This window comes from Paraburkholderia sp. BR10923, from assembly GCF_040948765.1.
Taxonomy (GTDB): Bacteria; Pseudomonadota; Gammaproteobacteria; order Burkholderiales; family Burkholderiaceae; genus Paraburkholderia; species Paraburkholderia youngii.
Genome location: NZ_JBFPKO010000009.1, coordinates 113,420 through 169,906, shown reverse-complemented (window position 1 = coordinate 169,906; position 56,487 = coordinate 113,420). Strand labels below are relative to the sequence as shown.

Annotated in this window: 51 protein-coding genes and 2 pseudogenes (1 of these 53 running past the window's edge); 34 read left to right on the top strand and 19 right to left on the bottom strand. The window is 61.8% G+C overall.

Translation table 11 applies throughout. The features are described from left to right. A protein-coding gene (locus AB3X94_RS19050) for a DUF2778 domain-containing protein (RefSeq protein WP_368612355.1) crosses the window boundary here: on the bottom strand, positions 1 to 345 show its 5' portion. 129 nt of this gene lie to the left of the window's left edge; 345 of the gene's 474 nt are visible here — the first part of the coding sequence; the start codon lies at positions 343 to 345; its stop codon lies beyond the left edge, outside the window. 256 nt (positions 346 to 601) lie between these two features. Here AB3X94_RS19050 and coxB point away from each other — a divergent pair, with 256 nt between their 5' ends. From coxB to AB3X94_RS19025, 5 genes are read left to right on the top strand one after another with little or no spacing between them, the layout of a single operon-like run. Further along, positions 602 to 1,624: a cytochrome c oxidase subunit II gene (coxB, locus tag AB3X94_RS19045; RefSeq protein WP_368612474.1), complete on the top strand. Its 1,023-nt coding sequence runs from the start codon at positions 602 to 604 to the stop codon at positions 1,622 to 1,624. 28 nt (positions 1,625 to 1,652) lie between these two features. Continuing rightward, on the top strand, positions 1,653 to 3,650 hold the full coding sequence (gene ctaD, locus AB3X94_RS19040; protein ID WP_368612354.1) for a cytochrome c oxidase subunit I: 1,998 nt from the start codon (positions 1,653 to 1,655) through the stop codon (positions 3,648 to 3,650). A gap of 1 nt (position 3,651) precedes the next feature. Next, the gene (locus AB3X94_RS19035) at positions 3,652 to 4,293 is read left to right on the top strand and encodes a heme-copper oxidase subunit III (RefSeq protein ID WP_368612353.1); all 642 of its coding nucleotides are present in this window, start codon (positions 3,652 to 3,654) and stop codon (positions 4,291 to 4,293) included. Then, positions 4,290 to 4,706: a hypothetical protein gene (locus AB3X94_RS19030; protein ID WP_368612352.1), complete on the top strand. Its 417-nt coding sequence runs from the start codon at positions 4,290 to 4,292 to the stop codon at positions 4,704 to 4,706. Before AB3X94_RS19035 ends, AB3X94_RS19030 begins: the two co-directional genes overlap by 4 nt. Beyond that, positions 4,706 to 6,064: a cytochrome c gene (locus tag AB3X94_RS19025; protein ID WP_368612351.1), complete on the top strand. Its 1,359-nt coding sequence runs from the start codon at positions 4,706 to 4,708 to the stop codon at positions 6,062 to 6,064. The genes AB3X94_RS19030 and AB3X94_RS19025 overlap by 1 nt, the downstream gene beginning before the upstream one ends. A gap of 16 nt (positions 6,065 to 6,080) precedes the next feature. Here AB3X94_RS19025 and AB3X94_RS19020 read toward each other — a convergent pair whose 3' ends face one another. Continuing rightward, the gene (locus AB3X94_RS19020) at positions 6,081 to 6,554 is read right to left on the bottom strand and encodes a Fis family transcriptional regulator (RefSeq protein ID WP_368612350.1); all 474 of its coding nucleotides are present in this window, start codon (positions 6,552 to 6,554) and stop codon (positions 6,081 to 6,083) included. Positions 6,555 to 6,662: 108 nt separating this feature from the next. Beyond that, on the bottom strand, positions 6,663 to 7,403 hold the full coding sequence (locus AB3X94_RS19015) for a 3-ketoacyl-ACP reductase (protein WP_176107575.1): 741 nt from the start codon (positions 7,401 to 7,403) through the stop codon (positions 6,663 to 6,665). Between the two features lie 378 nt (positions 7,404 to 7,781). On the opposite strand from AB3X94_RS19015, the gene AB3X94_RS19010 reads away from it, so the two are divergent. Both AB3X94_RS19010 and AB3X94_RS19005 read left to right on the top strand, forming a co-directional pair. Continuing rightward, on the top strand, positions 7,782 to 9,473 hold the full coding sequence (locus tag AB3X94_RS19010; RefSeq protein WP_368612349.1) for a Na/Pi cotransporter family protein: 1,692 nt from the start codon (positions 7,782 to 7,784) through the stop codon (positions 9,471 to 9,473). 273 nt (positions 9,474 to 9,746) lie between these two features. After that, complete coding sequence (locus AB3X94_RS19005; protein ID WP_013091148.1) at positions 9,747 to 10,019, top strand: hypothetical protein; 273 nt, start codon at positions 9,747 to 9,749, stop codon at positions 10,017 to 10,019. Positions 10,020 to 10,246: 227 nt separating this feature from the next. Here the strand turns inward: AB3X94_RS19005 and AB3X94_RS19000 are convergent, their stop codons facing one another. From AB3X94_RS19000 to AB3X94_RS18990, 3 genes are all read right to left on the bottom strand, one after another. After that, a complete protein-coding gene (locus AB3X94_RS19000; RefSeq protein ID WP_176379642.1) occupies positions 10,247 to 10,648 on the bottom strand; it encodes a DUF3597 domain-containing protein in 402 nt (133 codons plus the stop codon). A gap of 114 nt (positions 10,649 to 10,762) precedes the next feature. Beyond that, complete coding sequence (locus AB3X94_RS18995; protein WP_368612348.1) at positions 10,763 to 11,053, bottom strand: hypothetical protein; 291 nt, start codon at positions 11,051 to 11,053, stop codon at positions 10,763 to 10,765. A 91-nt stretch (positions 11,054 to 11,144) separates the two neighbouring features. Further along, positions 11,145 to 11,393 carry a porin gene (locus AB3X94_RS18990; protein WP_368612347.1) on the bottom strand — a complete coding sequence of 83 codons (249 nt, stop codon included), beginning with the start codon at positions 11,391 to 11,393 and terminating at the stop codon, positions 11,145 to 11,147. 845 nt (positions 11,394 to 12,238) lie between these two features. On the opposite strand from AB3X94_RS18990, the gene AB3X94_RS18985 reads away from it, so the two are divergent. The 5 genes from AB3X94_RS18985 to AB3X94_RS18965 all read left to right on the top strand — a co-directional run bounded on the left by AB3X94_RS18985 (position 12,239) and on the right by AB3X94_RS18965 (position 18,402). After that, positions 12,239 to 14,005: a tannase/feruloyl esterase family alpha/beta hydrolase gene (locus tag AB3X94_RS18985; RefSeq protein WP_176107578.1), complete on the top strand. Its 1,767-nt coding sequence runs from the start codon at positions 12,239 to 12,241 to the stop codon at positions 14,003 to 14,005. Between the two features lie 536 nt (positions 14,006 to 14,541). Further along, on the top strand, positions 14,542 to 15,897 hold the full coding sequence (locus AB3X94_RS18980) for an MFS transporter (RefSeq protein WP_368612346.1): 1,356 nt from the start codon (positions 14,542 to 14,544) through the stop codon (positions 15,895 to 15,897). Between the two features lie 71 nt (positions 15,898 to 15,968). Next, on the top strand, positions 15,969 to 16,994 hold the full coding sequence (locus AB3X94_RS18975; RefSeq protein WP_368612345.1) for an amidohydrolase family protein: 1,026 nt from the start codon (positions 15,969 to 15,971) through the stop codon (positions 16,992 to 16,994). Between the two features lie 2 nt (positions 16,995 to 16,996). Further along, positions 16,997 to 17,680 (top strand): 4-carboxy-4-hydroxy-2-oxoadipate aldolase/oxaloacetate decarboxylase, encoded by a 684-nt coding sequence (gene ligK, locus AB3X94_RS18970; RefSeq protein WP_176107581.1) that lies wholly within the window; start codon positions 16,997 to 16,999, stop codon positions 17,678 to 17,680. A gap of 5 nt (positions 17,681 to 17,685) precedes the next feature. Then, entirely contained in the window at positions 17,686 to 18,402 is a 717-nt protein-coding gene (locus AB3X94_RS18965; protein WP_368612344.1) for a substrate-binding domain-containing protein, read from the top strand. Positions 18,403 to 18,466: 64 nt separating this feature from the next. Here AB3X94_RS18965 and AB3X94_RS18960 read toward each other — a convergent pair whose 3' ends face one another. Beyond that, positions 18,467 to 19,483 carry an ATP-grasp fold amidoligase family protein gene (locus AB3X94_RS18960; RefSeq protein WP_176107583.1) on the bottom strand — a complete coding sequence of 339 codons (1,017 nt, stop codon included), beginning with the start codon at positions 19,481 to 19,483 and terminating at the stop codon, positions 18,467 to 18,469. A gap of 60 nt (positions 19,484 to 19,543) precedes the next feature. Further along, positions 19,544 to 20,476, bottom strand: a complete 933-nt coding sequence (locus AB3X94_RS18955) for a helix-turn-helix domain-containing protein (RefSeq protein ID WP_176107584.1) — start codon at positions 20,474 to 20,476, stop codon at positions 19,544 to 19,546. Between the two features lie 881 nt (positions 20,477 to 21,357). Here AB3X94_RS18955 and AB3X94_RS18950 point away from each other — a divergent pair. The 6 genes from AB3X94_RS18950 to AB3X94_RS18925 all read left to right on the top strand — a co-directional run bounded on the left by AB3X94_RS18950 (position 21,358) and on the right by AB3X94_RS18925 (position 29,896). Further along, positions 21,358 to 23,607 carry a polysaccharide biosynthesis tyrosine autokinase gene (locus AB3X94_RS18950; RefSeq protein ID WP_368589485.1) on the top strand — a complete coding sequence of 750 codons (2,250 nt, stop codon included), beginning with the start codon at positions 21,358 to 21,360 and terminating at the stop codon, positions 23,605 to 23,607. Positions 23,608 to 23,666: 59 nt separating this feature from the next. After that, positions 23,667 to 24,782, top strand: a complete 1,116-nt coding sequence (locus tag AB3X94_RS18945; protein WP_176107586.1) for a glycosyltransferase family 1 protein — start codon at positions 23,667 to 23,669, stop codon at positions 24,780 to 24,782. Positions 24,783 to 24,784: 2 nt separating this feature from the next. Then, positions 24,785 to 26,242 carry a hypothetical protein gene (locus AB3X94_RS18940; RefSeq protein ID WP_176107587.1) on the top strand — a complete coding sequence of 486 codons (1,458 nt, stop codon included), beginning with the start codon at positions 24,785 to 24,787 and terminating at the stop codon, positions 26,240 to 26,242. Positions 26,243 to 26,311: 69 nt separating this feature from the next. Continuing rightward, the gene (locus AB3X94_RS18935) at positions 26,312 to 27,322 is read left to right on the top strand and encodes a glycosyltransferase family A protein (protein ID WP_176107588.1); all 1,011 of its coding nucleotides are present in this window, start codon (positions 26,312 to 26,314) and stop codon (positions 27,320 to 27,322) included. Positions 27,323 to 27,337: 15 nt separating this feature from the next. Then, positions 27,338 to 28,654 carry a lipopolysaccharide biosynthesis protein gene (locus AB3X94_RS18930; RefSeq protein ID WP_176107589.1) on the top strand — a complete coding sequence of 439 codons (1,317 nt, stop codon included), beginning with the start codon at positions 27,338 to 27,340 and terminating at the stop codon, positions 28,652 to 28,654. 51 nt (positions 28,655 to 28,705) lie between these two features. After that, positions 28,706 to 29,896 (top strand): glycosyltransferase family 4 protein, encoded by a 1,191-nt coding sequence (locus AB3X94_RS18925; protein ID WP_176107590.1) that lies wholly within the window; start codon positions 28,706 to 28,708, stop codon positions 29,894 to 29,896. Here the strand turns inward: AB3X94_RS18925 and AB3X94_RS18920 are convergent. Beyond that, complete coding sequence (locus AB3X94_RS18920; protein ID WP_368612343.1) at positions 29,872 to 31,179, bottom strand: O-antigen ligase family protein; 1,308 nt, start codon at positions 31,177 to 31,179, stop codon at positions 29,872 to 29,874. The two genes, AB3X94_RS18925 and AB3X94_RS18920, sit on opposite strands and share 25 nt — an antisense overlap. Before the next feature lie 635 nt (positions 31,180 to 31,814). On the opposite strand from AB3X94_RS18920, the gene AB3X94_RS18915 reads away from it, so the two are divergent. The 4 genes from AB3X94_RS18915 to AB3X94_RS18900 are packed head-to-tail and all read left to right on the top strand — an operon-like array spanning position 31,815 to position 36,218. Further along, entirely contained in the window at positions 31,815 to 33,335 is a 1,521-nt protein-coding gene (locus AB3X94_RS18915; protein ID WP_176107592.1) for a mannose-1-phosphate guanylyltransferase/mannose-6-phosphate isomerase, read from the top strand. 41 nt (positions 33,336 to 33,376) lie between these two features. Continuing rightward, positions 33,377 to 34,759 carry an undecaprenyl-phosphate glucose phosphotransferase gene (locus tag AB3X94_RS18910; RefSeq protein WP_368612342.1) on the top strand — a complete coding sequence of 461 codons (1,383 nt, stop codon included), beginning with the start codon at positions 33,377 to 33,379 and terminating at the stop codon, positions 34,757 to 34,759. Between the two features lie 2 nt (positions 34,760 to 34,761). After that, positions 34,762 to 35,847, top strand: a complete 1,086-nt coding sequence (locus tag AB3X94_RS18905; RefSeq protein WP_176107594.1) for a sugar-transfer associated ATP-grasp domain-containing protein — start codon at positions 34,762 to 34,764, stop codon at positions 35,845 to 35,847. 35 nt (positions 35,848 to 35,882) lie between these two features. Then, complete coding sequence (locus AB3X94_RS18900) at positions 35,883 to 36,218, top strand: hypothetical protein (protein ID WP_176107595.1); 336 nt, start codon at positions 35,883 to 35,885, stop codon at positions 36,216 to 36,218. Between the two features lie 22 nt (positions 36,219 to 36,240). Here the strand turns inward: AB3X94_RS18900 and AB3X94_RS18895 are convergent, their stop codons facing one another. Continuing rightward, on the bottom strand, positions 36,241 to 36,654 hold the full coding sequence (locus AB3X94_RS18895; RefSeq protein ID WP_176107596.1) for a hypothetical protein: 414 nt from the start codon (positions 36,652 to 36,654) through the stop codon (positions 36,241 to 36,243). A 68-nt stretch (positions 36,655 to 36,722) separates the two neighbouring features. Then, positions 36,723 to 36,815: pseudogene (locus AB3X94_RS18890) on the bottom strand (RraA family protein); the annotation flags it as partial. Between the two features lie 210 nt (positions 36,816 to 37,025). Between AB3X94_RS18890 and AB3X94_RS18885 the strand changes: the two are divergent. The 3 genes from AB3X94_RS18885 to AB3X94_RS18875 are packed head-to-tail and all read left to right on the top strand — an operon-like array spanning position 37,026 to position 38,474. Then, positions 37,026 to 37,475, top strand: coding sequence for a hypothetical protein (locus AB3X94_RS18885; protein ID WP_368612341.1), 450 nt, complete (start codon positions 37,026 to 37,028; stop codon positions 37,473 to 37,475). Further along, positions 37,475 to 38,038 carry a lysozyme gene (locus AB3X94_RS18880; RefSeq protein WP_176107598.1) on the top strand — a complete coding sequence of 188 codons (564 nt, stop codon included), beginning with the start codon at positions 37,475 to 37,477 and terminating at the stop codon, positions 38,036 to 38,038. Before AB3X94_RS18885 ends, AB3X94_RS18880 begins: the two co-directional genes overlap by 1 nt. Continuing rightward, positions 38,022 to 38,474, top strand: a complete 453-nt coding sequence (locus AB3X94_RS18875; protein ID WP_176107599.1) for a hypothetical protein — start codon at positions 38,022 to 38,024, stop codon at positions 38,472 to 38,474. Before AB3X94_RS18880 ends, AB3X94_RS18875 begins: the two co-directional genes overlap by 17 nt. Positions 38,475 to 38,578: 104 nt before the next feature. Here the strand turns inward: AB3X94_RS18875 and AB3X94_RS18870 are convergent, their stop codons facing one another. Beyond that, on the bottom strand, positions 38,579 to 39,514 hold the full coding sequence (locus tag AB3X94_RS18870; protein ID WP_368612340.1) for a LysR family transcriptional regulator: 936 nt from the start codon (positions 39,512 to 39,514) through the stop codon (positions 38,579 to 38,581). 136 nt (positions 39,515 to 39,650) lie between these two features. Here AB3X94_RS18870 and AB3X94_RS18865 point away from each other — a divergent pair, with 136 nt between their 5' ends. Then, positions 39,651 to 40,994 carry an MFS transporter gene (locus AB3X94_RS18865; RefSeq protein ID WP_368612339.1) on the top strand — a complete coding sequence of 448 codons (1,344 nt, stop codon included), beginning with the start codon at positions 39,651 to 39,653 and terminating at the stop codon, positions 40,992 to 40,994. Positions 40,995 to 41,025: 31 nt separating this feature from the next. Continuing rightward, positions 41,026 to 42,201, top strand: coding sequence for an L-rhamnonate dehydratase (locus tag AB3X94_RS18860; RefSeq protein WP_368612338.1), 1,176 nt, complete (start codon positions 41,026 to 41,028; stop codon positions 42,199 to 42,201). A gap of 63 nt (positions 42,202 to 42,264) precedes the next feature. Here AB3X94_RS18860 and AB3X94_RS18855 read toward each other — a convergent pair whose 3' ends face one another. Continuing rightward, positions 42,265 to 43,281, bottom strand: coding sequence for a LacI family DNA-binding transcriptional regulator (locus tag AB3X94_RS18855; RefSeq protein WP_176107603.1), 1,017 nt, complete (start codon positions 43,279 to 43,281; stop codon positions 42,265 to 42,267). 205 nt (positions 43,282 to 43,486) lie between these two features. On the opposite strand from AB3X94_RS18855, the gene AB3X94_RS18850 reads away from it, so the two are divergent. The 6 genes and pseudogenes from AB3X94_RS18850 to AB3X94_RS18825 form a co-directional block, all read left to right on the top strand. Continuing rightward, positions 43,487 to 44,626 carry an ABC transporter ATP-binding protein gene (locus tag AB3X94_RS18850; protein WP_176107604.1) on the top strand — a complete coding sequence of 380 codons (1,140 nt, stop codon included), beginning with the start codon at positions 43,487 to 43,489 and terminating at the stop codon, positions 44,624 to 44,626. Positions 44,627 to 44,703: 77 nt separating this feature from the next. Next, positions 44,704 to 45,957 (top strand): ABC transporter substrate-binding protein, encoded by a 1,254-nt coding sequence (locus AB3X94_RS18845; RefSeq protein ID WP_368612337.1) that lies wholly within the window; start codon positions 44,704 to 44,706, stop codon positions 45,955 to 45,957. 102 nt (positions 45,958 to 46,059) lie between these two features. Next, positions 46,060 to 46,965: a carbohydrate ABC transporter permease gene (locus tag AB3X94_RS18840; protein WP_368612336.1), complete on the top strand. Its 906-nt coding sequence runs from the start codon at positions 46,060 to 46,062 to the stop codon at positions 46,963 to 46,965. 27 nt (positions 46,966 to 46,992) lie between these two features. Continuing rightward, positions 46,993 to 47,844: a carbohydrate ABC transporter permease gene (locus tag AB3X94_RS18835; RefSeq protein ID WP_176107607.1), complete on the top strand. Its 852-nt coding sequence runs from the start codon at positions 46,993 to 46,995 to the stop codon at positions 47,842 to 47,844. A gap of 60 nt (positions 47,845 to 47,904) precedes the next feature. Beyond that, positions 47,905 to 49,869 carry a beta-galactosidase gene (locus AB3X94_RS18830; RefSeq protein WP_368612335.1) on the top strand — a complete coding sequence of 655 codons (1,965 nt, stop codon included), beginning with the start codon at positions 47,905 to 47,907 and terminating at the stop codon, positions 49,867 to 49,869. 40 nt (positions 49,870 to 49,909) lie between these two features. Beyond that, positions 49,910 to 50,077 (top strand): annotated as a pseudogene (locus AB3X94_RS18825) (glycosyl hydrolase 53 family protein); the annotation flags it as partial. Between the two features lie 79 nt (positions 50,078 to 50,156). Here the strand turns inward: AB3X94_RS18825 and AB3X94_RS18820 are convergent. Continuing rightward, complete coding sequence (locus tag AB3X94_RS18820; RefSeq protein ID WP_368596879.1) at positions 50,157 to 50,489, bottom strand: hypothetical protein; 333 nt, start codon at positions 50,487 to 50,489, stop codon at positions 50,157 to 50,159. 162 nt (positions 50,490 to 50,651) lie between these two features. After that, positions 50,652 to 51,350 carry an Lrp/AsnC family transcriptional regulator gene (locus AB3X94_RS18815; protein WP_368612334.1) on the bottom strand — a complete coding sequence of 233 codons (699 nt, stop codon included), beginning with the start codon at positions 51,348 to 51,350 and terminating at the stop codon, positions 50,652 to 50,654. Here AB3X94_RS18815 and AB3X94_RS18810 point away from each other — a divergent pair. Continuing rightward, the gene (locus tag AB3X94_RS18810; RefSeq protein ID WP_368612333.1) at positions 51,253 to 51,843 is read left to right on the top strand and encodes a LysE family translocator; all 591 of its coding nucleotides are present in this window, start codon (positions 51,253 to 51,255) and stop codon (positions 51,841 to 51,843) included. The two genes, AB3X94_RS18815 and AB3X94_RS18810, sit on opposite strands and share 98 nt — an antisense overlap. Before the next feature lie 120 nt (positions 51,844 to 51,963). Here AB3X94_RS18810 and AB3X94_RS18805 read toward each other — a convergent pair whose 3' ends face one another. The 4 genes from AB3X94_RS18805 to AB3X94_RS18790 all read right to left on the bottom strand — a co-directional run bounded on the left by AB3X94_RS18805 (position 51,964) and on the right by AB3X94_RS18790 (position 56,360). Continuing rightward, on the bottom strand, positions 51,964 to 53,322 hold the full coding sequence (locus tag AB3X94_RS18805; protein WP_176107611.1) for an MFS transporter: 1,359 nt from the start codon (positions 53,320 to 53,322) through the stop codon (positions 51,964 to 51,966). Between the two features lie 372 nt (positions 53,323 to 53,694). Then, the gene (locus AB3X94_RS18800; protein ID WP_176107612.1) at positions 53,695 to 54,681 is read right to left on the bottom strand and encodes a succinylglutamate desuccinylase/aspartoacylase family protein; all 987 of its coding nucleotides are present in this window, start codon (positions 54,679 to 54,681) and stop codon (positions 53,695 to 53,697) included. Positions 54,682 to 54,849: 168 nt separating this feature from the next. Then, entirely contained in the window at positions 54,850 to 54,972 is a 123-nt protein-coding gene (locus tag AB3X94_RS18795; RefSeq protein WP_368612332.1) for a hypothetical protein, read from the bottom strand. Between the two features lie 305 nt (positions 54,973 to 55,277). Continuing rightward, positions 55,278 to 56,360: a tartrate dehydrogenase gene (locus tag AB3X94_RS18790; protein ID WP_176107614.1), complete on the bottom strand. Its 1,083-nt coding sequence runs from the start codon at positions 56,358 to 56,360 to the stop codon at positions 55,278 to 55,280. Between the last annotated feature and the right edge of the window lie 127 nt (positions 56,361 to 56,487).

Below are 56,487 nucleotides of genomic sequence, written 5' to 3'. Positions count from 1 at the left end.
TCTCCCCAATCGGCCCTTCGGATGCAATCGGAACTGGCCACGAATGATACCTTCGCATAAGACTTTATCGTCGTCGATATTAGCGTCGATAGCGTAGAGCGCGAACCATTCGCTCTTATTATTGCCATTCAGGTTAAGCCGATCTTTCCATGGTCCCAGAATGCCTTCGGATCTACGGTCAAAAATATAATATCTGCCGACGGGAATGGCGCCGATCTTCGGCGTGCACATTCCAGCCGCCTTGTTGATATAACTCCCCTGCCCAGAGTATGCAGGAAACGATAGAGCGCCAATCCGAAATTCGCTCATTGGCTTGCCATTCAATTCGAACGTGCATTGAAACACCGGTCCTCCAGATTGTCCGATAACAGTGAACTCGTAAATAATTAAGTTATGCAGAGCGGCATTCTAAAGGCGATTTTTTTTGAGAAGGAAACTATTAAACTAAATTATTCACGGCAACAGCTCGGCGCTCGCGGCCTGATTTTTGCTGACCTGCTTGGGCGTCGTCTCGTTCGCAGGGGGCGGCGCGTGTTGAAAGCTCATCACCAGCGGGGTCCCAGTGGCAGCAGCGCAAGCATCCGGAACGTCAGGACGGCGCATCAGGCGGGGCAGCGTCACGTCGTTAGCGGCGCTGGCTAGCGCGTCCGCAAACTCCGCGCACGCCTACCCGGTAGCACCGCTGAACTACTTCCTGCACGCAGCGGGCCCGGCGGCCCGTCCGACGCTTTACCTCGGCTGGGTTTTCACCGCGATCGTGACGCTGGTCACGCTGATCGTCGCCGGTCTGTTGATCGGCGCGATGGTCCGCAAGCGTCCCGCGGCGCAACCGGATGCGCTCAGCGCCGAGCCCGGCGGCATCCGCTGGGTGTTCATCGGTACCGCGGTGTCGTCGGTCGTGCTGCTGGCGATGCTGGTCTATGCCCTGATCACGCTCGAATCGGTGGCGTCGCCCGCGTCGTATCCGCAATTGACGATCACCGTGACCGCTTACGACTGGTGGTGGAAGGCCGATTACAGTGACGATCCGAACCCGGCCCGCAACTTCAGTACCGCGAACGAGATTCACATTCCGGTCGGTGAACCCGTGAAGATCCAGCTCAAAAGCGCGGACGTCGTGCACGCGTTCTGGGTACCGCAACTGGCGGGCAAGACGCAGACGATTCCGGGGCAAACCAACGAGCAGTGGATTCAGGCGGACCGTCCCGGCATTTATCGTGGGCAGTGCTCGCAGTTCTGCGGCGCGCAGCACGCGCATATGGCGTTCGAGGTGATCGCGCAGGACGCTGCCGACTTCAACGCGTGGCGCGACGCGCAGGGACGCGCGGCCAGCGTGCCCACTGGCGATGCGGCGGTCGCGGCCGGCCAGCATCTGTTCGAAGAGCGCTGCGCGGGCTGCCACACGATTCGCGGCACCAAGGCCACCGGCGTGCAGGCCCCCGATCTGACGCATCTCGGCTCGCGCCGGATGATCGCGGCGGGCGCGCTCAGCAACACGCCCGACCATCTGCTCGACTGGATCGAGCACGCGCAGCGAATCAAACCCGATGGATTGATGCCCAGTATCGCGCTGACCACCAGCGAGGCCGCCGCGATGTCGGCGTATCTGGCGACGCTGCATTGAAGCGCATCGCACGCGAGGAGCCCGTTCAATGTCCGATCATCCCGGTTCCGCTTCACTGCCCGCACTGACCCGCACGCCGCAGCGCGGCCGCGTCGAACCCGGCAGCGAGCAGGAAAAGCGGCTGCGCGAAATCTGGGAGTCGCGGCCCGGCTGGCGGGGCTGGTTCTCGACGGTCGATCACAAGACCATCGGCCTGCGCTACCTGGTGACCGCATTCGTCTTCCTGCTGATGGGCGGTGTCGAAGCGCTGATCATGCGCGTTCAACTGGCGCGTCCCAACGCAACGGTGCTCACGCCCGAACAGTACAACCAGCTGTTCACGATGCACGGACTGACGATGATCTTTCTGTACGCGCTGCCCGTTCTGTCCGGCTTCTCGAACTACATCTGGCCGCTCGTGCTCGGCGCGCGCGACATGGCCTTTCCGCGCCTGAACGCGCTGTCGTATTGGGTGTTCCTGTTCGCCGGCATCTTCCTGTATGCGAGTTTTCCGACCGGCCAGGCCCCCGACGCAGGCTGGTTCAACTACGTGCCGCTGTCCGGCCTCGAATACAGCAACGGCCCGAACATCGACGTGTATGCGCTCGGCATGGTCCTGCTCGGTATTTCGACGACGGTCGGCTCGATGAACTTCGTCGTCACGCTGCTGAGGATGCGCGCGCCGGGCATGTCGCTCGATCGCGTGCCGGTGCTCGTGTGGGGCACGCTGACCGCGTCGGGCGGCAATCTGTTGGCGGTGCCTTCGGTGAGCCTCGCGTTTCTGATGCTGTGGATGGACCGCCGCATCGGCACGCATTTCTTCGACGTGCTCAATAGCGGGCGTCCGTTGCTATGGCAGCACTTGTTCTGGATTTTCGCGCACCCGTGGGTCTACGTGGTCGTATTGCCGGCGATGGGCATCGTGTCGGATGCGCTGCCGGTCTTTTGCCGCCGGCCGCTGGTCGGCTATGGGCCGGTCGCGTTGGCGACGGTCGCGACGATGGTGCTCGGCTTTGCCGTGTGGATCCACCATATGTTCGCGACCGGCATCCCCGCGCTCGCGCTGTCGTTCTTCGGCTCGGCCAGCATGGTGATCGCGGTGCCGAGCGCGGTCGCGACGTTCGCGTGGGTCGCGACGATCTGGACCGGCCGCCCCGTGTATCGCGTGCCGTTCCTGTTTTTCGCGGGCTTCGTGCTGCTGTTCGTGATCGGCGGTGTCTCCGGCGTGATGACGGCTGCGGTGCCGTTCGACTGGCAACTCACCGACACCTACTTCGTGGTCGCGCATCTGCACTACGTGCTGCTCGGCATCAACGTGTTTCCGGTGATCGGCGGCATCTACTTCTGGTTTCCGAAGTTCACCGGCAGGATGACGAACGAGCGTCTCGGCAAGCTCGCGTTCTGGGTGCTGTTCATCGGCTTCAACGTCGCGTTCTTTCCAATGCATATCGCGGGACTGCTCGGCATGCCGCGCCGCATGTACACGTATCCCGCCGACATGGGCTGGAATACGGTGAACCTCGTCACGTCGCTCGGTTCGTTCCTGTTTGCGGCCGGCGTGCTGCTGTTTCTGATCGATATCGCGGTGAGCCTGAAGCGCGGCAAGCTCGCCGGCAACAATCCGTGGGATGCGCCGACGCTCGAATGGTCGGTCAGCTCGCCGCCGCCGCCGTACAACTTCGCGGTGGTGCCGACGCTCGCGAGCCGGCATCCATTGTGGGAAGGACGCGTCGAAGAGCCGGGGGAGGCGGTTCAAGCGCGCTCGCAACTCGACGAAGGCTATCTGCTCGCGCAAGGTCGCGAAGCGTTGGGCACGACCGCACTGGAGGCGAGTCCCGACGTGATCCTGAAGATGCCAGAAGATTCATACGCGCCGTTCTGGCTCGCGGTCTTTGCCGCGCTACTGTTCGCGGGGCTCGCGTTGACCGCGTGGGTTTTCGTGGGCGCGATGCTGGCCGGTTGCGCGGTGTCGATCATCACGTGGCTGTGGCCCGAGCGCGCGCTGATCCAGCGCGAGCCGGTCCCGGTCGAGGATGCGGGAGGCTGACATGAGCGATGCACTGAATTTCAATCGCGCATCGAGCGAACCGGACCAGACCGCGCGAGCATTGCCGGTTGGCAGCGCGGGCGAGCGGTCGAGCGGCTGGTGGGGCTGCTTCACGCTGATCGCGACCGAAGGCGCGCTGTTCGGCTATCTGATCTTCTCGTATCTGTATCTGGCGTCGCAAAGCCAGCAGCATTGGCCGCCCGAGGGATTGCCGAAACTCGGGCTCGGCAGCGCGAACACGGTCATTCTGCTGTCGAGCAGCGTGTTCGTCTGGTTCTGCGAGCGCTGCGTGCGCCGGCGGCGGTTGCGGCTGGGTGTCGCGTCGATGGCGGTGGGCATCGTGCTGGGCTGCATCTTCATGGGCATTCAGTTGCGCGAATGGCATAACCACCCCTATGGCCTGACCTCGCACCTGTATGGCTCGCTGTACTTCACGATTACCGGCTTTCACATGGCGCACGTGCTGGTCGGAATCGTCGTGCTGACCCTGCTGGCGATCTGGACCGCGCTCGGCTATTTCGACGACAAGCGCTGCGTGGCGCTGTCGATCGGCGGACTGTATTGGCACTTCGTCGATGTCGTGTGGCTGTTCATTTTCAGCACGCTGTATCTGACGCCGTATCTGTTCCGGGAGTGGTCATGACGACGGTGCCCCGAGACTCCCACATCTCGATGCGCTACGTGCTGATCGGTCTGCTCGCGGCGCCGTTCGCGTGGCTGTTGCAGATGATGCTCGCGGAAACGCTCGCCGCGCAGGCCTGCTATCCGCACAACCATCCGCTCGGCGCGCCGCTCGTGTCGTGGATACGTCCGGCGATCGTCGCGCTCGGCACGGTGTGTCTGGTCGCGGGCGCGTTCGGCACGTGGGTCGCATGGCGCAATCTGCGCCGCGTCGCGCCGCTGAAACTCGGTGGGCTGAACGGCGAGCGTCGCACGCGCGCCGAACTCGACTGGTTTCTGACGCACGTCGCGGTGATGACCAGCATGCTATTTCTGTTCGCATTGATCGCAACGGATGTCGCGGTCGCGATCGTGTCGCCGTGCAGGTGGTGGTGATGAAGCGCGACGTTCTCGACACGGTTAGGTACGGCATCGTGGCCGCATGCGCGCTGACGATAGCAGCGGCGGCACACGCCGCCAGCGCGGCCGACGCGACGGCAAACGCCGCCAGCCCCTCGACCGACGCCGCGCAGATCGCCCGCGGCGCATATCTCGCCAAAGCCGCCGATTGCGCCGGTTGCCACACCGCCGCGCCGCGCGTCCCGCATCCGGGCGCGGCGCCTGAAGCTACGCCGCCGTTTGCCGGCGGCCTCGGCATGGGATCGCCGTTCGGCACGATCTATACGTCGAACATCACGCCGGACCCGCAATACGGCATCGGCCGTTATAGCTATGACGACTTCGCGCGCGCGTTGCGCGAGGGCATCGCGCCCGGGGGCAAGCGGCTTTATCCGGCGATGCCGTACCCGTCGTTCGCGAAGATCACCGACGACGACATGCACGCGCTCTACGCCTACTTCATGCACGGCGTGCAACCGGTCGCGGTGCCGGCCCCGCAAACGCGCTTGCCGTTTCCCTTCAATCAGCGCTGGGTGTTGATGTTCTGGGACTGGGTGTTCGTACCGAAAGGCCAGTTCAAGGCCGATGCGAAACATGACGCGCAGTGGAATCGCGGTGCGTATCTGGTGCAATCGCTTGGCCATTGCGGCGCCTGCCACACGCCGCGCGGACCCGCCTACGAAGAGCGCGGCTATGACGAATCGGCATCGGCCTATCTGACGGGTGGCACCAACGACCACTGGTTTGCGCCGAACCTGAGCGCCGACCCAGGTTCGGGGCTCGGCCGAAGTTCCGCGGCCGACATCGTCGACTTCCTGCGACACGGTCACGGCGGCGGACTCATCACGTTCGGCAGCATGGTGCAGGTCGTCGAAGACAGCACGCAGTACCTGAACGACGACGATCTCGCGGCGATCGCCGCGTATCTGAAGAGCCTGCCGTCGCACGCGCCGAGCGGCAATTTCAACGCACGCTCCAGCGCCGCGCAGCAAACCGTGCAGGCGCTGAAAACCGGCGATGTGGAAAGACCCGGCGCGGGCATTTATGCATCGTATTGCGCGCGCTGTCATCAGATGGACGGGGCCGGGGTGCCGCATAAGTACCCGCGCCTCGCGGGCAATCCCGCGGTGCTGTCGGCATCGAGCGCGTCACTGGTGCGGTTGCTGGTCGAGGGCGGCGGCAGTCCACATACCGAGTCGGGACCGGAGCCGCACAAGATGCCGTCTTTCGCCGGCAAGCTCACGGACACGGAAATGGCCCGTGTGCTCACCTTTGTTCGAACCACATGGGGAAATGCGGCCGGACCGGTCACGCGAAACGATGTATCTAATGTGCGCGGCGCATTGCACAAGTAAATGCCAACACGCGTCGTTATGCGGTGTTCTCGCTGTCGACGTCACCGTGGCCATTGGCGGCGCTGAACAGGGTCTTCAGCTTCGCGTTGACCGCGATCAACTCTCCCACTGGCGTCACCGCGAGTTGCTGATCGAAGAGCGTGAGGACCTGACCGAGCAGCGCGTAGGCGTCGTGATCGACCACGCAGATGCCGGTTTCGAGTCCCGCCTGGCGGCAGCGCAGAATCACGCTCTCCGCGTCGCGAAACAGCTCGGGTACGGCCGAACCATAGCCGCGCTGATTCAGCAGCATCGCCATGTAAATGGCCTGCGCCATGCTGCCGACGTGATAGTGATTGGCGACGCCGCTGCGTAATGCTTCGAGCGTCATGTGATAGTCGAGCGAGATTTCGCCTGCTTTGGCAGGCACGATCGGGCGCAGCATCGCCTTCGGGCGGGTGCGCGGCGACTTCGCGGGTGCGGCGCGAGTACGGCTCGCTTTTCTGGTCATATGCTCACTGAGGCGGCCGGCTTGCGCCGGGCCGCTAAACCATCACGGAACCTGACAACGTCGATAACGGAACACGGCTGCGCCGCGTCACACGCGGCGCCGTTCCCGTTAGCCCATATGCAGACCGCCGTTCAGCGAGAAATCCGCTCCGGTCGCAAAGCCCGCTTCATCCGACGCGATCCACGCGACGATCGACGCAATCTCTTCCGGCGTACCGAGACGCCGTACCGGAATCGTCGCGACGATTTTTTCCAGCACCTCCGGACGGATGGCCTTGACCATGTCGGTGCCGATATAGCCGGGCGACACGGTGTTGACCGTCACGTTCTTGGTGGCCACTTCCTGCGCGAGCGCCATCGTGAAGCCGTGAATGCCGGCCTTGGCGGTGGAGTAGTTGGTCTGCCCGAATTGGCCTTTCTGGCCGTTGACGGACGAGATGTTGATGATGCGTCCAAAGCCCCGGCCGACCATGCTCTCGATGACCTGTTTGGTCACGTTGAACAGACTCGTGAGATTGGTGTCGATCACCGCTTGCCAGTCTTCGTAGGTCATCTTGCGGAACATGCCGTCGCGCGTGATGCCCGCGTTGTTGACGAGCACGTCGACTTCGCCCACTTCCGTCCTGACCTTCTCGAACGCTTTCGCGGTGGACTCCCAATCCGCGACGTTGCCTTCCGAGGCGATGAAGTTAAAGCCGAGCGCCTTCTGATCTTCCAGCCATCGGGCTTTGCGCGTCGAGTTCGGTCCGCAGCCCGCAATGACGGTGTAGTTCTCTTTGTGCAAGCGCTGGCAGATGGCGGTTCCGATACCACCCATGCCGCCGGTTACGTATGCAACACGATTTGCCATAAGTCCTCCTTCTTGTTTGGGGTGAGTTGAGCAAGTTTGATTGGAGGATGGACCTATTATTGGCAGCGGCAAACGGTCGGGACGATGGGCATTTTCACCTACGGGTTAACTGCCAATTCGGATGCCGGAATCGTTGTTTGACGAGGCAATTAATTATCTTGATTGACGGTTGAATGCTTCGCGAACTCCGCGGTCCCGATGCCGCCGGCCGCTTTCCTGTCCTTGCCTGCGCGCCGTCTTCCTCATACCCTTAGCGTTAGCCTTAAGTAGCTGCCCCGGACACAGCGCGGCAGACCGCCGGCACGGCCGTCGATCCCGGGGAGCGAAGCCGTCCCTTGCTCCCGCATCTATTCGTGTGATCATCAGAGGCACATCAGGATGACTGATTATCTTGCTGACATCGATCCCGACAAGTTGAACATCCTTGGGATCTTCGGGCTGTTGATCGGCGGCCTCGCGCTGTTTCTTCTCGGGCTGGAGTTCTTGACCGGCGGGCTCAAGGCGATCGCGGGATCGAAGTTGCAGTCGTTGATCGGCGTGCTGACCGCGAACCGGTTTCGCGGCGTGTTGGCGGGTGCCATCGTGACCGCGCTGCTGAACTCGTCGACCATCACGACGGTGCTGATGGTCGGCTTCGTGTCCGCCGGGCTGATGACACTTGCCCAGTCGGTGCCGATGATCATGGGCGCGAACATCGGCTCGACCATCACCGCGCAGATCATCGCCTTCGACGTTTCGCGCCTGACGCCCTACATGCTCTCGATCGGCTTCGTGCTGCACGCGTTTGCTCCGCGCGAGCTGCTGCGGCAGATCGGCCGCGTCGTGATGGGGCTGGGGCTGCTGTTCATGGGCATCCAGCTGATGGGCGAGTCCACGCATCCGTTGCGCACGTACCAGCCGTTCATCGACGCGATGCAGGACATGCGCAATCCGCTCGTCGGCGTCATCGTGGGGGCGGTCTTCACCGCGATCGTGCAAAGCTCGGCGGCGACGCTCGCGGTCGTAATTGCGCTGAGCGGGCAGGGCCTGATGCCGCTCGAGGCCGCCATCACGCTGATTCTCGGCGCGAATGTCGGCACCTGCGGCACGGCCTTGCTCGCTTCGATCGGCAAGCCGCCGGAGGCGGTGCAGGTGGGCGTCGTGCATCTGGTGTTCAATGTGCTCGGCGTCGTGATCGCGCTCTTCCTGATTCCTCAGATGGCGGAATTCGTACGCTGGATATCGCCGGCGCATCCGGACCTGCAGGGCCTCGAACGCCTCGCGGCCGAGGCGCCGCGCCAGGTAGCCAATGTGCATACGCTGTTCAGCGTGGCGAACACGCTGCTGCTGATCTGGTTTACCGGTCCCATCGCGCGGTTCGCGCAACTGGTCGTGCCGCAGCGTGCGAAGCCCGCCAAACCCGCGGGCGATCCGCAGTATCTCGACGAGTCGGTATTGACGGTGCCGGCGCTTGGATTGCAGCGCGTGCGCATCGAGCTGACCCGGCTCGGCATGCAGGTGCTCGAGGTCGTGCAACGCGGCTCCCAGATGGTGTCGACGGGCACGATGGAAGAGATCAATCAGATGCTCGATAAGGACAAGGAGAGCGATCGGCTCTCCTTCGAGATTCTTCAATATATCGGTCGCCTGTCGAAGGGGGAGCACTCGGAGGAGGAAGGTCAGCAGATGGTCGGCTATACGCAGGTCACGAGCCACCTCGAAAGCATCAGCGGCATTGTCGGCACGACGCTGCTCAGCGTCGCGCAGCAGCGAATGACGCAGCAGATCGACCTGTTGCGCCTGCGCGATGCGGCGACCACGCAGTTTTCCGAGGCGGTGATCCGCAATCTCGAGCAGGCGATCCGCACGATCGAGGCGCCCGCTCCGGAGGAAGTCGCAAAGGTCATCGACGCGAAAGCCGGCATCGAGAAGCTCGCCGCGACCGCGCGTCAGGTCGTGCTCGCGAAGCTTCAGTTGGCCGACAAGACGGACGTCGTCACGTTCCGGCTGGCGATGGATCTGATCGAGCAGGGCCGGCAGATCGCGCAGTTTGCGCGGGCCATTGCGAAAAACGTGGCGGCGCTTCAATAGATTCAATGGCGATCGATATATTCGTGCGGAACTGATCGCCAGCACACGTAGGTGCGGGTTGCATGACGGTTAAACTTGTGGCGTGTCATCCTCGTGACACGCTTTCAAAGAGAGTGGGATTGCCCGCCTTTGCTGTGCGGGCTTTTTTCTTGTCGCGCGGGTTGTGGTATCAGTAGTGAAGCTTGCAACGCCTGTAACGATTTAACACACGCCGCGTCCATTATTTGATAGCCTTTGTCGCAGCAGAGCATTGAACTCAAGGAGGGATTCACCATGATAAGGTGGCTTGCTAACTGGGCTTCACAACATGCTCCTACTCCCGAGAAACAGGCCGAACGCGCGCTGAACAACTTGCGCATGGAACTGTTTCAGGCCGAACAGCTGGTGCTCGACGCACAGCTGCGTGCCGATTACTATCGGGCTCGCTTGACCTTCCTCGAAGAAGTCACGAGAAAGGGAATCGAACAGGTATCGGACGAACGCAAGGCTCCTCTGGAGCCTCCCCAGCCACTCCGGCCGGGACTCAAGCTCACCGCGGCGCAATAGCCGCGTATATTCCCATCGCAATCCGTTCGGTCAGCCGCGTTTGAATACGTGGGCTGACGGCAATCGTGCTGTCCAGGGCGCGTGCAATGCGCGTTTTTTGCCAGCCGATTGTGCGAGCATTGATTGCCGCGCCGAGAAGGTTCGAGTTGCCCGGTTCAGTGCTTCGACCGGGCAACTTCGTTTGAGCGATTGATTTTTACTGCGGGTAAACGCCTGCTTTGTCGTGCCTAGCTTGCCAGATCGGGCGGCAGCTTGCCGCCGTTTGCAGCGAGCGCCTGCATCACCTGCTTGTGCAGCCAGATGTTCATGCTCGCTGAGTCGTTCATATCCCCGCTGTACTTCAATTCCTGCGCAAGCTGCTTGCGGTGTTCGAGACTGCTGTCGACGCCGAGCGCCTTCATCGTGTCGACAATCGACGTACGCCAGTTCAACGTCTGTCCGCTTTCGCTGACGAGTTGATCCATCACGGCGGCCACGTCGACGTCGGTCAGCGGTGCGGGTGCGGCGGGCGCGTTGGGCGTCGCGGCTTGCGCGGCGGCCGGGTCGGGGGTGGCTTCCGTCGCGGGGGGAGGTTGGTCCGGCTTCGCTTTGCCGAACAGCTTGTGCACGATGTCACCAAAAATACTCATTTCCGAAATCTCCGCGGTTGAATGACGAATGCGAGTGGGGGCGCTCGCGGGACATGCCCCCGATATGCTACGCGTCTAGCACGCTGAAAAACGTAATATTTTGTCAGCCGGTCGTCATTCGGCGTGCTCACGGTCGAACTGCCATACCGCTGGGAAGCCCATCGATTTGCACATTCCGGAGAACGGGTACATGGTGTCTTCCACCTGCGTGGTGCCGCGCTGCGCCTCGATCTGGTCGTAGACATCTTGCAGTGCTATCGCGACCGCGAGAAAGCCCGATGCCGGATAAATCGCAATCGAAAAACCGAGCTTCTGCAATTCAGCGGGCATCAGTTGCGGCGTGCGGCCGCCTTCGACGATGTTCACGAGCAGCGGCGTATCGAACGTGCGTGCGATCGTCTCCAACTCGTCGACCGTTTCCGGTATCAGAAGTGCATATGCAAGCCGACTCGTGCGATAGCCTGGGTCTGGCCGCTCGATGCGCCGTCCGCGCTGTTCATGCCGTTGATCTGCGCGAAGCCGCCCGAGCTTGTGCGCGCTGGTACAGGCCCATCACGTAGACGCTCGTGCGCTTCGACAGCGAGTAGTCGACAATCGCCGCGACCTGGTGCGCGTGATTATTGTCGACGACCGAATTGCCCTTCATGTACATATACGACGCGCCGGTGGCGAGTGCCGGTGTGAACCGGTACAGCACGCCGACCGAGGCTTCATAGACCGAGCCGCCATTCGCCGAGTTGTGCACCCGTGAGAATGGCGAGCGCGATCTGCGTCTTCTTGATTGATTTGATCTCCTTTCTATATTTCGTCATGCCAAGCGAAGTCGTATGGATATGGTGGTATTGGCGGGCTGTCAGACATCGCGGGGTTTACGCGAACTCGCGAGGCGGCGCTCCGACTATTTCATCTCCGACTATGTGTGGCAGTTCATTGCAATAAAAGCTTTGCGTTTGCATCGCGGCAACAAGATGTTTTGCTTGCCGTAAAGCAGACGAATGGAAGGTGTAAGAGGCTGAAATGTCACGACAAACGCATCAATAAACAAAACAGAAAGCTTTTCGCGTAGATTCGCAACGCGATTGGAAATAGCGTTTCGGCTTTCTTCCTCATTACTTCGTGGAAGTCATTCGCGACTCGTAGTGCTACCGACTACTGATTTCAATTTGTTTCTTTTCGCATCTAAAAAAATTATTGGGTGCGACCGTGGGAGTTGGCGGTGCACGCTCGAATCGGTTTGCGGCGCCGCTTGTCATTCCTTGTGCCATCGGCTCGAGCGTGGTGTCGAGCGTCATCGAGTTCGGCGTGCGAGCGCATCGGAGAGCCGCCGATATCGCTGATCCCTGTGGTTAACCCGCGATTTCCTGTCATTCACCGTCTGGCTAACGTCGCGTCAACCCGGCAAGCCCGTGCGACCGCACCGCCGCGACCGGAAGAACGAGGACGTTTCTAAAAGCCGAAGTACCAAAAGAGGAGATGTGAATCGATGAAGGTGAAGAAGACATGCGTCACGCATCGCGGATGCGTGATGCGCACCGCGAACACACGCACGGGCCCAATAGTGGACCGTGACAACCGCGCAGGAGAACAAGTATGAGAAGACTGCAACCCCTCAAGTTGCTGTCGCGCATCAAGGCGCGCGGCGTTTCACTGCTGACGTTCGTCGGCGTTTGCACGACGGCCGCGATCGTCGCCGCATGCGGTGGCGGTAGCGGTGGCGGCACGCTCACGTACACGCCATTGGCAGCCGTGCAACCGGTCGTCGATTGCTCGAAGCTCGCTTCAATCGATATTACCGACATCGGCGGCGCCGGTAGTTCGATTACCTCGGCGACCGTGACCAACGCAACGGTCAACGGCGCGACGGTCGCGTTCTGCACGGTGAAGGGCACACTCGCTCCGTCGAACACGTTCGAAGTCGCGCTGCCGGTCAGCACATGGACTCAGCGTTTCGCGGAACTCGGTTGCGGTGGTTTGTGCGGCAATCTGAGCGACCCGACCAAGCAAAGCTCGTTCAGCTTCTCGTACCAGTGCCCGCTCGTGCAACAAGGCGGCTTCGTAACGGCGGCGACCGACATGGGTCACTCGGGCCAGGATTCGAGCTGGACCACGGACCCGCAAAAGCAGGCTGACTTCGCGTATCGCGGACAGCACATCACGACGCTCGCCGCGAAAAAGCTGATCAAGGCTTACTACGGACAGACGCAGAAGTATTCGTACTTCATCGGCTGCTCGGACGGCGGCCGCGAAGCGCTGATGGCCGCGCAACGTTATCCGACCGACTACAACGGTATCGTCGCGGGTGCGCCGGCTGCGCACTTCCAGATCCAGAACTCGCTGTATCACGGCTGGAGCGTGAAGTCGCAAAGCACGACCGGCACCAGCGCAGGCAATGCGATTCTGTATGCCGACAAGGCGACGCTGCTGCATAAAGCCGTCGCGGCGGCATGCGGCGGCGGCAGCGGCGCGGCCGACGGCCTGATCGCCGATCCGCGTACCTGCCATTTCGACCCCGCGACGATCCAGTGCGCGAGCGGCGCGACGAGCACCAGCAACTGCCTGACCGCGGCTGAAGTCACGACAGCGAAGGCCATTTACAGCGGTCCGACCGATGCGACGACCGGCGAGTACATGCTGGCGGGTTCGCCGCAGTATGGTTCGGAAGCGAACTGGGTTGGCGTCGAAGTGCCGACGTCGAACTCGACGGATGCACCGGTTTCCGTGACGAAGCTGTTCAGCTATTCGATCGTGACGGGCGCGTACAACCTGATCTTCACGGGCTCGCCGACGATGCCGAGCATCGACACCTTCGGCTACCAGGACGCCAGCTTCTACCCGACTTATCTGAAGGCGAACCATCCGTTCATCGACGCGACGAGCCCGGACCTGTCCGCGTTCAATGCTGCCGGCGGCAAGCTGATCCTGTGGCACGGCTGGGCGGACCAGCACATCTCGCCGCTGTTCACGATCCAGTACTACGAGGCGATGCAGAACACGATGGGCACGTCGAGCGTGGACCAGTTCGCGCGTCTTTATCTGGTGCCGGGCGTCGGTCACTGTGGTGGCGGCGAAGGCAACCCGAATATCGACCTCGTGTCGAAGATCACCAACTGGGTCGAAGAATCCAGGGTGCCGACTTCCGTGATGACGTATCAGACCGATTCGTCGAACAACGTGACGGCCTCGCGTCCGGTCTATCCGTACCCGGCGGTCGCGAAGTACACCGGTTCGGGCGACTGGCACGACGGCGCGAACTACACGCAAGGCACACCGCTCTACGCGGCAGCCTCGCGTACGTGGGCCGGTTCGAGCTTCTACACGCCTTATGCGCCGGCGACGCGCGGTGTCGCGGCGCCCTGAACCGGGTCTCGCACAGAGCGCTAACTGAGTACGAGCCGGTCCGCGACGCCGGCTCATCCCGAAGCGGCATGGCCGTGACACGGTCATCCGCTTTTTCTTTTGAGCCCTTTTTTCGTGGGGAAAATCCGCTGCCAGCGCGGCGCATTCACGTCGATCGCAAAAGCGGGGCGTCTCGCTGCCGTTCTATGCGAGTTCGTTCCCGCGTCATCTGTTTTGTTTATCAGTTGGTGTGCCAACTGGCGTTCGGCAAGGCTGCTTCGAAGGCCGGTGGGCCTAGGTCGAACCCCGGTCCGGCGCCGCTTTGCGCGAATCGGACAGACTTCGAAGATGCTATGCGGAACGCTGAAAATGCGGATACTCGCTTCGACCATATGGTTAACCCGCGCTTTGGCCCGCGAAGGACGAAACGTACCGTCACGCCAGTTGTTTGAGCAGGGCGTGCAGGGGCCCCATCGCCACGATGGTTACGACGCACTTTGCGAAGCAACCCGCGTCGAGCGCGCGATGAGGCCATTGAAGGAGACAGGAGAGTTTTGATGAGTACTACCAGCGGTAACAGAATTGATATCAAGAAGTTCATCGATGAACGGCCGATCTCGCCCTACCAATGGCTGCTGGTAGTGCTGTGTTTTCTGATCGTGACCGCCGATGGCATGGACGTCGCGATCATGGGTTTCGTCGCACCGTCCATCATTCATGATTGGGGTATTTCGCGTCCCCAATTCGGTCTCGTGATGAGCGCGGCGCCGATCGGTCTGGTGATTGGCGCATTGTTCGCGGGTCCGGCATCGGACCGCATCGGCCGCAAGTGGGTGCTGATTACGTCGGTGTTTCTGTTCGGCGTGTTCACGATCGCGACTGCGTTCACGCAATCGCCGTTTTCGATGGCGGCGCTGCGTCTGTTGAGCGGTGTCGGCCTCGGCGCGGCGATGCCGAACTCGACGACGCTGCTGTCCGAGTACGCACCGCAACGCAAGCGCGCGCTGCTGATCACCGTGATGTTCACGGGCTTCAATCTCGGCTCGGCATTGATCGGCTTCGCGGCCGGCTGGCTGATTCCGGTTCACGGCTGGCGCTCGGTGCTGATTTTCGGCGGCGCGCTGCCGCTCGTGCTGATCCCGTTCCAGATCTGGCTGCTGCCTGAGTCGGCCCGTCTGCTCGCGGTGCGCGGCGCGCCTGCGCAGCGTATCGGCAAGGTGCTCGGCCGCGTGTGCGGCGTACGTTTCGCCGGCAATGAAGCGTTCGTGTCGAACGAACCGCCGCTGCCGACGCGCAAGCCGATCGGCGTGCTGTTCTCGCATGGCTATGGCTCGATGACGATCGCGCTGTGGGTCACGTATTTCATGGGCCTGCTCGTGATCTATCTGCTGACCGGCTGGCTGCCGACGCTGATGAAGGATGCGGGTCTGTCGGTCACCACCGCGGCCAACATCACGGCGATGTTCCAGATCGGCGGCACGATCGGCGCGGTGCTGGTCGGCTGGGTCATGGACAAGGCGCGTCCGGCGCCGGTCATCAGCGCCGCGTATATCGGCGGCGCAGTGTGCGTGCTCGGGCTCGGCTACATCGGCGCGATGTCGTCGTCGCTCGCATTGCTGGTGTTTGCCGCTGGCTTCTGCATGAGCGGCGCGCAAACCGGTCTGAACGCATTTGCGCCCGGCCGCTACCCGACCGTTGCGCGTGCGACCGGTGTGAGCTGGATGCTCGGCATGGGCCGCTTCGGCAGCATCTTCGGCTCGGCGATCGGCGGCGCGCTGCTCGGCTTCGGCTGGCAGTTCGGCGCGATCCTCGCCATGCTTGCGATCCCCGCTACGCTCGCCGCGATCGCCATCCTGGTGAGCCAGCGCGCGGGCGGCACCGGTACGGCGGCGCAGCCGAATACCGCGCATTGACGCGCGCAGGTATGTGGCGCGCGTGCGGTTCGCGCGCGCCGCTGGTTAAATTCATCTACTGAGGAATCACGGTGATCATCGACATTCACGGCCACTACACCACCGCGCCCAAAGCGTTGGAGGCGTGGCGTAACCGCCAGATCGCAGGCATCAAGAGTTCGTCCGAGATGCCGGCGGTGTCGGAATTGCAGATCAGCGACGACGAGTTGCGCGAGTCGATCGAAAACAACCAGTTGAAACTGATGCGCGAGCGCGGCCTCGATCTGACGATCTTCAGTCCGCGTGCGAGCTTCATGGCGCATCACATCGGTGACTTCGAAGTCTCCAGCACGTGGACCGCGATCTGCAATGAACTGTGCTATCGCGTGAGCCAGCTGTTTCCTTCGAACTTCGTGCCGGCCGCGATGCTGCCGCAAAGTCCGGGTGTCGATCCGGTCACCTGTATTCCTGAACTCGTCAAATGCGTCGAGCAGTACGGCAATGTCGCGATCAACCTGAATCCCGATCCATCGGGCGGCCACTGGACCAGCCCGCCGCTGTCGGACCGCTCGTGGTACCCGATCTACGAGAAAATGGTCGAGTACGACATTCCCGCGATGATTCACGTGAGCACGAGCTGCAATGCGTGCTTCCACACCACCGGTTCGCACTACCTGAATGCGGATACCACCGCGTTCATGCAATGCCTGACCTCGGACCTGTTCCGTGATTTCCCGACGCTGCGGTTCGTGATTCCGCACGGCGGCGGCGCGGTGCCGTATCACTGGGGTCGTTTCCGCGGCCTCGCGCAGGAAATGAAGAAGCCGTTGCTGACGGACCATCTGCTGAACAACGTGTTTTTCGACACCTGTGTCTATCATCAGCCGGGCATCGATCTGCTCACGCGGGTGATTCCCGTGGACAACATCCTGTTCGCGAGCGAGATGATCGGCGCGGTGCGCGGCATCGATCCGGAAACCGGCCACTATTTCGATGACACGAAGCGCTACGTTGAAGCCGCGGATATGAACCCGGAGCAGCGCTACAAGATCTACGAAGGCAACGCGCGGCGCGTCTATCCGCGTCTCGATGCCTTGCTGAAAGCGAAGGGGCTGTAATCATGTATGAAATCGGAGTCGTGTATCGCAACATCCAGCGCGCGGACGCGGACGTGGCCGCGAAACTCGGCGCGCTGGGTTCGGCCACCGTGCATGAAGCCATGGGCCGCACGGGCTTGCTCCAGCCGTATATGCGTCCGATCTATACCGGCGCGCGCGCGAGCGGCACGGCCGTCACGGTGCTTTTGCAACCGGGCGACAACTGGATGCTGCACGTCGCGGCCGAACAGATCCGGCCGGGCGACGTCGTCGTCGCGGGTGTCACCGCGGAGAGCACCGACGGCTACTTCGGCGATCTGCTCGCAACCAGCTTCCAGGCGCGCGGCGCGCATGCGCTGATCATCGACGCCGGTGTGCGCGACGTCGGCGTGCTGACCGAAATGAACTTCCCGGTCTGGAGCAAGGCGATTTCCGCGAAGGGCACGGTCAAGGCGACGCTCGGCTCGGTGAACATTCCGGTCGTGTGTGCGGGCGCACTGGTCACGCCGGGCGACGTCGTCGTTGCCGATGACGACGGCGTGGCCGTGGTGCCGGCGGCCGCCGCGCAAGCGGTGCTCGACAAGGCCGCAGCGCGCGAGGCGAACGAAGCCGAGAAGCGCGCGAAACTCGCCTCCGGTGTGCTGGGCCTCGATATGTACAACATGCGCGGGCCGCTCGAGCAGGCTGGACTGCGTTACAAGGACTGACAGGCGTGGTCGCAGAGATCAACGGTCAAGCCGTGCGCGCGCCGATCACCGGCATTTCGTCGATGGCCACGCGCCAGGTGCTCGCCGAACTCGCCGCGTCGTACGAGCGGCGCACCGGGCAGGGCGTCACGATCGAATCGGTCGGCGGCGTCGATGCGGCGCGCCGGGTCGAGGATGACGAAGTCTTCGATATCGTCGTGCTCGCAGCAGACGCGATCGAGCGGCTCGTGGTGACAGGTTGCGTCGAAGCGGCGAGCCGCGTCGGGCTCGCGCGCTCGGGCATCGCGGTAGCTGTCGCGGCCGGAGCGACACACCCGGACATCGCGACCGAAGCGGCGCTGCGCGACGCGATTCTCGGTGCGCGCAGCATCGGTTACTCGACGGGGCCGAGCGGCACGCATCTACTGAAGCTGTTCGAACGCTGGGGCATTGCCGGGCAGATCGCTTCGCGTACCGTGAAGGCGCCGCCGGGTGTGCCGGTCGGCACGCTCGTCGCGCGCGGAGAAGTCGCGCTCGGCTTTCAGCAGATGAGCGAATTGATTCACGTGCCCGGTATCGACGTGCTCGGCGAGCTTCCTGCCGCCATCCAGTCCACCACGACTTTCACCGCCGCGATCTGCACGGCGGCGCGCCACCGCGAAGCGGCGCAGGCGTTACTGACGTTTCTGGTCTCGCGCGAGGCCGACGGCGCAAAGCTGCAAAACGGCATGTCGCCGGCTTGAAGGGGGGCGGCGTTCGCCGCCCCGGCTCGATGGCGGAATCCAAACGCCGCGAATGAAAGCGGATTCAAGCCATCAGCTTGCCCCACTCGTAATCGATACTGTCCGGCGTGAAGGGCAGCACGCCTGCACCGGGCGTAAATGTCAGTTCGCCGAAATAAACGCGGTCGTCCGGTGCATACAGGTCCACTCGCACATAGTCGAAGTCTTCGCACAGACGGACCGCGATATCGAGCACGGCATCCAGATTCGGCGGGCGCGGACCTGGTGCCGCACTGCGCTTGTAGTCGCCGATTGCGATATCGAGGTGATTCCAGTCGACGTCGTACACGTCGCCGTGCGTCGCGGTGCCGAACCGGTCGGAGATCACGAGGATATAGATGATCGGCCCCCCAGGCCGACCGCCGAAGCAGTGCATCTTGAGATCCGCCGGAATCTGGCCGCGCTGATCGAGCAGCAGCTTCTCGAAGAAGACGCGAGGCTCGATCGACCGATAGTGCCGTTCGCGCCCAACGTAATAGAATTCGGTGCGCAGCCACTGGTCGGCAAGCTTCTTCAGCTTGTCGAACGAGGTCTCCGATTTGTTTCTCACCACTTCGACGAAGCTGCTGCCGTGATTGGCTTTCATTACGAAAGCATCGGGCAGCGCGTCGAACACTTCGGGCGTGAATACAGCGGGCGCTGCGATCAGCGGTATCAAATGCTTGTCACCGATCTTCCGGGCAATATAGTCCCGCACCAGCAGCTTGTCGGTCAGCTCGATATAGCGAGGATCAGGGTGAAGATTGCGCTGCAGGATCTTCTCATTGAACGTCACTGGACGAATCAGATTCGGATAACGGCCAGTGCATTTGTGATGTAACAGGCTTAGGAAAAGGGCATCCGGCAATAAGGTCTTCGCCACTTCCTTGATCTTTCTCACGGTAGATGGCGCTTGCCCTTGCGCGAAATGCGCGCCTGCGCGCAGGCCCGGCATCTCACAGGGCGCAGCCACGGCACTGTCAACGGATTGTAGGGAGGCCATGTTTTCCGTCGCGACGGCCGCGTCCTCCGCGGCCAGTTCGGCGGTTTTGATGATCGTCATGTTCTTATCCCTTTTGCGGTCGAGCCGACGAGTCGTGCTCGGAGTAATAGGGAATTGAAATCAAAGCGTCAGCGGCGCTTGCCGCAACATCTCGGTCGCGGCACTCCAGCTTTCCTCCGGTGTCAGCCAGCGTTCTTCCGCGTCCACATGCTGTTGCGCGCGGAATTGCGTCGGCGACATGCCATAGCGCTCCTTGAATAGCCGCCCGAGCCGATTACCGTCGCCCATTCCGCAGCGACGCGCGATCTTGTCGACCGGCAAATCGGTGTTCTTCAGCATCGAGCGAACGATCTCGAAGCGTGTGCGCAGCAGATATTCGAGTGGCGTCATGCCGAACTCGCATTTGAAACGGCGCTGAAAATTGCGCTTGCTCATCGCCACCGACTCGGCCGCCTGGGCAACCGAAATAGCCTTGCTGTAGTTCTCCTTGATCCAGCGCGCCGATTCGCGAATCTTCTCGGTCGTCGTCGTGATATTGACGTCGTCGAGCTCCGAACGGCTCTTCTCGGCGTAGCCGGTTTGCAGGATGCGGCCGATTTTGCGGGCCGTGTCGGTATTGATGTCGCGTTCGATCTGCGCGAGCGCGAGATCCGTCGGCGTCACATTGCTCTGCGTGCGCGCGGCATCACCGCTGTCGTCGAACAGAAAAATCGGCACGATCGATTGCAGCGGATCGTTGCAGACGACCGCGAGATTCGCACCCTGTTGCATGCCGAAAGATGCGATCGATCCTTGCAGTGAGATCCACGACAGAAACCGATCGTTGGATTCCGCCACTTCGGTGACGTCGCGGCAGGCCACGAAGAACGCGTGGAAATCCGCGAGGCAATAGCGTTCGAGGCCTTGCGTCCAGATCGATATGCCGGAAGAACTGGTCACCAGACCACCGCCATCGGATACCACGGTAAACCGGTATGGCGCCTCTTCGCCAGCCGTTCTCTTGAACTCATTGGCAAGCCGGAACGCGTCGCCGATCGCGCCGGTACTTGCCATCGAACAATCCTGAAAGACGAATAGACCAATATGCTTCATCACGCCAGCTTCTCCAGACAGGAAAATCTACGCATTGAGATTAGCGCATCGATTTCTGTCAGACGAGCTTGGCCGGCATGCGCGGGTGTTTTGGCGTAATCGTCAAGATTCGAGAAATTCTTACCTCACTATTCGCTAAACTGCGTGCTACTAATTAACGTTGCGCGGAATTTTTTTCCAGCTCGATTAGCGCGATTTTTGCAGGGGAGAAGCCAGGGCATCGGCGGAATGCGCCGAGTGGCGTGGAATCGGCACGATTTGCGGGATATCAACGGCATTCTTTGCACAGGAACCGCCCATTTGGCGTTCTGTCGCGATGTACGGCGCCTATCGTATAACTCTGTTACAGCAATTGCAGATCGCAACAAGGCTTTCCAGCTTCTGTTTCATTTGTAAAAGGCTCCGCATTATCGGCCAATAGCACCCTACTTTGGGCCGCCGGCGAATGCCCCGATCCTTTGCGGACTATGCTTCACCGCAACATCGAGAGAGAAATTGTCAATCGCGGATTACGTGAATGGCGGGCACCGCATTCGCTGATTCGTGAGAAGAACAATCGGCAATGCCGCGGTGGATAAGCAATAGGTGTGTAGCCTCCCGTGCTTCGAGAGGTCCCGAACACGGCTCCCCGACCTAACCCGACACAGCACGTCGCTTCGCCGTGCTGCCAGCCAATCCAGGGTCTATCCGGCCGGCGGCATAAATAGCGACGTGGCGACGCAAAGCGATCGCCGATCGCTTTGTTTCATCAACCTGCAAGGATCAGACCGGTGGATTACTATCCGCAAAACTCGCTCTATCCCGCTGTTGATACCGAGCGCAGACAACTCAGTGCCAGCGGGATGCTTACGCTAATGCGTGACCACATCTGGGAGATCGTGGTGACGACGGTCGTCGTCCTCACGCTCGCGGTCGCGTATCTTCTGATTACCACCCCCATCTATTCCGCCGACGTAATCGTTCGGGTGGACCCGCCCGAGCCGAATGCGCTCGGACTTGCGTTGCAGAACCAGGACCTGTTGCCGCCTCCGACGCCGTCGTCGGTAACGGAAATGGCGGTGATGGAAAGCCGGTCGGTTTTGCAGCCGGTGATCGACCAGTTCCGTTTCGACATTTCGGTAAAGCCGCACAAGCTTCCGGTGCTCGGCGACATCGCCGAAAAATTTGCTACACCGGGACAGCCTTCGGCGCCGTGGCTCGGCCTGAAATCGTATGCATGGGGCGGTGAGCGCGTGCAGATCGCGGCGCTCGACGTGCCGCGCGAACTCGAGGAAGAGAAGCTGACCTTGACCGCGCTCGACAATGGCGGCTTCGAATTGCATGGCCCGTCCGGCGAGTTGCTGGCGAGTGGCACGGTCGGCATGCCGCTCAAGCAGAACGGCGTGTCGATGCTCGTGAAGGAACTCGCTGCGCGGCCCGGCACGAAATTCGAAGTGATCCGCTGGAATGAGCTCGATGCGATCAAGCGCTTCGAGAGTCTGATCAAGATCGGCGACAAGGTGAAAGACTCGGGGTTGCTGCAAATCCAGTATCGCGACAAGAGTCCGGACAAAGCCGCTGCCGTCGCCAATGCATTGGGACAGCAATACCTCGCCTCCGCGGTGGCGAGCCGACAATCGAACGACACGCAGACGCTCGCGTTCATTAACGGCGAACTCCCGCGTCTACTCGCCGATCTGCGAAAAGCCGAGGAAGCGCTGAAGAGCTTCCGCTCGAACTCGCAATCGATGCAGCCGACCAACGAGGCGCAAGCCTATTTGCAGGGCGGCCTCGATCTCGACAAGCAGATCGCGACGTTGCAATTGCAGCGCACGCAAATGCTCGAGCGCTATACGCCGCAGAGCCGCTGGGTGCAGAACATCGACGAGCAACTGGCGCAATTGAAAGAAGCGAAAGCGAAATTCTCCGACCATTTCAACGGCATGCCGGCGTCGGAGCGCGAGAGCGTCGATCTGATCCGCGCGCAGAAGGTGGCTGAAACGGTGTATCTCGGCATGGTCCAGAAGGCTGAGCAATTGCAGGTGCGCCGCGCCAGCACGACGGGCGGTGCGCATATTCTCGATCCGGCGATGAGACCGCATATGCCGGTCATGCCGCAGCCGATTCTCGTGCTCGGCGGCGGATTGATGCTCGGTATCGTGTCCGGCGTCGTGTTGGTCTTCATGCGCCGCCACGTGATGATCGGCGTGACTGACCCGCGCTACGTCGAGCGCCAGATGAGCGTGCCGGTGTTTGGCGAGATTCTGTTCAGCCATCAGCAAGTGCTGCTCGATCGCGATGCGACCGCAGGCCGAAAATCTCTGCCGCCAGCGACCGGGCGTGCCCATCCGCCGCTGCAGAAGAGTCTGCACGAGATTCAGCTCGATAAGGGCATTCCGAACAGGATCCTCGCCGCGCGCTTTCCACACGACGCGTCGGTCGAAGCGCTGCGCAGCGTACGGACCGCCGTCACGCGCGATCTCGCGCATGCACGCAACAACATCGTCATGGTCATCGGCCCCACGCCGTCCGCCGGCAAGAGCTTCGTCGCGGCGAATCTGGCGATCCTGCACGCGGAAGTCGGTCAGCGTGTGGTGCTGATCGATGCCGATATGCGGCGTGGCCATCTCGCCTCGCTATTCAACGAGAGCAATCGTGGAGGCCTATCCGAAGTGCTGTCCGAACGCTTGCCGTTGCGCAATGCGTTGCGCTCCACCCGCATCGACGGATTGACGTTCCTGTCGTGCGGCGTGCGCCCGGAGAATCCCGCCGCGCTGCTGATGAAGCCGCGCCTGAAGGATGTTCTTGAGCGGCTGTCGAGCCAGTTCGATCTGGTGATCATCGATACGCCGCCTTTCCTCGCGGTCACCGACGCCTCGATCGTCGCGAACGAGGCGGGCGCATCCCTGCTCGTGCTGCGCTCTGGTATGCAGAGCGAGGAGGAGATCGCCGACACGATCAGAAAGGTGGAACGCGCGGAAGGGCGCATCGCGGGCGCGGTGTTCAACGGCATACCGCTGCGTCGAAGCACGAAGAATTACGGCTACGAAACGAACTATGCCAGCGATTTCGGCGAAAACGACGCCGGGCAGCAAGCGCCGCGAGGCGCCTGAGCGTGTGGAGGCCTCAACGCGGCAACGCGCGTTCGCGATGGCGTAAAACGGAGAACCAGATGGCCTTTGCAATCAACGGAAAGTTTACTTCGCAGTCCATCACGGGGGTTCAACGCGTGGCGTATGAGCTGACGAGGGCCATGCAGATGCGCGCCGCGCCCGGTGACGAACCGGAATTGTTCGTGCCACAAAACGCAGTCGAGCCCGGGGCGCTGCTCAGACCGCAGCGGCGCTTTCCGTGGCTGCGTGGCACGTTGTGGGAGCAGATCACGCTGCCGATCGCTGCTCGCGGGATCACACTGCTCAGTCTGTGCAATACGAATCCGCTGTTCAAGCACAGTCAGGTCGTGATGGTTCACGACATGGCCGTCTTCGACGTGCCGCAAGGCTTTTCGAGGAAATTCCGGCTCTGGTATCGCATCGTCTTCACGCTATTGCCGCGCACGCATCCGATCGTTCTGACGGTGTCGACGTATTCGAAAATGCGGATCTGCCATCACCTGAAGATCGACGAATCGCGTGTGAAAGTGGTGGCGCCCGGCGCGGATCATCTCGACCGGATCGTGGCCGACCCGTCGGTGCTGCAACGGCTCGAATTGAACAAGGACGCGTATTGCGTGATCGTCGGCAGTCTCGACCCGCGCAAGAATCTGCGCGGCGTGCTGGACGCAATTGCGCGGCTCGGGCATCTGCGCGACGTGAAATTCGTCATCGTGGGAAAACAGTATCCGCGCATCTTCAGCAGTGCGGGCGTTGAGCATCCGCTGCAGTCGCGGCAGGTGGTGTGGGCCGGATTCGTGTCCGACGAGGAGCTGAAGGGGCTCTACCAGAACGCTGGATGCCTCGTGTTTCCGTCGTTGTACGAAGGCTTCGGCCTGCCGCCTCTGGAAGCGATGTATTGCGGCTGTCCGGTGATCGCGTCGACGCGTACGTCGATACCGGAAGCGTGCGGGGATGCCGCGATGTACTGCGACGCGGCCTCCGCGGACGACATCGCCGCAAAGATCGAGCAGATGATGAGCGACGCCGATCTGCGTCAACAATACCGCAGCGCTGGGCTGCTGCATGCGCGCGAGTTTCGCTGGGAGCGCGCGGCGCAACAAGTGCTCGAAATCCTCGATGTAAAGACCGGCGAGCGGCTGCCTGAACTGGCACCGCGCGCGTCAGCGAGCTAGCGATGGATCGCGTCAAGACCGGTGCTGGCAGAAGACGTGCGTTGCGCACACTCGCCGCGTTGGCGGCGGGGGCGGCCACGCCATTGTCGGATATCAGGCCCGCTCTCGCGTTGGTACAGGACCCTGCGCCCGCGCGCGCGCGCGGCCGCATGATGAGCGATCTGATCGGCGTGAACGGCTGGGCCGGATCGGTTGCCGACATCGAGATGTGGCGAGCGATGGGCATCAGCTGGGGGCGCGACACGGTCGGCCCGGGCCAACCTGATCGGCGCGGCGAGCCGATGCGCATCGACAAAACCAGCTCGGCGTACGATGTCGACCTGCCGTCCAGACTGTTGCGAAATGAACGCAATGGAATCGGTTCGCTGCTGATGCTCGGCTTTACGCCGAGATGGAATGCGAGCGTGCCGGGCGAAAACAATTCGGCACCCGTCGACGTGGATGCATGGAAGCAGTACGTCGACGCGGTGGTCCGCAAGTATTCCGCGCCGCCTTATAACCTGCGCTATTTCCAGATCTGGAACGAGGCGGCTGGAAAATTGTCCGGCGGCTTGCAGCAGTCGGTGTTCTGGCGCGGCCCGGGGTTCAGCAAGGACGAAAAACGCTCGAAACCGTACGAGAGCGCGATGCAGGATTACGTCGAGCGGGTTCATATTCCGGCCGCCCGCATCATTCGCAGTCATCACGCGTTCGTGGTGTATGGCGGCTGGCCCGACCAGGGCGGCCTCGATAACTTCTACCGCTGGCTCGAATATCGCAGTCCGGCATTGAAAGAGCGCATGCTCGATTGGGTCGACTACATCGACACGCACTATTTGCCGGTCGCCGACATGGAACCGCTGTACCAGAGGTACGTGAAGAACGGTCCCGCACGCGGCATCTGGCAAACCGAGATCGGCAACGAGTACATGAAAGACCCGCACTATTTGCCGCGCTATTTCTTCGACTTCGCGGTGTGGGCGCTGGGCAGGAACTGGGACGATCCGAACAAGTACCTGTCGATGATCTATCACTGGGAGGGCTATGAACCGTATCGTCTCACGCATCCCGGTCCGCCCGAACGAACCTACAACGTTTCCGGTCGAAGCTTGGTCGTGTTGCGACAAACCGTGGGTGGGCATCTGGCGAGTTTTTCGAAGCCGCTGCAATGCGGTCCGGGTGTTGCTGCAAATGCTTTGGTTTCCGGCAACGACCTGGTGATGCAGGTGAGCAGCAGCGCGGGCTGGCAGAACATTTCCATCGGCGGGCTGCAGGCGCTGCGCTCGCATGCGGTAAAGGCCGATTTCATCGACGCGGTGAATGGCGAGGCGAGCGCACCGGACAATGTCGCATTGAGTTGGGACAACGATTTGATGAACGTGCGATTCAAGGTACCCGACAAGGTGAATGGTGCTGGTAACAATCCGCCCAAACATCTGGCTTATCTGGTGGTACGGAGTGCGGCGCAGGCAGTGGCATAGCGAGATTTCGCGAACTTTGCGGCCGCCGGGAGCCGGCGGACCGAACCTGATGGATAGCGTTGACACATCATGAAACAGGTCACCATTGCGATTTGCAATTACAACTACGAGCACTATCTGGCGGCGGCGATCGACTCGGCGCTCGCGCAGGACTATCCGGCGACCACGGTCATGATCGTCGACGATGGATCGACCGACGGGTCACGCGCGATCATCGAAGGCTACGGCGACCGCGTCGTGTCGGTGTACAAGAAAAATGGCGGACAGGTGTCCGCCTACAACTATGCAATCGCGTCGCTCACCACCGAGTTTGTGATCTTTCTCGATTCGGATGACGTGCTGTACCCATCCGCAGTCACCGAGGTCATGCGCTTTTTCGAGCACGGCGAGTGGGCGAAGGTGCAATTCCGCCTCGACGTGATGGACAGCAATGGAGAATTGACGGGTGCCTACGTGCCGAATAGCGAGCCGCCCCCCGACTGCAGCAGTCTGCTGCGCGGCGGTTGGCTCTATCCGTCGCCGCCCGCGTCTGGCAACGCTTACCGGGTGAGTGCGCTCAAGCAGATCTTCCCGGTCCCCGAAGAGGGCGTGAATCGCTATGGCGCGGACTTTTACGCGATCTATGGCGTCGCGCTGGCTGGACCGATCGCGACTTTGTCGAAGTCGCTAGGCGGCTACCGTGTGCATAACGCGGGCAGTGAAACGGTGTCGTTCGCAAACTCGGAACAACTGACGAAAGCGCCGCGCGCGTTCAACATGCGCTGGGCCATTCTGCGCAATATTGCAAAAGACCGCCTCGACATTGAATTACCGGCCACATTTCTCGACTTTTCACACGAGAAAGCGACATTCTGCTCTTCCGTTTATCGCGCGACGTTTTTCAGGCGTTGGCACTGGATGCTCCGCGATTCGCGCAACTATCTGCACACGATCATTGCAAATCCGTTCTGGAGCCTGAAGAAGAAGCTCGGCACCCTCGTACTGTCGAGCCTGTGTCTCGTGCCGTACTCGCCGCTGTCGGATTTCGCGGTGCGTTATATCGCGAACCCGCTTGCGCGCCGTCGCGTCGCAGGACGCTAGGCGAAGGAGGACGGCATGGATAGACGAACGAGCACCAACCTGATCGTATTTGTGTACGCCGGCTATTTCATGAGGTATGTGTACCTCATGATCGTGGTGCCGTTCTATGGCAGGGTGCTTGGCGTGGCCGAATACGGGCGGGTACTCGCGTCGATGTCGCTGATGAACGTGATATGGATGTTCGTCGGCTTCGGCTTCACCTTCGTCGGCATGCGCGAGGTGGCGAAAGCGCAGTCGACTCAGGAATGCAATGCGATCTATTCGCTGCATGTCAGCGCGCGGCTGACACTCGCCGTGATTGGCGCGGGCATAGGCATCGTTGCGACGTTCTGCTCACCGTTGTTGGCGGAGCAGCCTCTGATCGGCATGCTCGCAACCCTGCTAGGGATCGTGTCGGCGTGCAATCTCGGCTGGCTGTTTCAGGGGCGGCAGCAGATTCGCACGCCGATCATGATCGAAGTGTTCGGCTTCGCGCTGAGTCTCGTGCTGGTGCTGGCGCTCGTCAAAGGTCCGAACGACGCCGTATGGGTGTTGGCGAGCCTGCTGATTGCGGGCGTCGCGTCGCTGGTCATTGCGTATGGTTTGACGACGTGGCAACTCGGTTGGCCGCGTCTGGCGTTTTCCGGCGTCCTGCCGCTCGTGCGCAGGTCGACGATGCTGTTCTGCTTTTCGTCGGGCTCGGTCGTGCTGACGGCATCGTCGACGTATTTGCTGACCTTGTTCTCGACGCCCGCGGAGGTCGGCTATTTCGGCGCGGCCGAGCGTTTCGCGACGATCGGTCTGAGCCTGATGGCCCCCGCGGCGCAAGTCTTTATTCCGACGATAACCCGGCAACTCGCGCAGGGCGACAAGGCGGGCGCGCATGTAACGACGCGGCGCGGCGCCTTGTTGCTGCTCGGCTATGGCGTGCTCGTGCTGTGCGGCGCATTGACGCTTTCGCCTTTCGTGTTGCCGCTGATTCTCGGCGCCGCGTTCGAGCCGAGTGTGCACGTATTGCAGGTATTTGCATGGATGTTCCCGTTCGCGGCCTTCAATGAGTTCGTCGCGTTCTATGTATTCGTACCGCGGAGGAATGACCGGGTACTCGCGATTGCGGGCGTCGCCTCGGCGCTGGTCAATCTCGCGGCGGCGCTCGTTCTCGCGCCGCCTTTCGGCGCGATTGGCATGGCCTCTGCTCGGGTGATCGGCGAAGCAGCGCTCTCGGTCACGCTGCTCAGCGTGCTGATTCGCCTCGAGCTGGTCGGGCTGTTGCCCGGCGCCGAGCGGGCGCTCGCGCGGGTGCGGGTGGTGTGTGGGCTTCGTACGCAGGCGGGCGGCGCAAAAGACGATTGAAGTGGCGCGTGGGTGTGCGGGAGTTTGGGTGGATTGTCACAGGAGGTCGAAGTGAAAGTCGCTATTGTTCACGATTGGCTGGTAGTGTCCGGCGGCGCCGAGAAAGTATTGAAGAACATCATCGAGTGCTTCCCGGATGCGGACGTCTTTTCGATTGTCGATTTTCTCGAAGACCGCGATTGCGTGAAGGGGAAGTCCGTCAATACGTCCTTCATCCAGAAGATGCCATTTGCGCGAAGACGATACCGCGCCTATTTGCCGTTGATGCCGATTGCTATCGAGCAGGTGGATCTGTCCGGCTACGATCTCGTCATTTCGAGCTCCCACGCGGTTGCCAAAGGCGTGTTGACCGGGCCGAACCAGGTGCACATCAGCTACATTCATTCGCCGATCCGCTATGCGTGGGATCTGCAACATCAGTACCTGCGCGAATCCCACCTCGACAGGGGACTGCGCTCCGCGTTGGCGCGAGTGCTGCTTCATTACATTCGCGGCTGGGATTCGCGTTCTGCGAACGGCGTCGATCATCTCGTTGCTAATTCCCAGTTCATTGCACGGCGAATCAGAAAGGCCTATCAGCGTGAAGCGACCGTGATCTATCCGCCAGTCGATCTGGCGAATATGTCCATTGGTACGGAGAAAGAGGATTTCTACGTGACGGCGTCGCGGATGGTGCCTTATAAGCGTATTGATCTGATCGTTCAGGCTTTTTCGCAGACGCCCGAGCGCAAGCTGGTCGTGATCGGCGACGGTCCCGATATGAAGAAAATCAAAGCGGTGGCCGGCGACAACGTCAAGATCCTCGGGCATCAGCCGTCCGACGTGCTGGTCGATCATTTGCGGCGCGCGCGTGCATTCGTGTTCGCGGCGGAAGAGGATTTCGGCATTTCCGTGGTCGAAGCGCAGGCATGCGGTACACCGGTGATTGCCTTCGGCCGCGGCGGCGCGCTTGAATCGGTGGTGGGATTGCCGCTCGAGCGGCCCACCGGGGTCTTCTTCGGCGAGCAAAGCACCGCTTCCTTGCTCGAAGCCGTTAGCCGTTTCGAGAGCAACGCCGCCTTATTCGATGCACGTGTGTGCCGCAAGAATGCCGAGCGTTTTTCGTCTGAGAACTTCAAGAAGGCGCTGATGGGCTTCGTCGATGCCCGGCTCCCCTATGCGTGCGTCGAGCAGTTCCTTCCCTATGCGCCGAGTCAGTCGCTGCCGGCCGAAGAACGTCATCTTGCCGACGTTGCGCCGTGAGTCGGGCGCCGGGGTACGGGCTGGGTAGCTCGCGCACCCACGACGCCCGCCTTGCGCGCACCGCGCGGGCCGGGCCTGAATGCGGTGGCCGCGAGCGGACGCGCGGCTAGCAGCAGCGAGATTACAAGAGAAAGAATCAATACATTCGACGGCGTGACCAGCCGATGCTCGGTTGCCGACATCACCAGCAGGCATACCGACGAAATCTCGACGAAGCGGAACGCCGCGAAGTGGCGGCCCCCCTCGACCAACGCGGCATACGCCGCCCCCTGCTTGCTCCATTCCACCAGTTTCCAGAAGAACGCGAGGATCAGCGTCAAGCCCACGACGCCGAGCTCGGCGAGGATATTCAGGTACGAGTTGTGAGCGTGCGAGTCGCTGTGCTCGATCACGATGTCGGACGGTACCGCGAACAGATGGAAGTACGAGGTGAGGCTGCCGATATGGTCGTCGAACGAGCCGAAGCCGAGACCGACGAGCGGGCTTTGCACGAAATACGCGAGCGCTCGTGGCCATAGCCACTCGTAGCGGATGTTGAGGTTGTTGACCTTGGCGTCGTTGGCGTGAATCGCGAATGTGTAGCCCATGTAGTCGACGTTCGGCTGCGTATGGTAGATCGCGATGGCGGCCGAGGCGAGCAGCAGCACGGCGATCAGCGTACCGAGAATCCAGCGCTTGCGGCCAAAGTACAGGTAGGGGAGAACGGCCACCGCGCCGAGCAGCGAGCCGCGGCTGTAGGTCGAAAACAGCATCAGCGTAGTGCAGAACAGCAGCGCCATTATCAGCTTGCTGCGCTTTTGCAGGTAACACGCCACACCCAGACAGAACAGCATCGCCAGGAAGCCGCCGGCCGCGTTACGGGCAATGAAGTAGCTGCCGAAGGTGTCGTTAGGGTGAATGAAGATGCTGAACAGCCCGTTCGTGGCGATGTAGTACGCGTACATCGGCAGATTGATGACGACTGCGAAGATGAACAACGAACGCAGCACCTTGTTCATATCCCAGCGGTGCGCATACACACAACCGGCAAAAATGGGCAGATAGGAGATGAAGAAATTGCCGTCGCGCCGATAGAACTCGAATTCGAGGAACGACTGCGGATCATAGAGCAACGTCGAGATGATCGCGAGCACCGTGAAAGCGGTAAGCGGCGTGATGAACGCGGGATAGGTGCGGCCGTAAAAGCGCCATGCCAGCAATAGCAGCGGGACGAAGCCGATCGCACTGAGCGGCACGAAGTTCGTGACCGTCATGAACAGTGCGAGTAGCGAAAGATAGGCCATTGCAGCTCCAGAAAAACGGATGGCGCGCCGGTTGGGGTTGTGCCCATGCGCTGGATGATGGCGAGATTGAGAACAGCGAAAGACTTACAGCGTGGCCGTGCGGGATCACACCGCTGTTTGTCTTTGACAGGAATGCCACGGGACGTTCATTAAACGGTAGCACGTGTCGCTGCTTATTTCCATCGTGCGCACTGCAATAGAAGTGCAAGCTCGTTCGCAAGCTTGCGAAATCCGGTCCGCGAGCGCCGCCAAAACTTCCGCGCTTCGCGCCAGATGACCTGTGTCGCAAGGCGCTCTCACTATGATGAATCCATCGGGGCACGACGTCGACCAGATCCGATGTACGTCGTTGCCACATTCGTTCTTTCGTTTTCAAATCGTTTTCCGGTCGTCGTTGTCGAGCAGACCACTGCGATTCGGCCAGTCAGTTTCTGTACTTCCAGCTCGCGCCGGATTTGCCGTCGGCGCGTGCCTCTATCACTGTGAACTGAACTACTGGTCTGGTCCGTTTGACGCGGACGCCCTGTCGATAAATCACATCAGACGGTATTTGCGTGGATCGCGGCACACCGCGTCGTTCGGTGTCGTCCAGGAAGACGCGTTCCCGAGCCGGTTTCAATGCGAAGGAGTTTGCGATGGGTAAGGTTACCGCGGCAGCCGCCGCAGTGGATGTCGAAACGATACGACAGGATGCCGCCGAGTCGGATTTCCCGACGCTCGTGCAGGTGATTCTCGCCGGTGGTTCCGGCACCCGGTTGTGGCCGGTGTCGCGCGAACAGTTTCCCAAGCAACTGATCGACGTGATCGGTAAGCAGACTTTGCTGCAAGCGACCATGGGGCGCATGGCGGGCTTCGATGCCGCATGGAACGTCGCGGCCGATCCGGTGATCGTATGCGGCACCGAGCATTATTTCGCCACTTACGAACAGGCGCGCGAGATCGGCGTGAACGCGCGGATCGTGGTCGAGCCCGCGCGTCGCGATACGGCGCCGGCACTGACGCTTGCCGCGCTGACGGCATGCACGGAAGACGAAGACGCGATCCTCGTCGCGATGCCAGCCGACCATGCGATCGCGAATCTGGAAGCGCTGCATCACTCGCTCCACATCGCCGCAACGCATGCGCGCAACGGCGCGATCGTCACGCTAGGCGTGCCGCCCGAACGGGCCGATACGGGCTTCGGTTATATCCGGCTCGGCGATGCATTGCCCGACGGCGCGCGTCGCATCGAGCGCTTCGTGGAGAAGCCCGCGGCGGAACTCGCGGCCCAGTACGTCGCGTCGGGCAATTACTGGTGGAATAGCGGCATCTTCGTCGTGCGGGCGTCGGTGTGGCTCTCGGTCATCCAGCAGTTTCAGCCGGACATGCACACGGCCTGCATTCAGGCGTATCGCGACGCGAAGAAGACTGAAGAATGCATCATGCCGGACGCCGACGGGTTTCTCGGTTCGCCGTCCGACTCGATCGACTATGCGGTGATGGAACAGCTAGGCAAACCTGAGTCGGCGTTTTCGGGCGTGGTGGTGCCGCTCGAAGCGGGGTGGTCCGATCTCGGCTCGTGGGATGCCGTGTGGCAAGCGATGGAGAAGGACGAGTGCGGTAACGCGGCCAGCGGCCGCGTGCTGTTCGAAGGAGCCACCGCGACCTACGCACGCTCGCAAGGAGGCAGGCTTCTCGCTTGCGTCGGCACCGACAACATGATCGTGATCGAAACCGACGACGCGGTGCTCGTCGCGGATCGCTCGCATGTGCAGGACATCAAGGGACTCGTGTCGAGGATCAGGGCCGAGAAGTCACCGGAAGCCGATGCTCACAGAAAAGTCCGCCGCCCGTGGGGTTTCTATGACTCGATCGATCATGGCGAGCGCTTCCAGGTGAAGCGCATCGTCGTGATGCCGGGCGGCCGTCTGTCGTTGCAGATGCATCATCATCGCGCCGAGCATTGGGTGGTGGTGTGCGGCACCGCGCTCGTCACGCGTGGAGAAGAGCAGTTTCTCCTCGGCGAAAACGAATCGACCTACATCCCGCTAGGTGTTCGCCATCGGCTCGAAAATCCGGGCCGCGTACCGCTGCAGATCATCGAAGTACAGTCCGGCACTTATCTCGGCGAAGACGACATCGTGCGTTTCGACGACAAGTACGGGCGTTGTGGCTGATGCGACGAAGTCGACCTGATACGTCCTATGAGGGGGCTGTGATGCGATTGCTGACTGGTCTGCTGGCGAGAGCGTTCGACGTCGCGATGATCGTGGCTGGGGCCTTCGCGGCCTCACAGGTGCGCTTCGACGGCGGCTCGCAACGGAGCTTCTATTTCGCGTTCGTCGCTTTTGCCGCGGCGTTTGCTCTCGCGGTCTTTCCGGCGCTCGGCGTATACGAGTCCTGGCGGGGCCGCTCGAAAAGAGTGCTGGCGAGCCAGGTGGCGCTCGGCTGGCTCGTCGTGCAGGCGTGCGCGATGGTGCTGATGTTCTCGCTGCACCGGATCGACATCGTGTCGCGGCTCTGGTTCGTGTACTGGACCGGCATTTCGGGCGCCGCGATGATGTCCGGCCGGCTGGTCACGCATGCGCTGCTCGGCCGCATGCGCCATGCGGGGATGAACTTGCAGCAGGTCGCGGTGGCGGCGTGCGGCGATCATTGCGACGAGATCATTCGCAAGATCGAGACCTCGCCCGCTGCCGGCTTTCGGGCGAATGCGTTGTATAACCTGCACCCCGAGTGTTGCGTGCCGCCGCACCCGTCGGTGCAGGTGTTCGAAGAACAGTCCGCGTTCGCTCGCTACGTGCGCGAGCAGCAGATCGGCGAAGTGTGGCTGGCACTGCCGCTCACCGAGGAGCGCGCGATTCTCAAGCTGGTGGCGGAGTTTCGCAACGACCTGATCAATGTGCGCTTCATGCCCGACGTGCGCTCGCTTGCGCTGTTCGAAGGCAGCATGACCGAGTTGCTCGGCTTGCCGACGATCAATCTCGCCGCGTCGCCGCTGCCGCCCAAGGCGTTGGTGCAGAAAGACCTGTTCGACCGTCTGTTCGCGCTCGTCGCTTTGATCGCGATCTCGCCGATCCTGCTGGGCTGCGCGATAGCCGTCAAACTGAGTTCGCGCGGGCCGGTGTTCTTCAAGCAGCGCCGCAAAGGCGCCGACGGCCGCGTATTTACGATCTACAAGTTCCGCACGATGCGCTTGCACGAGCAGAAGCCGGGCATTCTCGAACAGGCGACGCGCGGCGATCCACGCATCACCAGCGTCGGTGCGTTCCTGCGCCGCACGAGTCTCGACGAACTGCCGCAGTTCTTCAACGTGCTGCGCGGCGATATGTCGGTGGTAGGGCCGCGTCCGCATGCGCTCGAACATGACGATCTCTATCAGAACATCGTGTCGGGCTATATTCAACGTTATCGGATCAAACCCGGCATTACCGGCTGGGCGCAGATCAACGGATATCGCGGCGAGACCGATCGCCTCGAAAAAATGGAAGGCCGTGTTGCACACGATCTGTACTACCTGCGCAACTGGTCATTCTGGCTCGACATGAAGATCATTCTGGCCACGATTTTCAAGGGGCTTCATCATCCAAACGCGTACTAAGCATGATGCTATCCGGAGTTGAAAACGTAGTGAGACGATCAGCAAAGCGGGTCTCGCTTTACCGCTTTCACCACGATCACGGCATGCAGGCGAGAAGAATATTGGAGCGACTGGAAAGCAGATATGGCAAGGCCGACCCGAACAACCTGCGGCTCGCGGACGCCTATGCGCGGGACGTGTTCGGTGACCCGGTCTACGCGCCCTGGCTGCGCGTTTATACCGCGTTTTGCGGCACATTCAAGGAAGGCTGGATTCCGGACAACTACTATGGGATCGTCGTCGTGCCGCATCTGAAAGGCTGGTACGGCAAGATTTCGAGCCTTAAGCCGATTTCACGGCTGATTTTCGACGGCGACGAATTGCCGGACCTGGCGTACTTTGCCAACGGGCTGTTCTTTACGGACAAAAGCGTCGTGGTACCCGAGCGCGACGTGAAGGACGTCGTGTTCGAACATACCGAGCGCGTCGCCTTCAAGCTCGACGGTTCCGGACAGGGCAATGGTGTCTACTTCTTCGACCGTGCCAACTTCGACCCCGCGGTCATCAGGTCGCTCGGCAATGGCGTGATTCAGACTTTCATCGACCAGCACAGTTTGTTCACTGCGTTTGCTTCGAAACCGGTGGCGACGTTGCGCTTCACGACCGTGGTGGACGACGCCGGCCGCATTTCCGTTCGAGCCTGCTACTTGCGGCTCGGCAGAGCCGAAGATACGCATGTGCTGGCGAATCGCGAAATATGCGTGTCGGTCAATCTCGAGACGGGCGAACTGTGCGACTTTGGGTATATGAGCGACTGGGGCGCGGTGGAGGCGCATCCGGACTCGGGCGTGCACTTTGCGGGCGTGAAGATTCCGTGTTTCGACAAATGCATGGCGACCGTGCTGCGCCTGCACAGGAAGATTCCGTTTGCGCGCTGCATCGGCTGGGATCTCACGGTCGACGCGAACGACCAGGTCAAGTTGATGGAGTGGAACGGCAAGCACAACGACGTCAAATTCAGCGAGGCGACGCAAGGCCCGTGCTTCGCGGATCTGAACTGGGAACGGCTCAGGGCCGAACCTGACTTTGGACGGCTGCCACCGGTCTGACCGGGCAGGACAATAAACGCAGCGGGAGACGCGACGTGAGCGAACAGTTATGGTGCGTCCACATCGAAGGGCTGAACGACTTCATTGCCGTCGATTCTGAGGAATCGGCGCGGCACGAGGCGTCGGCGATCAATGCGTATATCGATCGCGCCGACAGAAGCTCGCGTGCCGCGCGTTTGCGCGCGGTGGTGCTCGAATGGCCGTTCAGCGCCGACGGTCACGCCAGAGCGCTGGATACCGACTGGCACGATCTGCAGCATATGCCGCATAGACAGCAGGCTGCGGCGCGCCCCGACAGCGTGCTGTCGAATCTCGCGCGGCGCGTCAAGGAACTGCTGGGTGTCGCGCGCGCGGACAGGGACGATGCCTGAACCGTGGCGATGGCAAACCGCGTTACGCGGGCAGCGGCACCTCCTCGATCAGATCCGCGTTCACCGCGCGAATCCTGCGGTCGACAAAGTAACCGCCGCCTTCGACGTAGCGCAAGTACAGTCGCCCGCACGTCGAGCATTGCCATACGCCGCAGCGGTTGTACGGGAAATAGCGCGGCGCGATCGGCGCATCGGCCGACCAGTAGCTCGTCTTATTGGGCAGATATTCGCTGAAGGTCGGCTCGGGATCGTCTTCCGGCATCAGCGTGCCGATCTCCTCCAACAAGGTTTTGTCGAGTGAAAGCGGTTGCGATTGCCAGCCGTCGAGGGGAGTGCGCGTGCATTCGCAAGGCGCGGCGGCGCGTTGTTGTTCCAGGCGCCGCTGCGCCGCGCGCGCGAGGTCGAGAAGGGTTGCAGTGTTCAGGTAGTGCGCCATGTGGCTAGTAGCAAGGGGTTCATGAGCCGTTCATCATCCGGTTGCGCTGCGTCGCGAGTCGCATCATTGATCACGAGCAGGTCGCCGGTGCGGCAGAATTCGAACGCGCGATGAATCGCGAGATTGTCGCCGGGGCGTGTATGGGTCGTCAATGCGGTGCCGGGGCCGTCAATTCCTGACGACCAGGGGGCGGCTCAATGCCGCCTTTTTCTAGTCACGCCGCCTAAGCAGGATATGCAATAAAAATAAGAAACGCGACACCATTGTAAATAGTTGTCAAAAACGGCTTATCCCAATTTAAAACGGTTGACCGTGGTCCGTTTCAGGTGTCAATTCTCGGGGCATCACCCCGAAACCTGATGAGGACTTCAATGGAGCAACAGAGACAGCAGAACACTTGGAGCGTTGAGGAGGAAGTATGCGGGGTTTGCCGCATTACCTATTCGATATATTCCAATTTTCCCCCAATGCCATCCGCAATGGCCTTGAACGCCGAGACTGGGGAGTTCTTTCCATTCGATAAGCTCCGCTCGCTTCCAACCGGTTACGCCATGGCCGAGGCCCTGGGATATGCATGGACGTGCAATTGTCGCGAACGCAAGGCAGAGTCAGCGCTAACGTCGAACGATCGGACTCACGACGAGCAATACACACTCAAAGATGCTGGCGACCGGACTATGCGCGACACGTATTACACGGTTCGTCTGCCGTCTGGTTCGCTCGTACATGGCGTTACAGATGGTTTGGGGCGCACTAAACGCTACAAAACGAACGGCGCTCAATCCATATCTATTTATCTTGGTCACCGAGAGGACGCGTAATGCCCGACGCACTTGGAACAGCGATAACGAATACCAATCCGAATTCATGCGTGACTGTCCATTCGGGCAGACTCTGCAAGCCATGGAAGATATCGCAGCAAGGGATAACTTTCATTGCAGGCTGGGAAGCTTTCAAGCCACATATGTACGACAACGACGGTGCAGGTAAAGGAGGTAATGCAACTATTGGGTATGGACATCTGGTTCATATGGGGCCAATATCAGGAGCGGTGTCTGAAGCGCAATTTCGTAATGGCATAACAATTGCCGAGGCCCGAGAATTGTTGCTGCTTGACCTTGATTACCCTGAGCACATTCTAAATAGAAAGATTCGCGTTCCACTATATCAGTACGAGTACGATGCGCTCGTTTGCTTTGTATATAACCTTCCAAGTGGTAACGCTGGCTTGTTGAGTCTTGTTAACTCGGGTCACTATGACCGCGTACCGGCCAAATTTTTGGATTACACGATGGCTGGCGGTGTGCGGCCGCGTGGACTGATCAAGCGTCGTCGCTCAGAAGGCAATCTTTTCAAAGAAGGAAATTATGACCACAACCGTTAAAACCATCGGGGCGGTACTGATGATATCGGCGTCTATTTCAGCGTTGGCGGATACGGCATGTGAAGAGAAGGCAAAAACGCGAAACGATTTTCTTGCCTGCACCAACGCCGACACAGAAAAAATTCTTGCGAACGCAGAGAAGCTGTATCGAGGCATCAGGAAAGGTACGACTGGAGATAAGCAGATTGCTCTCGACAAGAATTTTGGAATCTGGAATGAAAGAATGTCATCGGACTGTACATTGATTGCTTATTCGTTTAACGAGTGGAGTGATCGCTATGCTCCCGATACGGGTTTTCAGGTTGCGGAATGCCGCTTAAATATCGCTTCGCAGGAACTGGAGTTCTATAAGTGGCTGTCTTGTCCCGAAGATATGGAAACGTCAAAAATTCCAAAATGTGCTGCAGTCAATCGGTTACTTCGAAGAGGTCGGTAACAAGGATTGGAGAGGGACGCGATGAATTTGTGCCGACTGTGAACAGGACGATGAAATAGTTCTTCTCCTCCGAGACGTCGAATAGCAGCGCTTCACAGAAGCCCTCACGCCGCACGAATCGAATCGATGACCAGTTGCATCGCCGGCGTGACGCGCCGGTTTCTGCGCAGAATCAGCCCATATGGTGCGAGCCGGCCGCGCAACGGCGTCGCGACCGCGGCAATCGCATCGAGCGCGACGTAGTACTGCGCGACCGAACTCGGCAGCACGGCGAGCATGTCCGAATCGCGCAGCAACGACAGCGTGGTCAGAATCGACGACGTCTCGACCGTGCTGACCGGCGGCGCGACGCGCGACTCGCGAAACGTTTGATCGATGACCTGGCGCATCGGGCTCGGATGCGGCTGGATGATCCACGGATAGCGCGCAAGGTCCGCGAGCTTCGGCGGCGTCCGAGCTTGTTTGCCTGCTTTCACGGCGGGATGATCGGGCCGCACGACGATCGACAGCGCCTCTTCCGCCAACGTCTCGAAGCTCAGGTCGAGTGCCGGAAAACCATCGGGAATCCGACCGATCACTATATCGAGCTGATCCTGTTGCAGCGACTGCACCAGCACGTCGCTGGTGTCGATCGTGACCGCCATCTGCAGGCGCGGATGCGCCTCCTTCAGCTTGACGATCGTGTGCGTCAGCAGTTCGGGCGACGGCGCCATCACCGCGCCGATGCGTACCTTGCCGATGTCGCCGGCCTCGATGCCGGCCAACTCCTCGCGCAGCTCGTCGAGATCCTCGAACACGACACGCGCATAGCGCATCACGGCCTCGCCGAAGATCGTCGGCTCCATGCCGCGCGCATGTCGCACGAACAGCGATACACCGAGCGTGTCTTCGAGATCCTGCAAGGCCTTGGTCGCTGCGGGCTGGGTCATCGCGAGATCGTCCGCGGCGCGCCGCAGCGATTCGGTTTCCGACAGCGCGACCATCAGTTGCAGATGACGTAGGCGCAGACGCTTGCGGATGGTGGAGGCGGGCGGGATCATGAGCGATAACTTTAAGGAATCGGCCGATACGAATTATTCAGTGGTCAGTTATCGGATAGTTTCGCACACTAGCGCTTATCGCCGAACGGCAATCGCGACGCCTTTCGCGTTGACAAGACCAAACTGGAGACGACGCATGACGATGACCGCGAGCCCCGCGCTCGACAGCGCGATTACCAAAGCGCGCACGAGGCTGCTGCCTTTTCTGATCCTGATGTACGTACTGGCGTTCATCGACCGCGCGAACGTCGGCTTCGCGAAGAACGTGCTACAGGCCGACACCGGCTTGAGCGACGCGGCGTTCGCCTTCGGCGCCGGCATTTTCTTCGTCGGCTATGCGGTGTTCGAAGTGCCGAGCAATCTGCTGATGTACCGCTTCGGCGCGCGCGTCTGGATGAGCCGCATCATGGTCACGTGGGGCATCGTGTCCGCGTGCACCGCCATCGTCGACAGCGCCACGAGCTTCTATGTGCTGCGCACGCTGCTCGGCATCGCCGAAGCCGGTTTCTTCCCCGGCATCATCCTGTTCCTGTCAAACTGGTTTCCCGCGAAAACGCGCTCGCAGACGATGGGGATGTTCTATTTTGGCTTCCCGCTCGCGCTGTTGCTCGGCAGCCCGATATCGGGTCTGCTGCTCGATGCGGGCAATCCCTTTGGCATGCATCCGTGGCAGTGGCTCTTTGTCGTCGAGGGGCTCGCGGCGTCGGTGGTGGGTGTCGTCGCTTACTTCTATCTGACCGACCGGCCCGTCGAGGCGCGCTGGCTCCATGCCGATGAGCGTGATGCGCTCGATCACGCATTGCGCCAGGAAGACCGCCAGAAGCTCGAGCATGGTCCGGCTTCGGTGCTGGCGGCGCTGCGCGATTCGCGCGTGCTGTTCTGCGGCCTGATCTACTTTGCGGTGCAGATGAGCGTGTACGGTGTCGTGTTCTATCTGCCGACGCGCATCGCCGGGCTCGCAAGCGGTGGCCACGTCGGCGTCGAGGTCGGACTGCTGACCGCGATTCCGTGGATCGCCGCGATCATCGGGACGTTCTGCGTGACGCGCTACGCCGACCGTCACGGTCATCACCGTATCTGGGCCGCTGCGATGCTCGCGCTCGCGGCGATCGGCATTGCCGCGTCCGCGATGACGTCGTCGGTGACGCTGGCGATTGCCGCGTTCTGTTTCGCCGCGATCGGTTTCGTCTGCGTGCAGCCGCTGTTCTGGACGCTACCCACCGGTTACCTGGGCGGCGCCGCGGCCGCGGGCGGCATCGCGTTGATCAATTCGATCGGCAATCTCGGCGGCTTCGTCGCACCGAACCTGAAGGGGCTGGCCGAGCGCGCGATCGGCTCGTCGCAGGCGGGGATGTTCTCGCTCGCGGTGGTCGGCCTGATCGGCGCATTGCTGCTGCTGACGTTCCGCTTCACGTCCGCTGCCGCTTCCAGTTCCGTCTCTCATCGCAATAGCCCGCTCAGCGAACGCACGGGCCACTGACTCACCGACTCTCAGAAGGAAATCGTCGAACATGAAGATCAAGCATATCCGTACGCGTGTTTTCGAGTGGAAAGGCAAAGTCGTCCCGCCGCAAGCGCATTTCTGCACGAACGCGGTCGATATTCTGTACGAGCGCGGCGACGCGATGGGTTCATTCCGCTTTCACGGCTGGCTCGTCGTCGAAGTCGAATGCGACGACGGCACGGTGGGCATCGGCAATTGCGCGCTCGCGCCGCGCATCGCGAAGCAGATCATCGACGAATACCTTGCGCCGATCGCGATCGGCGAAGATCCGTTCGACAACGAGTACATCTGGCAGAAGATGTATCGCCGCACGCTCGCCTGGGGCCGCAAAGGCATCGGCATGGCGGCGATCTCCGCGATCGATATCGCGCTGTGGGACATCATGGGCAAGGCCGTGAAAAAGCCGGTGTTCAAGCTGCTCGGCGGCCGCACGAAAGAAAAGATCTGGTGTTACGCGTCGAAGCTCTACAACAACGACGACCGCGATGCGTTCCTCGGCGAAGCACAAGGCTACCTGGACAGCGGCTTCACCGCGATGAAGATGCGCTTCGGCTACGGCCCGAAAGACGGCCCGAAAGGCATGGCGAAAAACATCGAACAAGTGCGTCTGTTGCGTGAACTGGCCGGCGACGAAGTCGACATCATGCTCGAATGCTATATGGGCTGGACGCTCGAATACGCGCGCAGAATGCTGCCGCGCCTCGCAGAATTCAATCCGCGCTGGATCGAGGAGCCGGTGATCGGCGACGACATCGAAGGCTATCAGGAGCTGAAGAAGATGAACCTGATGCCGGTGTCGGGCGGCGAGCACGAGTTCACGAGCTACGGCTTCAAGGATCTGCTCGAACGCCGCGCGATCGACGTGATCCAGTACGACACGAATCGCGTGGGCGGCATCACGGCGGCGCGCAAGATCAATGCGATGGCCGAAGCGTGGTCGGTGCCGGTTATCCCTCACGCGGGGCAGATGCACAACTATCACCTGACGATGTCGAGCACCGCGAGTCCGATGTCGGAGTTCTTCCCTGTGTTCGACGTCGAAGTGGGCAACGAATTGTTCTACTACATCTTCGAAGGCGAGCCGCAACCGGAAAATGGCTATCTGCAACTGTCGGACGACGTGCCGGGCCTGGGCATCCAGTTGAGCGACAAGTATCTTGCCGATTTCAACATCGTCGAATGAATCGACAGACCCGAGGAAAGTATCGTCACGCTGATGGCGGTGGAGCGAGCTAGCTAAGGCGCGTCAGCGTTTCCTGCGCGGCCCGGTCGAAGCACGCACCACCAGCTCGGGCGGCGGCCCGAGCACCATCGACGGCTGCCGCTCCGGCGTCTGGATCAAACGGATCAGACTCTGGATCGACAACTCCGCGACAGCCGCGGTTTGAATCGCGACCGTGGTCAGCGCCGGATGCACCTGATGCGCGAGCTGAATGTCGGTGATGCCGATCACCGACACGTCGCCGGGAACCGAGCGGCCGAGCGTGATCAACGCCTGGATCGCGCCGATCGCGAGCAGGTCGTTGGTCGCGAAGATCGCGCTCAGTTGCGGGCGGTTCGCCATCAGCTCCATGCAGGCGGCGAAGCCGGCGTCGATCGAGTCGCGAATTTGCAGCACTGCGGCCGCGTCGGCTTCGATGCCGGCCGCGCGCATCGCCGCCCGAAAACCGTTCGAGCGCGCGTCCTGCAAGCCGCCGCAGCCGTCGCCGATCAGCAAGCCGATCTCGCGATGGCCGAGTCCGAGCAGATGCCGCGCGGCCAATTCGCCCGCGCGCGCGAAGTCGACCGCGATGCACGGTAGCGCGGGCGGCGACTCTGGGTGCTCCCACATCGCAAGCAGAATCGGCGCGCTATGTGTCGCCGATGCGCACAGATCGTTGATCGTGATGTCCGTGTTCATCACGAGCACGCCGTCGGCGAGCGTGCCGGCGATCTGATTCAGATACGCGCGGCCGATTTCGGCGTCGTCGTCGGTATTGCAAACCATCAGGAAGTGGCCGGTCTTGCGCGCCGCGCGCTCGGCGGCGAGCACGAACTCCGGATAGAACGGGTTCGAGATGTTCGACAGCATCAGTGCGAGCGTCGACGAGCGGCCTTCGGCGAGCGCTCGCGCATTCAGGTTCGGCCGATAGCCGAGTTCGGCTATCGCCTGCAGCACGCGCTCAGCCGTTTCAGGGCGGACTTTCTCGCGATTGCGCAGCACGTTGGAGACGGTGGCGGCGGTAACCTGCGCGCGTTTCGCGACTTCGGACAACGTGACCATGTTGGGTTATCCCAGATTTAGGGAGGTCAATTCAAATGTTGCAAACGACCCGCGAGATTGCTAACTTTCTCAAAAACGTAACGGAGACACCCTGCCATGACTTTTTCCGTCGAACTCGAATTTAAGCGATTAAATGCCGCCCGCACAAGGCCCGGGCGTTTTATTTCGGCGAAAATTTAAGCGGTTAAATCAAGACGGAGACAGCATGGCGACGATTCGTTTGAGCGATGTGCAAAAGGCCTACGGCGACCATCCGCCGGTGATCCGGCGCGTGAATCTGGAGATCGCGCAGCATGAGTTCTGCGTGTTCCTGGGCCCGTCGGGCTGCGGCAAGTCAACCTTACTACGGATGATCGCCGGTCTCGAGGACCTCAGCGGGGGCGAGCTGCATATCGGCGGGCGACTCGTCAACGACGTGCCGGCCGCCGAGCGCGGCGTCGCGATGGTGTTCCAAAGCTATGCGCTGTTTCCGCACATGACCGTGTTCGACAACATGGCGTTCGGATTGAAGCTCGCGAAGCAGCCGAAGGACGTGATCGAGCGCAAGGTGCGTGAAGCCGCGCGGATTCTGCAACTGGACGGCCTGCTCAACCGGCATCCCAAAGCGCTGTCGGGCGGCCAGCGGCAGCGCGTCGCGATCGGCCGCGCGATCGTGCGCGAGCCGGGCGTGTTTCTGTTCGACGAGCCGCTGTCGAATCTCGATGCCGCGCTGCGCGGTCAGACGCGCGTCGAGATCGCGCGTCTGCATCAGAGGTTCGCGAACGCGAGCGTGGTGTACGTCACGCACGATCAGGTCGAAGCGATGACGCTCGCCGATCGCATCGTGCTGCTGCATGCGGGCGCGGATGCCGAGCGCTTCGGCAGCATCGCGCAGAGCGGTGCGCCGCTCGAGCTGTATCACCACCCGAAGTCGCGCTTCGTCGCGGGCTTTATCGGCTCGCCGCGCATGAACTTCATCGATGCAGCGGTCGAATCGATCGAGCCGGGCCGCGTGACGGTGGCGCTGGCGGCGGGCGCGCAAAAGCTCGTCGCGGACGTCGATGGAGAACGACTGCAACGCGGCCAGCGCGTCACGCTCGGCGTGCGCCCGGAGCATCTGCGGCTCGACGGCGATGAACAGTTCATTCAGTGCGCGACCGTGCTGTCGGAGCGGCTCGGCGAGCACAGCTATATCCACGCGGACCATGCAGGCGGCACGCTGATCGCGAAAGCGCCCGGCGATACGCCGCTCGTCGCTGGCGAACGCATCCGCGTTCACGTGCCGCCCGCTGCTTGCCATCTGTTCGACGAACAGGGGCTCGCGCTGCGGCGTAGCACGTTCGAACCGGAACGCGCGGCCGCCTGACCGAATTCCGCCATAGAGCGGGTTACATCGCCGGCCACGCTGCGTAGCCGGTCAACAAGGTAGACAAGGAGACACAGATGATTGCTCTTCGCCTTCGCCGTCTTGCCCAGGTATCGATCGCCGCCGCCGTGCTAGCCGGCGCGCTCGGCAGTGCCGGGGTCGACGCGGCTACGCTGAACGTCAACGTATCGGCGCGCGGTAATCAGCGCTCGACCTGGGAGGACGCATTCGATCAGTTCAAGAAAGCCAATCCCGACATCGACCTGAAAATCACCTATGTGACCGAGGAAGCGTACAAGGTGCAGATGGGCGGCTGGCTCGCGACCGATCCGCCCGATGTCGTGTCGTGGCACGACGGCGAGCGGATGGCCTATTACGCGCAACGTGGTCTGCTCGAAGATCTGAGCTCGGACTGGGCGAAGAACGGCTGGTCGCAGCAGTATGCGTCGGTCAAGGACGCATCGACGTACAAGGGCAAGCAGTATGCGGCGCCGCTCGGCTATGACGCGTACGGCTTCTTCTATCGCAAGGATCTGTTCGAGAAGGCCGGCATCAAGAGCGAGCCGAAAACGTGGGACGAACTGCTCGAAGCCAACAGGAAGTTGAAGGCGATCGGTGTCGCGCCGATCGCGGTGGCCGCACGTGATAGCTGGACGCTGGCCGCGTGGTTCGACTATCTGGATCTGCGCATCAACGGCAACGAGTTCCATCAGAAGCTGATGGCCGGCGAAATTCCGTACACCGATCCGCGCGTGAAGAAGGTCTACACGACGTGGAAGACGCTGCTCGACAACAAAGACTTCATCGACAACGCGCTGTCGTACGACGTCGATTCGATCGGCCCGATCCTGAACAACGGCAAGGCCGCGATGATGCTGATGGGCACGTTCTTCTCGGCGAGCTTCCCGCCGTCGATCAAGGATCAGATCGGCTTCTTCCGCTTCCCGGTGATCGACGCAAACGTGCCGATGGCAGAAGACGGTCCCGTCAACGTGCTGCTGATTCCGGCGAAGGCCAAGAACAAGGCCGACGCGCGCAAGCTGCTCGCGTTCATGGAGACGCCGAAGATCAACGCGGAACTCGCGAAGGGCTGGGGACAGTTGCCGTCGAACAGCCAGGCCGCTCCGCCTGAAGACGCGATCTCGAAGGTCGGCTTCCAGACGCTCGCGAACACGAAGGGCGGCATCGCGCAGTTCTACGATCGCGACATGCAGAAGGAAATGGCCGACGAAGGCATGAAGGCCATGCAGCAGTTCTACAGCGATCCGTCGCAACTCGACAGCGTGCTCGCTCATCTCGAAGCGACCCGCAAGCGCATCTACCAGAAGTGAGTCCCACGGCGCCGGCCGCGTGAGTGCGGCCGGCTTGCGGGTCCCGCTTCCGGGTCCTGCTTCCGGATCAAGTCCGCCTTCGATTTCCGACGAGGCCGTTCCATGTCTCATACCGCAGCGCGCCGCCTGCCCGCGGCGCGGCACCGTCGCGTCTCGACGACGCGCCGTCATCAGCATCGCGCAGCGTTTTCCTTTCTGCTGCCCGGCTGTGCGTTGTTCACGCTGTGCGTGATCTATCCGATCATCAGCAGTATTTCGCTGAGCTTCTACAACTGGGACGGCATGACGCCGAAGACCTTCGCGGGTCTTGCCAACTACGTCGAGCTGTTTCAGTCCAATACGTTCTACACGGCGCTGAAGAACAACCTGATCTGGCTTGCGCTGTTTCTGCTCGCGCCGCCTCTCGGTCTGCTGTTCGCGCTGTATCTGAACCAGCATGTGCGCGGCATGCGCGTCGTGAAATCGCTGTTTTTCGCGCCGTTCGTGCTGTCGGGCGTCGTAGTTGGCCTTGTGTTCAGCTGGTTCTACGATCCGACGTTCGGGCTGCTGCGGTTGATCGTCGGTCGCGGCATTCCGGTGCTCGGCGATCCGCACACGGTCACGTTCGGCATCATCTTCGCCGCGCTGTGGCCGCAGGCACCGTTCTGCATGATCCTGTATCTGACCGGACTCACCGGCATCAATCCCGAGGTGGTCGAGGCGGCGCGCATGGAAGGCGCGAAAGGGCTGCGACTGCTGTGGCACGTGATCCTGCCGCAACTGCGGCCCGCCACCTTCATGGCGGTGGTGCTGACCGTGATCGGAGCACTGCGCAGCTTCGATCTGATCGCGGTGATGAGCGGCGGCGGCCCGTTCGACAGTTCCACCGTGCTCGCCTATTTCATGTACGACGAGGCGATCAAGTATTACCGCGAAGGCTATTCCGCCGCGATTGCGGTCGTGCTGTTCGCGATCATGCTCGTCTATATCGTGTTCCATTTGCGTCGCATGCTGCGCGAGGAACGCTGATTCTCTGAACGTCAGGAGTACCAGCTCATGTATCCGCTTCCCGTCGAACGCTGGAAACCGCTGAATCGCACGCTTTACAAGGCCTCGCTGCCGCTTGCGCTGTTTATCTGGCTGCTGCCGATGCTCGCCGTTTTGCTGACCTCGATCCGCTCGACGGACGAGTTGTCGCAGGGCGACTACTGGACGTGGCCGAAACACTTCGCGCTGCTGGAGAACTACGGCACCGCGCTCACGCAAACGCCGATGCTGCATTACTTCGCCAATAGCGTGCTGATCACGGTGCCTTCGGTGATCGGCGCGATCGTGCTCGCGTCGATGGCGGGCTTTGCGTTGGCGACGTATCGCTTTCCGGGCAACACGGCCGTGCTGTTAGCGTTCGTCGCCGGCAATTTCGTGCCGATCCAGATCCTGATGATTCCAGTGCGCGACATGGCGCTGAAGTTCGGCCTGTTCAACACCGTGTGGGCGCTGGTGATCTTTCATGTGTCGTTCCAGACCGGCTTTTGCACCTTGTTTCTGCGCAATTTCATCAAGCAGCTGCCGTTCGAGATGATCGAGGCCGCGCGCGTCGAAGGGGCGAGCGAGTGGACGATCTATCTGCGCATCGTGCTGCCTTTGATCCGCCCCGCGCTCGCCGCGCTCGCGATCCTCGTGTTCACGTTCGTGTGGAACGACTACTTCTGGGCGCTGTGTCTCACGCAAGGCGACGACGCCGCGCCGATCACAGTCGGCGTCGCCGCGTTGAAAGGGCAATGGACGACCGCGTGGAACCTGGTCGCGGCGGGCTCGGTGCTGGCCGCATTGCCTTCGGTGCTGATGTTCTTCGGGATGCAAAGGCATTTCGTCGCCGGACTCACGTTCGGCGCGAGCAAGGGCTAACCGGCGCCTGAAACACGATTGAAACGACGGCTCGACGTCAACTCACCACGAGACTTTCACATGCAACTTGGTGTCTGCTACTACCCGGAACAATGGCCGCGCGCGATGTGGGCCGACGACGCGCAACGTATGGTCGAACTCGGCATCACGCATGCGCGGATCGCCGAATTCGCGTGGAGCCGCATGGAGCCGCGCGCCGGCGAATACGACTGGCAATGGCTCGACGAAGCCGTCGACACGCTGGCTAAAGCGGGCCTGCAACTCGTGCTCGGCACGCCGACCGCTTCGCCGCCGAAATGGCTCGTCGACGCGCATCCGGACGTGCTGCCGGTGCGCGCGGACGGCACGCGCTGGAATTTCGGCTCGCGGCGTCACTACGATATTTCGAGCGACACGTACCGGCGCGAATGCGTACGCATCGTCACCGCGATGGCGCAGCGCTACGGACGGCATCCGTCGATCATTGCGTGGCAGACCGATAACGAACTCGGCTGCCACGACACGGTGCCGAGCTATTCGGCCGCGGCTTTGCAGCGCTTTCACGCGTGGCTGCAACGGCGCTATGCAACGATCGGCGCGTTGAACGACGCGTGGGGCAACGTGTTCTGGAGCATGGAGTACCCGTCGTTCGACGCGATCGGTCTGCCGACGCTGACGCCTACCGACGCCAATCCGATCCATCTGCTCGACTTCCGCCGCTTCATGTCCGACGAGGTCGCGAGCTTCCATCGCGAACAGATCGACGTGTTGCGCGAGCATGCGCCGAACGCGGATCTGCTGCACAACTTCATGGGCTTTTTCACGACCTTCGATCACTATCGCTTCGCCGCCGACAACGCGATCGACATCGCCGCATGGGATAGTTATCCGATCGCGCGCACCGAATCGATCGCATTGCCGGAGGAGCAGAAGGCGCGCTTCGCGCGTACCGGACATCCCGACGTGTCCGCGTTCGATCACGACCGCTACCGCGGCATTGGCGGCGGGCGCTTCTGGGTGATGGAGCAGCAGGCCGGTCCGGTGAACTGGGCGTCGTGGAATCCGGTGCCGGCGTCGGGCATGGTGCGGCTGTGGGCTTACGAGGCGTTCGCGCATGGCGCGGAGCTGGTGTCGTATTTCCGTTGGCGCCAGTGCCCATATGCGCAGGAGCAGATGCATTCCGGGCTCAACCTGCCGAACAACGAACTGTCGCCGGGCGGTCTCGAGGTGCAACGGGCCGCGCGTGAAATCGCGGGCAGTACGGCGCTGTCGACGCTCGCCGTGCCCGCACGAGCGGCCACCGCGCTGGTATTCGACTACGAGACGCAGTGGATATTCGACATCCAGCGTCACGGCAAGGGCTTCGACTATCAGACGCTCGCTTTCGACTACTACGAGTCGCTGCGCGAACTCGGGCTCGATGTCGATATCGTGTCGGGCCGGGCAGATCTTTCAGGCTACCAGCTAGTCGTGGTGCCGAGTCTCGCGGTGGTCGACGCCGCACTCCTCGAGCAGATCGCGCGTTCGAACGCGCAATGGGTGTTCGGCCCGCGCAGCGGCTCGAAAACCGACGCGTTCGCGATTCCGGGCAATCTGCCGCCCGGCGCATTGCAGCGCGTGCTGCCGATCCAGGTGCTCGAAGTGGAAACACTGCGCCCGACGCTCGCGCCCGCGCTGTCGCTCGACGGCACGACGGGTCACGCGCTGCACTGGCGCGAGCATGTGCGCGCCAATGGCGAGACACGCATTGCCGCGCGCTTCGACGATGCGTGGCCCGCGCTGCTGATGCACGGCAACGTTCGCTACGTGGCCGGCTGGCTGTCGCATGAACTGCATCGCACGGTGTTGCGGCAGGCGGCGCGCGACGCGGGACTCGATACGCAGATGCTCGCCGACGGACTGCGGCTGCGCCGCCGTGGCGGCCTGACCTTCGCATTCAATTTCGGCGCGCAACCGGTGCAGGTGCCGGCGCCGCGCCATGCGACGTTCGTGCTCGGCGAGCCGCGCCTGAATTCCTGCGACGTTTGCGTGTGGAAAGACGCGTGACGTGGTGCGGATGTGACGTCATGTCAGAGAGTCAACCAGGTTCGACAGCATGACGCAGCGCGGCGTCACGTTCGACGTGATCGGCCTGTCGTACTACCCGCAGTGGCAGGGCTCGTTCAGCGACCTGCAGGGCAACGTGAACGATCTCGCGACGCGCTACGACAAGGACGTGATCGTCGTCGAGACCGCGTATCCGTGGAGGACCGCTGTTCGATTTCCACGGCAATGCGTTGTCGTCGCTGGAGGCGTTCCGGCGGCGTTAGCGCATCGCGGGCGACACACAGGCATTACTGTGCCGGCGCTGCCTGCCCCTTGTGCTGGTTCACGCACTCCGACGTGATCGCCATGCTCGCCTGATCGGGCGTCATGTGGGGCGCGTCGGGGCGGTAGATCTTTTCGATGATCGCATCGACGGCCGCGCGGTCGGACGGGTCCTTGTAGTAGCGGGCGGCCTGGTCGAGCGCCTGAGCTTTGGTCTTCTTGTGGGCGCGCCACGACGCGACTTGGCCGGCGATATCGCCGAGCGCGAAACATTGATTGCTGACGGTCTGCGCAACGGCCTGAGTGGCCGGCTGCGCGACGCACAGCGCGACGAGCGCGGATACGACAACGCGTTTCATTACCGGAATCCTGAGATGAGACGGCGGCGCGGAAGCGGCGGTGCCCGCCGCGCCGGGCCGCGCGCGGAAAAATTGTTGCGTAGTGTATCGGGAAGTGGGCTGGGGCGCTTTTTGCCGCGGTGGATCACAACGCCGCAGGCGAACGGGCGTGACGTCGTTGCGTCACAACGGCAGCGGCCGATCCTCGAAAATGCTCTTCATGACCAGCGTCGACGACAGTCGCAGCACGCAGGGCAGCGTCAACAGATAGCGGTCGTAAAGCACCTGGAACGCCTTCAGATCGCGGGTGACGACGTGCAGCATGTAATCCGGATCGCCAAACAGGCGCTCCGCCCGGGTGATCTCCGGGATGTCCGACAGCGCGCGTTCGAAAGACTCGATGTTTTGGCTACTGCCTTCCCGTAACGTCGCGAACACGATTGCCGAGAAGTTCAAACCGATCATTGCCGGATCGATAACCGCGCGATAGCCGCTGATGACCCGGGCTTTCTCCAAAGCCCGCAGGCGCCGCTGGCACGGCGAAAGACTCAGACCGATCCGCTCACTGAGTTCAGTGACGGTGAGTCGTCCATCTTGCTGCAATTCAGCAAGAATCTTGCGGTCAATTTCGTCCATATGAAAAATTCTAGCGCAGACCGCTTTGTGGCGGCAAGAAAGAGGGAGCACCTTCGACAGCCAAAACCGTAACATTTCCTCCGTCCAAATCATGCTCGTCGGGGAGAAGAAGGCTGTGGAAGTGAGCTTGTTGACGGCCTTTTGGCTCGTGTCTTTTTCGTTGGTGCTGGTACCCGGCGCGGACTGGGCGTACGCGATCTCGGCTGGATTGCGCGAGCGGGCGATTGCGCCCGCCATCGCCGGCATGTTGTCCGGCTATCTGGCGATCACCGTGGTGGTGGCGGCCGGTGTCGGCGCGCTGGTCGCCAAGGCGCCAGCGGTGCTGGCCGTATTGACGTTCGTCGGGGCGGGCTATCTGCTGTGGGTCGGCGGCAATATTCTTGCTCGCCCCGCGGTGCCGACGGTAGCGGCCGAGCGCGCACCCGGCGCGGCGTTGGACTGGTCCGTCCGCGGCTTCGCGGTGAGCGGCCTCAATCCGAAAGCGCTGCTGCTGTTTCTCGCGCTGCTGCCGCAATTCACGCGTGCGACCGACGCGTGGTCGATTCCGGTGCAGATCGGCGCGTTGGGCCTGCTGCACATGGCCAATTGCGCGGTGGTTTATTCGGTCGTCGGACTCGGCTCGAAGGTGGTTTTGCGCACGCGTCCGAGCGTCGCGCGCAGGGTTAGCCAGGTTTCGGGTGCGGCGATGGTTCTGATTGCCGTGCTGCTGTGTGTCGAGCAGCTCCTCGCGTTCAAATAGGCGCGAGATGCCATGCGTTCAGCCAAATAAAAAGCCGCCCTGCGAATCGCAGGGCGGCTTCTGGGTCACCACTCGATCGAACCGTTACCGGTCCGCTAGCGGACACATTTCATTGCACGCTCAATGGCCGAACGATTGCGTCTTCGACGCACCCGCTTCCGACGTATGCGGGCGTGCCGCCTGCTTGATCAGCAGCGCGACGCACGACAGCGCACCCGCGGCCGCGATCGTCGTGAAGATGCCGCCGAACGAGAAGTGGCGGCGCGTCAGCTCGGCCACGAGGAACGAGCCCGCGATGCCGCCGAAGCGGCCGACGCCGAGCATCCACGCGACGCCCGTGCCGCGGCCCGCGGTCGGGTAGAACGCGGCGGCGAGCGCCGGCATCGACGATTGCGCGGTGTTCATCAGCACGCCGGCGATGAATACGATCAGCACGAGCGCGCCGACGTTGCCGGCCGCCTGACCGATGAAGTACACGCTAATGGCGGTCAGCGCATAGCAGACCGCGATGACGCGGTTCGCGTTGAAGCGGTCCATCAGCACGCCGGCCACCACCGCGCCGACGCCGCCGAGCGGGAACAGCGCGGAGATCAGCGTTGCGCGTTGCGGCGTGAGGCCGGCGTCCTTCAGCAGGATCGGCATCCAGTTGATCGACGCGTAGAAGATCACGAGGCCCATGAAGTACGCGAGCCACAGCATCACCGAGCCGACGATGTACGAGCGCGACAGCACGACGCCGAGACCCTTGCCGCCGGTTTGCGGCGCGGTTTCGGTCATCGTGAAGCCGACGGCCTGCACCGCGTCGCCGGAAATGCGAGCAAGCGCCGCGCGAATCCGGTCGGCCGGCTTGTTGTTCGCGACCATGTAGCGGACCGACTCCGGCATCTTGGCGAGCAGCAGCACCAAGAGGAGCAGCGGCGTGACGCCGCCGAGGATCAGCACGCTGCGCCAGCCCAGGTGCGGAATCATCCACGCGGCGAGGAAACCGCCGAACGCGGCGCCGAGCGGGAAGCCGCAGAACATCAGGTTGATCACGGTGGCGCGGCGGTTGTCCGGACAGTATTCGCCCATCATCGTGACCGCGTTCGGCATCGCGGCGCCGAGGCCGACGCCGGTGATGAAGCGCAGCACGGTCAGCTGGTCGATGCTGGTCGAGAACGCCGACGCGAGACAGGCAAGGCCGAACAGCAGCACCGAGCCGACCAGCATCGAGCGACGCCCGAGGCGGTCGGACAGCGGGCCCGAGCCGAGCGCGCCGCACGCGAGGCCGAACAGCGCGGCGCTCAGCACCGGCGCGAGCGCGGGCTTCTCGATGCCCCATTCGGTGACCAGCGAAGGCGCGATGAAGCCGATCGCAGCAGTGTCAAAACCGTCCAGCAGGACGATGATGAAGCACATGAAAAAGATCAGCCACTGGAACGGCGAAAACGGATGCTCGTTAATGAAGGTTTGAACGTTCACAGCGGGGCTGCGGTTCATGATGGTCTCCTGACAGCGAAAGGCCCGACACGACGAGCGATTCTTCTCAAACTGTACGCCGTCTGGCAACGGCGCACGATGCCTGCAGCGGCCGAATTGGCCATGCATCGGCAATGAATCATACCCGGACGGATCGGCTTGACGGGATCGCGCCGGGCGAGGAATGTTGTTCGTATACAGAACGGTGATTCTCTACGCGAACGCGCGCCACTGTAAGGAATGAAATCAATCCGGTCAACGGGGGAATACCCGAGTTTTCGCGCTGTCGATGCGTGGCAGGGCGGCGCGCTGCAAACGCGCCGGAGAAAGGGCCAGGCGCACCAAGCTTAGCGCGCCGAAACAAGCGGCAAACGGCTTCGAGACACCCGCCGGTCAGCTCGTCACCGCGGGATGAGCCACCGTCCGCTCGATTCGTCCCAGCCGCACGACGGTCACACCGGGGCGCAACTGCCGCAGCGACGGCATCACGAGCATGCAGTTGTCGTAGGGGGTGCGCACCTCTTCGCCGTTGGACCAGCCGATCACGGCGCCCGCCTTGGCGAAAACCTCGAGGCCGGTGTACGCCGCCGCGAAGCTGAAGTCCATGCTGGTCGCGACGACCGGCTGTGTCACGCGCACGATGCTCTGCTCGGGCGGCAACGGCGCGAGCCACCCCGGCGGCAGATCCGTCTCGTCCACCACGCCGGCCAGCAACAGGAAACGCGCGGTCGCGTCGCGTGCGACCGCCACCGCACCGCGCTCCCAATGCTGGCCGCATTCGATCAGCAGCGCGTTCTTCGGGCTCGCGGCATCGCCGAACCCTTCGTAGTCGCGCATGCGGCGGCCTTCGGGATGCCCTTCGTCGCAGATCACCGTGGCGGGCGTACCGAGCCGCACCGCGAGGTCGATGCCTTTTTGCAGCGGTCCCGCGACGATCAGCGGCTTGCACCGCTCGTGCATCGAATGCAGGTCGAGCAGCGCGTCGACCGTGTCGATCACCGGGCGCATCGCACGCGCGCGCTTAAGTTCGCTCGACGTGCGCGACCTGTCGTCGAGCACCGCCGCCGTCCACACGCGGTTCAAGTCCTGATCGACGAAGCGCGCGGCGTCCGGATTCGCGGGATCGAAACGCCGGTACGCGGCGACGTTCGCGAACGACAGCGTGAGCCGCCCGCGTCGCGGCCGCAGCGCGCGGCGCAGCAACTCATCGACGACGATCGCGCCGCACACTTCGTTGCCATGTGTGAGCGTGTTGATCATCACGTGCGGGCCGGGCACGCCCGAATCGAACGTGTGAACGTATGCGATGCCCGACGACGACTGCTCGTGCTGCGCAATATCGGGGAATTCGACTTCGATCGGATAGGCTTCTCGGCTCATAGCGGCGTCCCTGGTGAATGGCATGGGTAATCTTTCCGTAAGACGTCGCTATGTTCGGCGCCTTGCGCAAAAGACAGTAAATGTTCTTCCGATATGTGCTCACCGTATCCCGCGACATCGACAAAATCGTGAACAGATATCAATGAGGTGTGGATACGATGCGCATTTTCAGCGTGCGCGTTCGCGCATCGCCCAATACCGGTTGCCGAGAAAGCCCGCAATCACGTAGACGGGAATGCCGCACAGTTGCGCGAGATCGGGCGCGTGCGTGAAATGCAACACTGAAACCATCGGCTCGTGTTTCTGCTCGCGATGGCGGTAGGCGTCGGCTTCGTGCCGTTCAAAAAGACCTTCTCCGCAAGGTACTCGCGCTCGCGCCGTCCGGCGTAGACGTATTCAAATGGGGCTTCGACTTGCAGCGGGTGCTGTCGCTGCCCGTCTACGTGTGGGGCTTGAACAAAAGCGCGGCCGTGTATTTGCCGCTCGTCGCGCTGATTCGCGGCGCCTTGGTGACGCACAATGGCGAATGGTCGCTCTGTGAGCGGCACAACTGTCGATGACGGCGCATCTGCGCGCTGCGCCGTCTTTGCTTCATATCACGCGAGTTTCGCAGCAATCGCCTTGCCGACTTCGCTCGTGCTTGCGTTGCCGCCGAGATCGCCGGTGTGCGGACCGTCGATCAGCGTCGCCTCGATCGCTTTCAGGATCGCGTCGTGCGCCTCGCGTTCCTTGCCGCTGGAATGACCGAGGAAGTCGAGCATCATCGCGGCCGACCAGATCATCGCGATCGGATTCGCGATGTGCTTGCCGGCGATGTCGGGTGCCGACCCGTGCACCGGCTCGAACAGCGACGGAAACTTGCGGTCCGGATTCAGGTTGCCCGATGGCGCGAGGCCGATCGTACCCGTGCACGCGGGGCCGAGATCGGACAGGATGTCGCCGAACAGATTGGTCGCGACGACCACGTCGAAACGGTCCGGGTTAAGCACGAAGCGCGCGCACAGGATGTCGATGTGCTGCTTGTCCCACGTGACGTCCGGATACTGCGCGGCGATGCCGGCCGCGCATTTGTCCCACCACGGCATGCTGATCGCGATGCCGTTGCTCTTCGTCGCGACCGTGATTTTCTTGCGCGCGCGGCGCTGCGCGAGATCGAACGCGAACTTCAGCACGCGCTCGCTGCCGTGCCGTGTGAACACGGACTCCTGCAGCACGAACTCGCGTTCGGTGCCTTCGAACATCACGCCGCCCACCGACGAATACTCGCCCTCGGTGTTCTCGCGCACGATCCAGAAGTCGATGTCGCCGGCCTTGCGTCCCGCGAGCGGCGACGGCACGCCTGCAAATAGGCGCGCCGGACGCAGGTTCACGTACTGGTCGAACTCTCGGCGAAACTTCAGCAGCGACCCCCACAGCGAGATGTGATCGGGCACGGTGTCGGGCCAACCGACCGCGCCGAACAGGATCGCATCGGCCGATTTAAGTTGCGCTTTCCAATCGTCCGGCATCATCTTGCCGTGCTTCGCGTAGTAGTCGCAGCTCGCCCACTCGATGTGCTGATACTCGAGTTCGATACCGAAGCGTTGCGTCGCGACCTCGAGTACGCGCAGCGCTTCGGGCATCACTTCGACGCCGATGCCGTCGCCGGGGATGACGGCAATCCGGTATTTGTTCGACATGCTGGTCTCCTCCTTGGGGAATGGGTTGGGGATTCGGTGACGGTTATTCTATTCGTGGTGCGTTCGTTCGTGCGGTTTGTCGTTAGGGCGGAGGCGGGGATGGATGTGCATATTGATCCGATGACTT

Bases quoted from the DNA above. Each gene is read 5' to 3' on its own strand.
- AB3X94_RS18935 (WP_176107588.1), top strand. From the start codon at position 26,312: ATGAAACAGGTCACCATTGCGATTTGCAATTACAACTACGAGCACTAT.
- AB3X94_RS18835 (WP_176107607.1), top strand. From the start codon at position 46,993: ATGTATCCGCTTCCCGTCGAACGCTGGAAACCGCTGAATCGCACGCTT.
- AB3X94_RS18885 (WP_368612341.1), top strand. From the start codon at position 37,026: ATGGAGCAACAGAGACAGCAGAACACTTGGAGCGTTGAGGAGGAAGTA.
- AB3X94_RS19010 (WP_368612349.1), top strand. From the start codon at position 7,782: ATGACTGATTATCTTGCTGACATCGATCCCGACAAGTTGAACATCCTT.
- AB3X94_RS18830 (WP_368612335.1), top strand. From the start codon at position 47,905: ATGCAACTTGGTGTCTGCTACTACCCGGAACAATGGCCGCGCGCGATG.
- AB3X94_RS19015 (WP_176107575.1), bottom strand. From the start codon at position 7,403: ATGGCAAATCGTGTTGCATACGTAACCGGCGGCATGGGTGGTATCGGA.
- AB3X94_RS18960 (WP_176107583.1), bottom strand. From the start codon at position 19,483: ATGACGATCATCAAAACCGCCGAACTGGCCGCGGAGGACGCGGCCGTC.
- AB3X94_RS18805 (WP_176107611.1), bottom strand. From the start codon at position 53,322: ATGAACCGCAGCCCCGCTGTGAACGTTCAAACCTTCATTAACGAGCAT.
- AB3X94_RS19020 (WP_368612350.1), bottom strand. From the start codon at position 6,554: ATGACCAGAAAAGCGAGCCGTACTCGCGCCGCACCCGCGAAGTCGCCG.
- AB3X94_RS18800 (WP_176107612.1), bottom strand. From the start codon at position 54,681: ATGAGCCGAGAAGCCTATCCGATCGAAGTCGAATTCCCCGATATTGCG.
- AB3X94_RS18850 (WP_176107604.1), top strand. From the start codon at position 43,487: ATGGCGACGATTCGTTTGAGCGATGTGCAAAAGGCCTACGGCGACCAT.
- AB3X94_RS18865 (WP_368612339.1), top strand. From the start codon at position 39,651: ATGACGATGACCGCGAGCCCCGCGCTCGACAGCGCGATTACCAAAGCG.
- AB3X94_RS19030 (WP_368612352.1), top strand. From the start codon at position 4,290: ATGACGACGGTGCCCCGAGACTCCCACATCTCGATGCGCTACGTGCTG.
- AB3X94_RS18945 (WP_176107586.1), top strand. From the start codon at position 23,667: ATGGCCTTTGCAATCAACGGAAAGTTTACTTCGCAGTCCATCACGGGG.
- AB3X94_RS19025 (WP_368612351.1), top strand. From the start codon at position 4,706: ATGAAGCGCGACGTTCTCGACACGGTTAGGTACGGCATCGTGGCCGCA.
- AB3X94_RS18920 (WP_368612343.1), bottom strand. From the start codon at position 31,179: ATGGCCTATCTTTCGCTACTCGCACTGTTCATGACGGTCACGAACTTC.
- ligK (WP_176107581.1), top strand. From the start codon at position 16,997: ATGTATGAAATCGGAGTCGTGTATCGCAACATCCAGCGCGCGGACGCG.
- AB3X94_RS18790 (WP_176107614.1), bottom strand. From the start codon at position 56,360: ATGTCGAACAAATACCGGATTGCCGTCATCCCCGGCGACGGCATCGGC.
- AB3X94_RS18870 (WP_368612340.1), bottom strand. From the start codon at position 39,514: ATGATCCCGCCCGCCTCCACCATCCGCAAGCGTCTGCGCCTACGTCAT.
- AB3X94_RS18820 (WP_368596879.1), bottom strand. From the start codon at position 50,489: ATGAAACGCGTTGTCGTATCCGCGCTCGTCGCGCTGTGCGTCGCGCAG.
- AB3X94_RS19035 (WP_368612353.1), top strand. From the start codon at position 3,652: ATGAGCGATGCACTGAATTTCAATCGCGCATCGAGCGAACCGGACCAG.
- AB3X94_RS18940 (WP_176107587.1), top strand. From the start codon at position 24,785: ATGGATCGCGTCAAGACCGGTGCTGGCAGAAGACGTGCGTTGCGCACA.
- ctaD (WP_368612354.1), top strand. From the start codon at position 1,653: ATGTCCGATCATCCCGGTTCCGCTTCACTGCCCGCACTGACCCGCACG.
- AB3X94_RS18930 (WP_176107589.1), top strand. From the start codon at position 27,338: ATGGATAGACGAACGAGCACCAACCTGATCGTATTTGTGTACGCCGGC.
- AB3X94_RS18910 (WP_368612342.1), top strand. From the start codon at position 33,377: ATGCGATTGCTGACTGGTCTGCTGGCGAGAGCGTTCGACGTCGCGATG.
- AB3X94_RS18880 (WP_176107598.1), top strand. From the start codon at position 37,475: ATGCCCGACGCACTTGGAACAGCGATAACGAATACCAATCCGAATTCA.
- AB3X94_RS18955 (WP_176107584.1), bottom strand. From the start codon at position 20,476: ATGGCAAGTACCGGCGCGATCGGCGACGCGTTCCGGCTTGCCAATGAG.
- AB3X94_RS19005 (WP_013091148.1), top strand. From the start codon at position 9,747: ATGATAAGGTGGCTTGCTAACTGGGCTTCACAACATGCTCCTACTCCC.
- AB3X94_RS19000 (WP_176379642.1), bottom strand. From the start codon at position 10,648: ATGAGTATTTTTGGTGACATCGTGCACAAGCTGTTCGGCAAAGCGAAG.
- AB3X94_RS18980 (WP_368612346.1), top strand. From the start codon at position 14,542: ATGAGTACTACCAGCGGTAACAGAATTGATATCAAGAAGTTCATCGAT.
- AB3X94_RS18875 (WP_176107599.1), top strand. From the start codon at position 38,022: ATGACCACAACCGTTAAAACCATCGGGGCGGTACTGATGATATCGGCG.
- AB3X94_RS18860 (WP_368612338.1), top strand. From the start codon at position 41,026: ATGAAGATCAAGCATATCCGTACGCGTGTTTTCGAGTGGAAAGGCAAA.
- AB3X94_RS18855 (WP_176107603.1), bottom strand. From the start codon at position 43,281: ATGGTCACGTTGTCCGAAGTCGCGAAACGCGCGCAGGTTACCGCCGCC.
- AB3X94_RS18905 (WP_176107594.1), top strand. From the start codon at position 34,762: ATGATGCTATCCGGAGTTGAAAACGTAGTGAGACGATCAGCAAAGCGG.
- AB3X94_RS18840 (WP_368612336.1), top strand. From the start codon at position 46,060: ATGTCTCATACCGCAGCGCGCCGCCTGCCCGCGGCGCGGCACCGTCGC.
- AB3X94_RS18845 (WP_368612337.1), top strand. From the start codon at position 44,704: ATGATTGCTCTTCGCCTTCGCCGTCTTGCCCAGGTATCGATCGCCGCC.
- AB3X94_RS18815 (WP_368612334.1), bottom strand. From the start codon at position 51,350: ATGCCGGCGATGGCGGGCGCAATCGCCCGCTCGCGCAATCCAGCCGAG.
- AB3X94_RS18915 (WP_176107592.1), top strand. From the start codon at position 31,815: ATGGGTAAGGTTACCGCGGCAGCCGCCGCAGTGGATGTCGAAACGATA.
- AB3X94_RS18795 (WP_368612332.1), bottom strand. From the start codon at position 54,972: ATGGTTTCAGTGTTGCATTTCACGCACGCGCCCGATCTCGCGCAACTG.
- AB3X94_RS18950 (WP_368589485.1), top strand. From the start codon at position 21,358: ATGCTTACGCTAATGCGTGACCACATCTGGGAGATCGTGGTGACGACG.
- AB3X94_RS18895 (WP_176107596.1), bottom strand. From the start codon at position 36,654: ATGGCGCACTACCTGAACACTGCAACCCTTCTCGACCTCGCGCGCGCG.
- AB3X94_RS18985 (WP_176107578.1), top strand. From the start codon at position 12,239: ATGAGAAGACTGCAACCCCTCAAGTTGCTGTCGCGCATCAAGGCGCGC.